Annotated in this window: 34 protein-coding genes, 1 tRNA gene and 1 pseudogene (1 of these 36 running past the window's edge); 17 read left to right on the top strand and 19 right to left on the bottom strand. The window is 45.9% G+C overall.

Annotated features, from left to right (window positions below):
• Positions 1–63 precede the first annotated feature (63 nt).
• A complete protein-coding gene (locus NDA06_RS12405; protein WP_190523971.1) occupies positions 64–285 on the bottom strand; it encodes a hypothetical protein in 222 nt (73 codons plus the stop codon).
• A 188-nt stretch (positions 286–473) separates the two neighbouring features.
• Between NDA06_RS12405 and NDA06_RS12410 the strand changes: the two genes are divergently transcribed.
• The 3 genes from NDA06_RS12410 (at position 474) to NDA06_RS12420 (ending at position 9,455) form a co-directional block, all read left to right on the top strand.
• Entirely contained in the window at positions 474–1,754 is a 1,281-nt protein-coding gene (locus NDA06_RS12410; RefSeq protein ID WP_190986791.1) for a class I SAM-dependent methyltransferase, read from the top strand.
• A gap of 400 nt (positions 1,755–2,154) precedes the next feature.
• Positions 2,155–9,216 carry an ATP-binding protein gene (locus NDA06_RS12415; protein ID WP_190986792.1) on the top strand — a complete coding sequence of 2,354 codons (7,062 nt, stop codon included), beginning with the start codon at positions 2,155–2,157 and terminating at the stop codon, positions 9,214–9,216.
• 166 nt (positions 9,217–9,382) lie between these two features.
• Positions 9,383–9,455: transfer RNA gene (locus NDA06_RS12420), tRNA-Arg, on the top strand.
• Positions 9,456–9,510: 55 nt separating this feature from the next.
• Here NDA06_RS12420 and NDA06_RS12425 read toward each other — a convergent pair.
• From NDA06_RS12425 to NDA06_RS12440, 4 genes are all read right to left on the bottom strand, one after another.
• Positions 9,511–10,356 (bottom strand): class I SAM-dependent methyltransferase, encoded by an 846-nt coding sequence (locus NDA06_RS12425; protein ID WP_190986793.1) that lies wholly within the window; start codon positions 10,354–10,356, stop codon positions 9,511–9,513.
• Positions 10,357–10,782: 426 nt separating this feature from the next.
• On the bottom strand, positions 10,783–12,348 hold the full coding sequence (gene kaiC, locus NDA06_RS12430; protein ID WP_190415940.1) for a circadian clock protein KaiC: 1,566 nt from the start codon (positions 12,346–12,348) through the stop codon (positions 10,783–10,785).
• Positions 12,349–12,442: 94 nt separating this feature from the next.
• Entirely contained in the window at positions 12,443–12,757 is a 315-nt protein-coding gene (kaiB, locus tag NDA06_RS12435; RefSeq protein WP_190415941.1) for a circadian clock protein KaiB, read from the bottom strand.
• A gap of 104 nt (positions 12,758–12,861) precedes the next feature.
• The gene (locus NDA06_RS12440) at positions 12,862–13,809 is read right to left on the bottom strand and encodes a circadian clock protein KaiA (protein ID WP_190986794.1); all 948 of its coding nucleotides are present in this window, start codon (positions 13,807–13,809) and stop codon (positions 12,862–12,864) included.
• A gap of 371 nt (positions 13,810–14,180) precedes the next feature.
• On the opposite strand from NDA06_RS12440, the gene NDA06_RS12445 reads away from it, so the two are divergent.
• From NDA06_RS12445 to NDA06_RS12455, 3 genes are all read left to right on the top strand, one after another.
• On the top strand, positions 14,181–17,567 hold the full coding sequence (locus tag NDA06_RS12445; protein ID WP_190986047.1) for an ATP-binding protein: 3,387 nt from the start codon (positions 14,181–14,183) through the stop codon (positions 17,565–17,567).
• Positions 17,568–17,855: 288 nt separating this feature from the next.
• Entirely contained in the window at positions 17,856–18,863 is a 1,008-nt protein-coding gene (locus tag NDA06_RS12450; RefSeq protein ID WP_190986046.1) for a hypothetical protein, read from the top strand.
• A 56-nt stretch (positions 18,864–18,919) separates the two neighbouring features.
• The gene (locus tag NDA06_RS12455) at positions 18,920–19,996 is read left to right on the top strand and encodes a hypothetical protein (protein ID WP_190427690.1); all 1,077 of its coding nucleotides are present in this window, start codon (positions 18,920–18,922) and stop codon (positions 19,994–19,996) included.
• Positions 19,997–20,118: 122 nt separating this feature from the next.
• On the opposite strand, the gene NDA06_RS12460 is transcribed toward NDA06_RS12455, so the two are convergent.
• The 3 genes from NDA06_RS12460 to NDA06_RS12470 are packed head-to-tail and all read right to left on the bottom strand — an operon-like array spanning position 20,119 to position 21,038.
• Positions 20,119–20,649 carry an isochorismatase family cysteine hydrolase gene (locus tag NDA06_RS12460; protein WP_190427689.1) on the bottom strand — a complete coding sequence of 177 codons (531 nt, stop codon included), beginning with the start codon at positions 20,647–20,649 and terminating at the stop codon, positions 20,119–20,121.
• Between the two features lie 33 nt (positions 20,650–20,682).
• The gene (locus NDA06_RS12465) at positions 20,683–20,889 is read right to left on the bottom strand and encodes a hypothetical protein (RefSeq protein WP_190986045.1); all 207 of its coding nucleotides are present in this window, start codon (positions 20,887–20,889) and stop codon (positions 20,683–20,685) included.
• Between the two features lie 26 nt (positions 20,890–20,915).
• Positions 20,916–21,038: a hypothetical protein gene (locus tag NDA06_RS12470; RefSeq protein WP_277878406.1), complete on the bottom strand. Its 123-nt coding sequence runs from the start codon at positions 21,036–21,038 to the stop codon at positions 20,916–20,918.
• Between NDA06_RS12470 and NDA06_RS12475 the strand changes: the two genes are divergently transcribed.
• Positions 21,037–21,627: a Crp/Fnr family transcriptional regulator gene (locus NDA06_RS12475; RefSeq protein WP_190415949.1), complete on the top strand. Its 591-nt coding sequence runs from the start codon at positions 21,037–21,039 to the stop codon at positions 21,625–21,627. The two genes, NDA06_RS12470 and NDA06_RS12475, sit on opposite strands and share 2 nt — an antisense overlap.
• 85 nt (positions 21,628–21,712) lie before the next feature.
• Positions 21,713–21,904 (top strand): annotated as a pseudogene (locus NDA06_RS12480) (DUF202 domain-containing protein); the annotation flags it as partial.
• A gap of 46 nt (positions 21,905–21,950) precedes the next feature.
• Here NDA06_RS12480 and NDA06_RS12485 read toward each other — a convergent pair.
• From NDA06_RS12485 to cysK, 4 genes are all read right to left on the bottom strand, one after another.
• Positions 21,951–22,967: a sulfate/molybdate ABC transporter ATP-binding protein gene (locus NDA06_RS12485; protein WP_190986044.1), complete on the bottom strand. Its 1,017-nt coding sequence runs from the start codon at positions 22,965–22,967 to the stop codon at positions 21,951–21,953.
• Positions 22,968–23,546: 579 nt separating this feature from the next.
• Positions 23,547–24,074 (bottom strand): MgtC/SapB family protein, encoded by a 528-nt coding sequence (locus NDA06_RS12490; RefSeq protein WP_190427721.1) that lies wholly within the window; start codon positions 24,072–24,074, stop codon positions 23,547–23,549.
• A gap of 176 nt (positions 24,075–24,250) precedes the next feature.
• Positions 24,251–24,379, bottom strand: coding sequence for a hypothetical protein (locus tag NDA06_RS12495; protein ID WP_277878405.1), 129 nt, complete (start codon positions 24,377–24,379; stop codon positions 24,251–24,253).
• 100 nt (positions 24,380–24,479) lie between these two features.
• Positions 24,480–25,442 (bottom strand): cysteine synthase A, encoded by a 963-nt coding sequence (gene cysK / locus NDA06_RS12500; protein ID WP_190986043.1) that lies wholly within the window; start codon positions 25,440–25,442, stop codon positions 24,480–24,482.
• Positions 25,443–25,474: 32 nt separating this feature from the next.
• Here cysK and NDA06_RS12505 point away from each other — a divergent pair, with 32 nt between their 5' ends.
• Positions 25,475–25,603 (top strand): hypothetical protein, encoded by a 129-nt coding sequence (locus NDA06_RS12505; RefSeq protein WP_277877696.1) that lies wholly within the window; start codon positions 25,475–25,477, stop codon positions 25,601–25,603.
• Between the two features lie 11 nt (positions 25,604–25,614).
• Here NDA06_RS12505 and NDA06_RS12510 read toward each other — a convergent pair whose 3' ends face one another.
• Entirely contained in the window at positions 25,615–25,902 is a 288-nt protein-coding gene (locus NDA06_RS12510) for an Rrf2 family transcriptional regulator (protein ID WP_347277038.1), read from the bottom strand.
• A gap of 215 nt (positions 25,903–26,117) precedes the next feature.
• On the opposite strand from NDA06_RS12510, the gene cysE reads away from it, so the two are divergent.
• Positions 26,118–26,852 carry a serine O-acetyltransferase gene (cysE, locus tag NDA06_RS12515; protein WP_190415958.1) on the top strand — a complete coding sequence of 245 codons (735 nt, stop codon included), beginning with the start codon at positions 26,118–26,120 and terminating at the stop codon, positions 26,850–26,852.
• Between the two features lie 77 nt (positions 26,853–26,929).
• Here cysE and NDA06_RS12520 read toward each other — a convergent pair whose 3' ends face one another.
• Together NDA06_RS12520 and NDA06_RS12525 are read right to left on the bottom strand one after the other, a co-directional pair.
• Complete coding sequence (locus NDA06_RS12520; RefSeq protein ID WP_190986042.1) at positions 26,930–30,415, bottom strand: GAF domain-containing protein; 3,486 nt, start codon at positions 30,413–30,415, stop codon at positions 26,930–26,932.
• Positions 30,416–30,566: 151 nt separating this feature from the next.
• The gene (locus NDA06_RS12525) at positions 30,567–32,576 is read right to left on the bottom strand and encodes an AAA-like domain-containing protein (protein ID WP_190986041.1); all 2,010 of its coding nucleotides are present in this window, start codon (positions 32,574–32,576) and stop codon (positions 30,567–30,569) included.
• Between the two features lie 596 nt (positions 32,577–33,172).
• On the opposite strand from NDA06_RS12525, the gene NDA06_RS12530 reads away from it, so the two are divergent.
• From NDA06_RS12530 to NDA06_RS12560, 7 genes are all read left to right on the top strand, one after another.
• Positions 33,173–33,400 carry a hypothetical protein gene (locus NDA06_RS12530; protein WP_190986040.1) on the top strand — a complete coding sequence of 76 codons (228 nt, stop codon included), beginning with the start codon at positions 33,173–33,175 and terminating at the stop codon, positions 33,398–33,400.
• Positions 33,401–33,826: 426 nt separating this feature from the next.
• Positions 33,827–34,657 (top strand): Npun_R2479 family HD domain-containing metalloprotein, encoded by an 831-nt coding sequence (locus NDA06_RS12535; RefSeq protein WP_190415962.1) that lies wholly within the window; start codon positions 33,827–33,829, stop codon positions 34,655–34,657.
• 466 nt (positions 34,658–35,123) lie between these two features.
• The gene (locus NDA06_RS12540) at positions 35,124–41,627 is read left to right on the top strand and encodes a HAMP domain-containing protein (protein WP_348251737.1); all 6,504 of its coding nucleotides are present in this window, start codon (positions 35,124–35,126) and stop codon (positions 41,625–41,627) included.
• A gap of 91 nt (positions 41,628–41,718) precedes the next feature.
• Positions 41,719–42,555, top strand: a complete 837-nt coding sequence (locus NDA06_RS12545) for a protein-glutamate O-methyltransferase CheR (RefSeq protein WP_190411949.1) — start codon at positions 41,719–41,721, stop codon at positions 42,553–42,555.
• Between the two features lie 164 nt (positions 42,556–42,719).
• Positions 42,720–43,334: a chemotaxis protein CheB gene (locus NDA06_RS12550; protein WP_190411999.1), complete on the top strand. Its 615-nt coding sequence runs from the start codon at positions 42,720–42,722 to the stop codon at positions 43,332–43,334.
• Between the two features lie 182 nt (positions 43,335–43,516).
• Complete coding sequence (locus NDA06_RS12555) at positions 43,517–45,565, top strand: response regulator (protein ID WP_190533788.1); 2,049 nt, start codon at positions 43,517–43,519, stop codon at positions 45,563–45,565.
• Positions 45,566–45,945: 380 nt separating this feature from the next.
• Positions 45,946–46,137, top strand: coding sequence for a hypothetical protein (locus NDA06_RS12560; protein WP_190986038.1), 192 nt, complete (start codon positions 45,946–45,948; stop codon positions 46,135–46,137).
• Here the strand turns inward: NDA06_RS12560 and gatB are convergent.
• From gatB to NDA06_RS12580, 4 genes are all read right to left on the bottom strand, one after another.
• Positions 46,134–47,618 (bottom strand): Asp-tRNA(Asn)/Glu-tRNA(Gln) amidotransferase subunit GatB, encoded by a 1,485-nt coding sequence (gatB, locus tag NDA06_RS12565; protein WP_190986037.1) that lies wholly within the window; start codon positions 47,616–47,618, stop codon positions 46,134–46,136. The two genes, NDA06_RS12560 and gatB, sit on opposite strands and share 4 nt — an antisense overlap.
• 72 nt (positions 47,619–47,690) lie before the next feature.
• Positions 47,691–48,098, bottom strand: coding sequence for a hypothetical protein (locus NDA06_RS12570; RefSeq protein ID WP_190986036.1), 408 nt, complete (start codon positions 48,096–48,098; stop codon positions 47,691–47,693).
• 705 nt (positions 48,099–48,803) lie between these two features.
• Positions 48,804–51,467 carry a zinc metalloprotease HtpX gene (locus NDA06_RS12575; protein ID WP_190986035.1) on the bottom strand — a complete coding sequence of 888 codons (2,664 nt, stop codon included), beginning with the start codon at positions 51,465–51,467 and terminating at the stop codon, positions 48,804–48,806.
• Positions 51,468–51,569: 102 nt separating this feature from the next.
• Positions 51,570–57,671 carry the 3' portion of a CHAT domain-containing protein gene (locus NDA06_RS12580; RefSeq protein ID WP_190986034.1) on the bottom strand. 75 nt of this gene lie beyond the right edge of the window, so the window shows 6,102 of its 6,177 coding nt (coding positions 76–6,177); its start codon lies off the right edge, out of view — the gene reads right to left on this strand; it ends in the stop codon at positions 51,570–51,572.

Here is a 57,671-nt window from a genome sequence, read left to right on the forward strand (position 1 = left end):
GTGCCCCTACTTTTAGTGGAGATTACCTACCTCTACAAATTAGGTTTATAGGAGTTTTCACTCTTAGTGCAATATAAAGAACCTCACCCGCAACCCCTCTCCGTGAACGGAGAGGGAATATTGAATCCCTCCCGGAAAAGCGGGCAGGAGTTGGGGTGGGGTTAAACCATACTGTATCCAATAGAGAATTGCTAGATTTTCTACCGCCATGTTTATGCAACTTTGGCGAATCTGCGATCGCGCAGTCGTCTCGCCTGCGATTAGACAAGTGTAGAAAAATTTCACGCGCTGTTAGTGATTAATGGTTATTCCTCTGTAGATATGAATGGTGCTGAGTTGAAAACTCATCATTAGTACCATTTCGGCGTTGTTGCTCTACATCGTCAGGCTAAGGTTGCCTCACCGTTGGGTGAGAGCAAATCCAAAATCCCCAATTGCTACTGACACATAACCATTAACACGCTAAATCAACTATGTCATATTCTTCTGTTCCTACCGGCATCCGAGATATCTTGAGCGAACGGTTTTCTCTACTGCCTCTGAAATTCTGCATCGATTGCTGGGGGACAGACAAGATAATGACCAATGAAACTTTTGATGACTCGCTTCCTCAACTCACTTTGCAGATTCATCATCCCGGAGTCATCCGGACGCTAATTCTGAGTCAAGATCCTTTGGTTCTAGCGGAAGCTTACCTTCGGGGCTTTTTAGACTTTACAGGTAACATCGACGATCTGATGCTCTTAGAAGCGCTTTCCTTTTCCCAATGCGATCGCAGCAAAGCAATCAAAGCTTGGATGGAAGCACTGAGTCTACCCCAATTGCCTTTATCGCAGCCAGAGAAATCACCTTGGCAGAAATTGATCGCTCATAGTCGCGATCGCGACTTGGCAGTTGTTCAATATCACTATGATGTCGGCAATGATTTTTACCGTCTTTGGCTCGATCCTTTACTCGTCTATTCTTGTGCCTATTTTGAACATCCTCAGATGAGCCTGCAAGAAGCTCAGCAGGCAAAGCTTGATTTGATCTGCCGTAAACTCCAATTAAAACCCGGTGAATATTTATTAGATATTGGCTGTGGCTGGGGAGCTTTGCTACGCTGGGCTGTAACTCATTACGGAGTGAAGGGATATGGCATTACTCTGAGTAAAGAGCAGCTGGCTTTTAACCAACAAGCGATCGCGAAAGAAGGTTTGGACACCCAGCTAAAAGTCGAGCTTCTCGACTATCGAAACTTACCCCAAACGCCAACCTTTGACAAAATTGTTTCAGTTGGGATGGTTGAACACGTAGGAATTAAAAACTACCCGATTTATTTTCAGAGTGCCTTCTCTACCTTGAAGCCTGAGGGTTTGTTTCTTAATCACGGCATTACCGCGTCAGAAAAATGGGACGGTTCCAGCCTCAACGAACGCTTTGTTCAACGTTATATCTTCCCAGACGGAGAGCTGTCCAGGTTGTCCGATTCTTTAGCTGTCGCTGAAGAGACGGGATGGGAGATTGTCGATGTTGATGCTTGGCGGATGCACTACGCTAAAACAATGCGCTGTTGGGCAGCTAATTTGGATGCAGTGATGGAGAAAGCGATCGCCCTCAGCAGCGAACGTAAAGTCCGATTATGGCGACTCTATCTGATTGGTTTCGCTCTTGCCTTTGAACAGAACCACATGGGGCTTTATCAAGTCCTATTGCGGCGACGAGCAGATAAAGAGTGGAAATTGCCGTTTACCCGTAAAGATTGGTTATATTAATAGTTTTAATATTGCTTGGTGCTACTACAGAGTGATGCCACAGCCGTCACTCTGTACAATCAGAATACTCACCGCCTTAGTAGACCACTATGCCCAGAAAACAGCAAAGCTGGATTGTTTTTCAGGCATCAAGAGCAGAATCAGCAATTCTGACGCTGTGTTGCCAGCAGATTGAACATTTAAATACAGAAGTTCTTACACTGATTCCCCGTTTAAATTTAGTCTGCGTCATTACTTTTCTGGCTAACCTTATACCAAAGATAGGCTGACAGCAACATTTGTAGCCAGATTATTAACTTTGCACTTTGGCGAACGATTACTGTATAAATACCCTGGCATATTCCTGACCAGTCGAACACTGTATTTGACTCTAGTTACCAGTTGAGACACAAACCAAATTATGCTGAAAATTCCAGGTTATACAATCACATCAAAAATTTACGAGGGAACAAAAACCGTTGTTTATCGAGGATATCGCCATCATGATGAGCAACCTGTTATTGTTAAGAGTCTTTGGCAAGAGTATCCAGCTCTCACGGAAATTGCCAAGCTTAAACATCAATATGAAATTGCTTATAACTTACCTATCCCAGGAATTGTTAAACCTTTAGAGCTAGAAAGATATAATCAATATTTGTTTTTAATCTTGGAAGATTTTGGAGGAGATTCGCTACAAAATTTTCTCTTAAAAAACAAAATTGATTTAAAAAGAATTATTCAAATAATTATTAATGTTTCAGAAACAATTAGTCAACTCCATCAAAATAACATTATTCATAAGGATATTAAGCCTCAAAATATCCTTATTAATCCGGAAACGGGATTGGTAAAAATTACCGATTTTAGCATTGCCTCGCGTCTGTCCAGAGAAAACCAGATGATTGGCAACCCCAATTTGCTAGAAGGCACCCTTGCATACATATCACCAGAGCAAACGGGGAGAATGAATCGCTCAATTGATTATCGTACCGACTTTTATTCCTTAGGTGTCACCTTTTACGAAATGCTAACTGGAAGGGTGCCTTTTCAATCTAACGATCCGATGGAGTTAGTTCACTGCCATATTGCCAGCCTTCCAATTCCACCCAATCATCTGAATCCAAACATTCCACCAGCGGTGTCTGACATCGTAATGAAATTATTATCTAAAAATGCTGAAGATCGCTATCAAAGTGCCTTTGGACTCAAGGCCGATCTAGAGACTTGTCTAACCCATCTAGAAAGTACAGGGAAAATTAGCGATTTCCCACTCGGTAGACACGATATCTCTGATAAATTTCAAATCCCCCAAAAACTTTATGGTCGAGACTCTGAAATTGCTTCTCTAATGGCAGCTTTTGAAAGAGTCAGCCTTGGCTCGACTGAAATGATGCTAGTTTCAGGATTCTCTGGAATTGGTAAATCAGCTTTAGTTAATGAAATTCATAAACCAATTGTACGGCAAAGAGGATATTTTATTTCCGGCAAGTTTGACCAATTTAAACGGAATATTCCCTATGCTTCTTTAATTCAAGCTTTTCAAGAATTAGTTCGACAACTTTTAACAGAAACCCAAGAAAAAATAGACTTTTGGAAAACACAACTATTAGAATCTCTAGGTCGCAACGGTCAAGTCATTATTGATGTAATTCCAGAAGTGGAACTCATTATCGGCAAACAGCCACCAGTTCCAGAACTTGCTCCGACAGAAGCCCAAAATCGATTGAATTTAGTTTTTCAAAAGTTTCTCAGTGTTTTTACGACAAAAGACCATCCCCTAGTCTTATTTCTAGATGACTTACAATGGGCCGATTCAGCCTCATTAAAATTAATTTATCTGCTAATGACCGATCCGGATAGTAAATACTTACTCATGATTGGGGCTTACCGAAATAATGAAGTGAGTGCAACTCATCCTTTAATGCTGACATTGGACGAACTGAAAAAGAGCGATATTGCAGTAAATAATATCTCTCTTAACTCTTTAGTTATTAATAATGTTAATTCACTGATTGCCGACACATTTAAATCTGAATCAACAAAAACAAATTCTTTGGCAAAGTTAGTTTTTAATAAAACTAATGGTAATCCCTTCTTTTTAACTCAGTTTTTAAAATCTCTTTATGAAGAAAATTTGTTTAACTTTAACTTAAAACAGGGATGTTGGCAGTGGGATCTTAAAAAAATTCGAGGAATGCAAATCACGGATAATGTAGTTGAGTTAATGGTGATAAAAGTTAAAAAGCTGTCTGAGTCTACTCAGAAATCCCTAAAACTTGCAGCTTGTATTGGCAACGAATTCAATTTAAAAGTTTTATCGATTGTTAATGAAAAGTCTCAGGGAGAAACTTCTGTTGAACTTAGGGAAGCCCTTAAGGAAGGGCTGATTCTACCCATTGGGAATGCATATAAATACGTTCAAGATTATACAGAAGATACTTTAAATGTTTCTCTCAATAATGATTTAGCTGTTGCCTACAAATTTCTGCATGACCGCGTACAGCAGGCAGTTTATTCCTTAATCCCAGAAACTGATAAACAACAGGTTCATCTCAAAGTAGGTCAGCTATTACTTAAAAATACAGATCGAGAAGAACTAGAAGATAAAATTTTTGATATAGTTAATCAGCTTAATTGCGGCAAAGATATCATAACTAATCAAGAGGCAAAATATGAACTAGCAAATTTAAATCTAACGGCTGGTAAAAAAGCAAAGCTATCTACAGCTTTTGAACCGGCATTAAAATATATAACTGCTGGAATGGAACTGCTTTCAGAGAAAGACTGGGAATTCCAGTATCCGTTAATACTATCTCTTTATAAAGAACGCGCAGAATGCGAATACCTGAACGGAAATATTAATAAATGTGAAAAGTTTTTTGAAATTATTTTAAATAAAGCCGCGTCTAATTTAGAAAAAGCAAGTGTATATATTATGAAAATCATTATATATACAACTAACTTGATGAAAACTAAAGAAGCGATTGAAATCGGTAAAGCAGGATTGAGGTTATTTGGTATCTCTCTCCCCGATGGTGAAAAGGAACTAAGGAAACTAATAGAATCTGAGGCCAAAAAGGTTAAAGCTAATCTCGCAGGGAGAGAGGTTAAGGATTTGATTGATGCGCCAGATATGACCGATTTGGAGAAAGTAGCTGCTACCAAGATTCTTATAAATATGACTCCGCCTGCCCGATTTATTGGGAAGCATATATTTGATTCAATAATGTTAAAAATGGTGAATATATCTTTAAAATATGGCAATTCAAATGTTACTTCTTTTGCCTATATGTCCTATGGATGGACTCTGGCAGGAAGAGATGAGTTTGAATCAGCTTATCAATATGGTGAATTAGCCTTAAAAGTGAATGAAAAATTTAATAATATAACTTTCAAATGTAAACTCAACATGATTTTTGGTTCGTATATTAGTCATTGGAAAAATCATTTGAGGACAGAGTGTGAGGGATATCTAAAAAATGGTTTTCAGGACGGAATTGAAATTGGCGATTTTCAATGGGCTACTTATTCAGCTTACTATCGAGCTGTTAAATTAACATTTAAAGGAGATAATTTGGATGAAGTTTATCAAGAATCCCAAAAATATTTAGAGTTTACCTCAAAAAAGAAAATACGCTCTTTTATTGATATGTTTTTAGTTATCCAAAAGTTTGTTTTAAGTTTAAAAGGAGAAACAGAACAAAAAACAAGTTTTAACGATAATAATTTTAAAGAGGAAGAGCATTGGGATGAATTGAAAAAAGTTCCAGCTCTTTATGTTACTTATTGTATTTTAAAGGCTCAACTACTTTATTTATACGAGGAATATGATGATGCGATGAAAGCGATCGCAGAAGGGGAAACACTGATCTCGATTCCCTTTGCGACCATCATGATACCGGAACATTATTTTTATTCTACTTTAATTCAAACAGCTCTTTATCCTACTTTGCTGGAAGCAGAGAAAGAGCAGGCAATGGAAAATCTATTGATAAATCTAGAAAAGATGAGGAAGTGGTCTGAAGCTTGCCCAGACAACTTTTTGCACAAATATTTACTAATGTCCGCTGAAATAGCGCGAATTACCGGCAAAGAGGGGGAGGCTTTGGATTTATATGAAAAGTCAATTAACTCAGCTAGAGAAAATGATTATATCCAGAACGAAGCGATAGCCAATGAACTAGCGGCAAAGTTCTTTCTCGGTAAAGAATACACTGTGCTAGCAAAAGCCCATATTCTGGAAGCTCACTATGGCTATCTTAAATGGGGCGCGATCGCTAAAGTGAATCATGTGGAAGAAAAATATCCGCAGTTCTTTTCCGGAGTATCTGTAACCGGCAAAGCTGGGGGTGTGAGCAACATAATTTCTTCTAGTACTGGCAGCGATTCGGGATTGTTGGATGTAACGACAGTCGTGAAAGCCAGCCAAACCTTAGCGAGTGAGATCGTTTTAGACAAGTTGTTAGAAAAGTTGATGAAAATTGTGATTGAGAATGCTGGAGCGCAGAAAGGCTTTCTCATTCTGGAAGAATCAGGCAGCTTAGCGATCGCTGCTGAGGGAGAAGTCGATCGGGCTGAGGTAACCGTTCTCCAATTTATTCCCGTAGAATCCAGTCAGAAGGTTTCTCCTGCTATTGTCAATTATGTAAAAAGAACGAAGAATAATTTAGTTTTAAACGATGCCACTAACCAAGGCTTATTTAAATCAGATCCTTACGTTTTACAATATCAACCTAAATCTATATTATGTCTTCCCATTATTAAGCAAACGCATCTAATTGGTCTGCTTTATCTTGAAAACAATCTGACAACTAATGCTTTTACACCTGACCGATTGAAAGTTTTGGAAATGCTGTCTTCTCAAATTGCTATCTCTCTAGAGAATGCCAAACTCTATGATGAGATGACAGCATTAAATGCTGACCTCAAGCAAGAAATTGACGAGCGCAAGCAGGCAGAAAATCGCTTACGCGAAAGCGAAGAGCGATTTCGATTGATTGCCGAAACTACTCCGGTTCCTCTACTGATAAGTCGTGTATCTGACAGCCAAATTCTGTATGCGAATATGGCGTGTAGCTCAACTTTGGGTCTATCCACGCAAGAATTGATAGGTCGTCAGGCACAAGAATTTCATTACGATCCTGAGGCTCGAAAAGAGTTGCTGAAGATACTGGCTAAAAATGGGTACGTCCGCAACTACGAATTTCAGGCAAAAAAGGTAGATGGAACGCCATTTTGGATTAATTTATCCATTCAGCCAATCGCATTCAACGGCGAGCAAGCAATGCTGAGTGGATTCCAAGACATTACAGAACGCAAACGGATGGAGGAGTTAAAAGACGAGTTTCTGGCAAATACCTCCCACGAACTCCGCACCCCGCTTAATGGCATCATTGGCATTACCGAATCTTTGATAGATGGTGTAACGGGGCATTTGCCTGAGAAGACAATTTATAATCTATCGATGGTAGTATCGAGCGCTCACCGGCTATCCAATTTGATCAACGATATCCTTGATTTTTCTAAACTGAAACATGGAAATCTACCGCTTAAAATCAAGCCGGTGGGAATGAGAGAAATTACCAACGTAGTGCTGACTCTCAGCCAGCCTCTAATTGGTAAGAAATCTTTGCAACTGCTCAATAAAATTGCTCCCAATACACCGTCTGTTAATGCTGATGAAGATCGGGTGCAACAAATTCTCTACAACCTGGTCGGTAATGCTATTAAATTTACAGATTCTGGTGTGGTAGAAGTGTCGGCATCTGTGGTCGAGGAGGGGCAGAAGGAAGATTCTTCTGACGCTGAATATTTACCTTATCTAGCGATTACCGTTGCCGATACGGGAATTGGTATCCCCCCAGAGAAATTTGGCAAAATCTTTGAATCTTTTGAACAAGCTGATGGCTCAACAGCAAGAATTTATGGAGGGACTGGTCTTGGTCTGGCGATTACTAAAAAGCTAGTGGAATTGCACAATGGGGAAATTTGCGTAGAATCTCAAATGGGCGTTGGTTCCCAATTTACGTTTACCCTACCCCTCTCAAAAGAGGTGAAGGTTGAAGAATTGAAGGTTGAAGAAAGGTTTAAGTTTAAAGAATTGAAACCTCGACTTGGAAACTTGCAACCTGCTAAACAGCAATTTGCAACCCAAAGTGGCGATGTCAAGATTTTGATAGTGGATGATGAGCCAGTTAACGTGCAGGTGCTGGTCAACTATCTATCGGAGCAAAACTATTCCTTAACTCAAGCCTTTAATGGCATAGAAGCATTGGCAGCGATCGCGCAGGGGTTAAGACCTGACATCATTTTATTGGATGTAATGATGCCGCGCATGACTGGCTATGAAGTTTGCAAAAAAATTCGCGAACAGTATTCGCTGAACGAACTTCCCATTTTGATGTTAACTGCCAAAAATCAAGTATCAGACCAGGTAGAAGGATTTAAGTCTGGTGCCAACGACTATCTCATTAAACCAATCTCGAAAAATGAACTTCTAGCACGCATCAACCTTCATCTTCAGCTATCTAATCTGGAGGCGCTGCGGCAAGCAGAAGCGCGAGAAAGAGAGAAAGCACAACAGCTAGAACTCACTTTAAGCGCATTGCAACGCACCCAAGCCCAGCTGATTCAGGCAGAAAAAATGTCTAGTATTGGGCAACTGGTGGCAGGAGTAGCCCATGAAATTAACAACCCAGTAAATTTTATTTACGGCAATCTTGCCCCTACAAATGACTATGCGCGAGACTTGCTCAATCTTATACAGATGTATGAGCAGTTTTACCCCGATCCAGTTCCAGAAATTCAGCGAGAGATGGAGACAATTGAATTGGAATATTTGAAAGAAGACTTCCCGAAAATCTTATCTTCTATGCAGGTAGGAGCCGAACGTATCCAATCTATTGTGCTGTCATTGAGAAACTTCTCGCGCTTGGATGAAGCAGAAATGAAGCCAGTAGATATTCATTCAGGCATTGAATCTACCTTGTTAATTTTGCAGCATCGGCTCAAACCCCAGAAAAACCGATTGGGGATTGAGGTGGTTAAAGAATTTGCTCGCCTGCCTAAAGTGGCCTGTTATGCAGGTCAGTTGAATCAGGTATTTATGAATATTCTCAGTAATGCAATTGATGCCTTAGAAGAGGTTTGTGGTTTATCGTTCACGGGTCATGACCATGAACAATCAACCATGAATCATGAACAATCGCCTACGATTTGGATTCGCACCTCTGTTGTAGAGGAGGATCGGGTTGCAATCCGGATTGGGAATAATGGGCCTAGCATGACAAAGGAAGTGCAAAAGAAGATATTTGACCCCTTCTTTACGACGAAGCCGGTGGGAGCTGGCACTGGCTTGGGATTGTCTATCAGCTACTCGATTGTGGTGGAGCGTCACGGGGGACAGATTCGCTGTATTTCGTCACCCTTACAGGGCGTAGAGTTTATTATAGAGATTCCGATTCAGCAGCAAAAAAAAGGCTGATATAGACCAGGAGCAATCAAAATGAAGACTTCTGGCGTCAGGTGCAAAGCGAATCATTTTCTTTGAGAGGCATCGCCCAACCGCTGACCAATTTACCGTAAAGTAACAGCATCTGGAATGCCCGAATTGCTAAATCCCAAAAAATGTTATACTATTCAAGTTATTAGGGCATGTAGCTCAGTGGATAGAGCATCAGATTCCGGTTCTGAGGGTCGGGGGTTCGAATCCCTCCATGCTCGTTGAAAGCCCTAAAAAGAAGAGGCGCGATCGCGTCTCTTCTTTAGCCTTTAAACTTTAACCTTTCGAGTAAACGCAATAACCACTCGCCAAAATTCCTTTTAAAAATTTGGAAGGATTCATTTCCCGATCGATATCTGGCGAAGCAGAAATATCAACTCCCCTCAGTTGTTCTGGTAGCAGGGCAGATTTATGGGGTTTTATCGTGTATTGGGGGCATTTTTGCGAGAGTTGGGAATTTTTCAGCAGCCAGTTGATTTCCCGCAACGAGTATTGCTTTAAATCGGCTAAATTGAGTCCGGATTTCCTGACTTTCCTCAAAACGTTATCCAGAATATTTGCCGGACAGTATCGGTTGTAAAATAAATCCTCAAAAATAAAGACTCCCCCTGGCTTGATGACACGAGCAATTTCTGCCAGGTTCTTGCTGAGTTGTTGTTTTTCTAGGTGAAGAAAAACACTACTTGAGATTACAAATTCTATTGAATTGTCCTCAAAGGGCAACTGACCCATTGGCATACAAATCAAAGAAAAATCCGATGAAGAGAATAAATTGTATGCCTTATGAAAGGTCAACATCCGACGCAGCATATTTTCGGAAATATCTATTCCGTAATACTGATTGCAGGTAATTTTTTTTTGTTTTGAAAGATAGGCAGCATGTCTGCCATATCCACAACCCAGATCCAAAATCGAATCAAAATGTTTGCCTGTCGGAATATTCTCCCAAATTTCTTTAGGAGTTTTTTGAGAAGGGGTAGTTTGTTCCCATTGCAGTGCAGCTTTCTCCCAGATTTGCTTCAGATTCAATCTGGAATCAGCTTCATAGTTTTTCGGGAAAAATATCTCATTGAGCAGTTGAAAATTGTTTAACTGAAGTTGAGATTTTTTTAAGGTCGGCATTTGACTCAATCTCCTCCCCTAGGCTGTGGTTGGATGAAAGCGACTATTTTGTATTCTTCAGTACCCCAGCCTTAAAGATTCGGGTAACTCCGTAAATATCCGGACTGATGTTCTTTATATTTAATCTTTCCTTCAAAAATATTGCTATGGCTGAGAGCTTATCTTTACTTAAGCTTTAAATAAAAAGAGAGCTGACCGCAGAAGTATAAAGTTTCTGTAAAGAAGACTAAAATTCTCAAGACAATAAATTCTGGATTTTCTCGTAAAATCAAGGCTTCTAGGCGATTTAACCGTTTTCAATCTGCTTCCAAATTAGGAAAAATGACCGCACTCCGGGTTGTGGGTGAGAAAATGCTTATATCCGTATATCTTCGGATATAAGCCTAAAGATAGAGTCGTTACCGATTCCAGATGCTGAAAGCAGTATTAGATTTCTGTATCGTCAGTGTTTTCCCTCATCCCTCTGACAATTCGGGAGAGTTCGCTCTTTTCATCAACCGCAATCCGAGTAGGAGAACCACTGATAATTCGTTCGTAATTCCGGAACGAATCCTTAATTTCAGCTCCTGCATCACTAATCGTGTACTCGCGGATGCCTTTTTCATGCCACGAACCCCGCATTTTAAAGACATTGATAGCGCGGGACATTTCACCGCGAATTTCCACATATTGCAGCATCAAAATCGTGTCTGTAATGGTGGAAATATGGGAATCCGTAATCGAGTGGGAACCCATAAAGTGGTCTGTGGTATTGGTAAAAAAGCCAGTGATTTCCTCTTGCTTGGCATAACCTGTAACACCAATCACAAACTGCCGGAAGGCGTTGTTGCTGACGCCTCGAGCTAATGCCGAAAGCGAATCAATGGCAATGCGAGACGGCTTGAATTCAGCAATTTCCGACTTAATCATCTGCAAGTGGTCTTCTAACCCAGCCGACTCTGGATAGGTGCAAAGGATTCTCAGCAATCCTTTTTGTTCCATCTCCTCAAAATCAATGCCCCAAGAGTAGGCGTTGCGAGACAGTTGGGCACGAGATTCTTCGTAGGCAAACAAAATGGCACGTTCGTTGTTCGTACAGGCAACTTGCAAAAATTTGCTGACTAAAAGCGTTTTGCCAGTACCCGTGGCACCCGTTGTTAGAATGATAGAATCTTTAAAAAATCCACCTCCACACATTTCGTCAAGGGTTTTAACACCCGAAGACACCCGGACATTAGAAGAACGCTGGGTAAGCCGCATCGCTCCTAGCGGGAAAATATTGATGCCATTATTGGTCATGGTGAAAGGGTATTCCCCTTTCATGTGAGTGGTGCCACGAAGTTTAAGAATTTCAATCGTGCGACGACGGCGTTCTCCTTCCAAAACGTTGCGGACAATTGCCACGTTATCGGAAACAAACTCTTCTACTCCGAACCGCGCCACGGGGCCATATTCTTCGAGCCGTTCCGTCGTCATCACCGTAGTGACGCCAATTTGTTTGAGGCGAGCTACTAAGCGAAAAATTTCTCTTCGTACCACAGAAGCAGCATCATATTGCTGAAAAACAGCGGTGACAGAATCGATAGAAACCCGCTTAGCTTTGTATTTACGAATGGCGTACTGAATCCGCTCAATTAGGGCGGAAAGGTCAAAGTTCCCGACGACTTCCTGCCCTTCCGGATCGGGTGAAGCATCCAGAATAAATAACTTTCCTTCATCAATTAAGCGTTGCAGATCCCAACCAAAACTGGAGGCATTTTTGATAATATCGGTAGGAGATTCTTCAAAGGTAACAAATACCCCAGGCTCATCAAAATAGGCAATTCCATGATAAAGAAATTGAACGGCAAATAATGTCTTGCCAGTTCCAGAAGTACCACTGAATAAGGTAGTTCTCCCTAAAGGTAAGCCTCCATGACTAATATCATCGAAGCCTTCAATCATCGTCCGGATTTTTTGTACTCCCACCGGAGCCAATTCGGCTTGTGGCTCAATCGGATTAGTTTTACTCATCGCTCTTCCGTCGCAAAAATTGGCTCTACTTGCAGAAACGGGCTAGGAAACCTACAACAGTTTAAAGTCTAAAGTCTCCAGTCCGAATTAAAGTTTATAAATCCGCTTCGGCTTCAGCAAGTTCTTCATAGAGAATATCTAGCCCTACCAAGACTTTTTCCCGATCTGAAAGATCCCCAATGATTTTGCGGACTGGAGGTGGTAATACTTTTGCTAAGGTGGGTGTGGCTAATATTTTATCTTCCTCTGCCAGTTGCGGATTTTTGAGAACATCGATCACTTTGAGAGCGTAGACACCTTGAAACTCGTGTTCGAGGATATTTTTGAGTGTTGTCAAAGCTCGTACAGAATTGCTAGTATTTCCAGCAACGTAGAGCTTGAGAACATAAGTTTTCTTTAGCGCACTCATAGCTTAGGGATTAGGGTAAGAGTTTTGGAGTGGGAAATCGGGATTGTCTAAAGTCTAAGGTTTTTTTCGGAGTCTGCTTTAAATGAATCGCTTAAAGCGTAGGCTCATGACTCTCTAGGAATGGAACGGCGATACATTTCGCACAGGTGAGCAATGACATCAATTAAAGTCAATCGATAGTCTAGTAATACTTCTTCACTCCGCCCCTCTAATTTCAATTTTTTGGAAAAATCATCCATTAATTCCATGTGAATTTCAACAATTTGAGAAACAGAGAGATCGGCAAAAAAAGCCGTTGTCACAAATTGGTCGATTATTTGATTCAGTGTACTCTCTGTGGAAAAGTAACTGAGAACAATTTTGCGGTATTCTGCTCGGAGTTGCTGTAAAAGTTCTTGCTTCTCGGTTCGGGATAGATAGCGGAAAAAAGACTGTGGATTTCGCTTATAGTACACACCCAAGTATCCTAATCGCTCCTTAAGTTTTTCAGACAGCCGTCGCTGCTGTAGCATGAGAAAATTTTGAGTATGCAACTCGGTGATGGGATCGACGGTGATGGAGCGATCTGGCAGGAGACAGGTGGGAGCAAGAGTAAGAAACTGAGCGATCGCCTGTTCAATCAACCGCGCGATCTTGTCCGCTTCGGTTGCAGCTACATAAACTTCCCCAGGGTGGTAGATGTAAGTCTCCAAGGCTTGGGTAGAATTCGGGGCGGTACGGGGGAGATTTTGCCCCTCTAGGGTGGTCGCTCCCTGACTAGCTTCGTCTGCTACCCCAGATAAAATCACAACTGGCAGCAGTATGCCTTGTTCGTACAAACGATTGACGAGGGGGCGCAACGATGAGTCTTCTTGTAAAACCAAACAATCAATTTGTTGCTTGTACTGCTCAACCCAGTCAAACAACTCCGGTAAGGATGATATCTGGTTTAGAAGATAGCGATGTTCTACGGCGATCGCTTCTTTGGGGGATTCGCTGCACAATGAATCGCGTAAGGACTGTGCCAGCGACTCCGAGCGCACAAAAGTACAAATAGACAGCGGATGATGCAAAACTTTAACTATTCTAGAGTAGAAATTAAATTACTGTTTGTCTGGAGACATCGCTCAGGAGGAGGATCTCTCACCGGCATTCTTCATTAACTACTTAATATTAATTTAATCATTAATCCAATTGTTATTAATTGTAATTAGTAGGCTCAAGAAGCCCCCTCGACCGAGGCATAATTGAGCAGTACCTTGTTTTTGCTTTTTTAAAACTAGCTCTACGAAATTCAACCTTTGTCAACTCCTTTTTAAATACCTATAGGCTGTAGGCAGGGAAAAACCCAAGCGATCTCCGCACCTACTGAGCCTCAGCGATGAATTCGAGCGGCGACGTACTGCGTGCGTTCTTGTTGCACTTTCCCCTAGCCAGGTTGGTCATGTCCATATCCACTCCCAGTTTAAAGGAATTTATCGAGCCAGTTCCCGTTTGCGAACAAACAGTGGCATTGGTGAGGGTGCTGGAGATTTTTAGCTCTGGTAGTTGCGATCGCCTGGTGGTGGTCAGCGAACAACAACATCCACTGGGAGTCATCAATCTGCGGGCAATAATGCCTCATCTTCTAGTAACAAATTCGTTCAGCCAAGAAAATTATTTAGTTGCTCCTTTGACGCTGGATTTACAGCAACCCCTGTGTCATCTAAATTTTCCGCTGATTGAACGGTTGACAACGTTACCGAGTCAGCTGTCTCTGAAGGAATTTCGCCTGTATTTGCGCTCATGCAATTCCCAAACACCGCAACATTGGGCTGTGGTCGATCCCACTCATCAATTCTTGGGTTTGTTAGATAGCCAGCGGATCTTGAAATTCATGGCAACCGCCGAAGGCAGCGAGGAATGGGGCATCGGCAGTAGTCAGAAGAGAGCTTCCCAAGCCTATACCCCAGAAGAACTCCAAGAAGACGCGATCGCTTTGCGGGAAGCAACCCCGCTCCGAGAAGCTGCCCTCCAGGCATCCGGACATCTACGCAAACCGCCCTTCCCTTGGTCAGTCGCAACAAACACAGTTCAACGCCCTGCTGCGGAGAAGCCGACAGGGGCACAAGTGGGGCAATCGCACGGCGGACACAGAACCTTAGTGCAACTGTTGGAACAACTGCCATTGCCTTTAAGATTGCAAACAAGTTCTGGACAAGCGATCGCCCAGAACCTAACTTGGCGTCAGCAGATTGGGGAAAGCTTTAACCCACCCGTAGTACAGCAAGAGGCACCTGCCAGATTAGATTCCTTGCCCTCGGTGTGGAGCGAGATATTCGTCGGAAGTTCTAGCGCCCAGGAAATTCAGCCTGCTCGGCGATGGGAGCCTTCAAAGCAAAGCAACCGAATCGATTTGGGTGCAGCTGAAGCTGTTAGCAGTGATTCTGCCAGCGTGATGTCAGCGACAGAAGCCACCCTGACTCTAAATAACCCTCTCGATAATTCCTCAGCAACCCAACCTTCTAGAACCTGGAAAAAGAGCAACGAGCGCATTTGGCAGTTTGTCAAAATTCCCCTGTGGCAGAACGGGGCTGAGTTAGAACTTCTCGAAACCTTAGGCAAAACCCCAGTACAGGAGTTCCGAGGAAATTCTTATCTTCCCGCTTCTTCCTCTTCACTGAATCCTGACCCGCAATCTTCAGCACTCGGCACTGACTTATGGCTGGTGATGGCAACTGATATCACGGAACAGCAGCAGGTTGCCAAGGAACTAACGGCTAAAAATGCGGATTTGGTGCAACTCAACCGGATGAAAGATGAGTTTTTAGCCTGTATCAGCCACGAATTGAAGACTCCCCTAACGTCCGTGCTGGGTTTATCCAGCTTGCTCAAGGATCGGGTACTGGGACAGCTGAACGAGCGTCAGGAACGCTATGCAAAGCTGATTCATCAGAGTGGGCGTCAGTTGATGACGGTGGTCAACGATATTTTAGATTTGACTCGGATGGAGACGGGGCAGTTGGAACTGTCGCCAGAACCCGTGAATCTTCTGACAGTGTGCGATCGCGCTTTATCTCAAGCGAGACAACTCCAGACCTTAAAAGACCAACCGGCAACGGGGCATGAACCAGTCAGCAACGCCAAAGAGGAACTGGGTTTTACGCTCAGTATCGAACCTGGATTAGAAACGATTGTGGCGGACGATTTGCGTCTGCGCCAGATGCTCACTCACCTGCTTTCCAACGCCCTCAAATTTACCGAAGCGGGCGGCGAAATTGGACTGAAAGTTAGTCGGTGGGAAGGCTGGATTGCTTTTACTGTTTGGGACACTGGCATTGGTATCCCAGAGGCAAAACAACATCTAATTTTTCAAAAATTTCAACAGCTAGAAGACCCCATGACCCGCCGCTTTGACGGGACGGGGTTGGGGCTGGTTTTAACCCAAGGTTTGGCTCGTCTGCACGGTGGGGATGTTTCCTTTATCTCCAAACCCGGTGAGGGAAGCCAGTTTACCCTGCTACTTCCTCCGATTCCCCCGACGCGCAAGGAGGAAGGAAGCCGGATGAAGGCTCAAAAAAATCGGGATGCATCCTTCACTCCCCATCGTTCATCCTTGAACCGCAATCGGTTGATTTTGATCGTCGAAGCCGCACCTCAGTACATCGACCATCTCACTCAGCAACTCACCAGTTTAGGCTATCGAGCTGCGATCGCTCGTTCCGGGACAGAAGCCCTCGAAAAAGCACGGCGATTTCAGCCACAAGCCATACTGCTCAACCCGTGCTTGCCCCTGCTTTCCGGCTGGGACGTGCTGACTCTGCTCAAATCAGACGACCAAACCTGCCACATTCCAGTCATCGTGACAGCCGCTAACGCTGAAAAAGAGCAAGCCGCCTCCAACCGAGCAGACGGCTTTTTAACGCTGCCCGTCCAGGCGGAAACTTTACGCCACAGCCTGACTTGTTTAACCAAGCCAAAGCAATGCACCAACGTCAGCCTGACGATTTTACATCTCACTTCTCTTGAGCAAGCCGCGATAGAATTTTCGCCCACCGCATTGGGACTCTCGCCAAATCACCGGGTTCTAGAAGCCGACGATCTAGAACAGGCAGAACTTCTGGCTCGCGTTTGGCAGCCGGATGTCGTTATCCTCGATGGTGGGGGTCTAGAAGATCCGCTTGTCTATCTCCAACAACTTGCCTCACAGACGACCCTAGCTTCTCTACCTTTAGTAACGCTAGATCGCCCAACGACTGAGGCGGCAAATCAAGTGAGCAGTCTTTGTGTCTTTCCCTGTTTGGCAGGAGATGGGAACGATCACACCGCCGCCTTATTGCAGGTGATTCAGATTGCCGTCGGGATGAGCTGTAAGCCAAGCATTTTAGTCGTCGATGCGCGATCGCTGATGGATTTGTCGGCAAGCGTCAATCGCTACCCGACCAGCGAAGCCTTCGACCCTCGATTGTTCGCTAAACCCCAGCTGGGCAGCTCGAAGGCATCGCCTCTGATTCACTACCTACAAAAAGCCGGGTTTAGAAGTATACTTTCGCGGTCTTGGACTGAAGTATTGCGGCAACTTCAACAGCAAAACGTTGATTTATTGCTGATCGATCTGGCAGACATGGAGCTAAATCCAGCCTTGATGGAGGCGCTGGCTTCCTTGAGACAGATGCCTTTTCTGCCGCCGATTTTGGTGCTTGAGCATCAAAATGATGGGGTCGATGAAGCTACCTCAGAGTTGCCGGAAATCCTCAGCGCGATCGCTACCAAAATTCTGCGCGTGCCCACCCTATCGATGGCAGAAGTGTTAGACCAAATTCACCAAACCCTTACCCAATCAACCTACTAACTCTCATCCCCACCTCACCTTCTCGTTCCCCGGTGCAGAGGTACGGCATTGCCGTGCCTGCTGAAATGTTGGCATGGGCGACTACCTACTCAAGCCATCTATAAGCAGTAACTTTTTATACACCTGTTTCCCGGCGTATTTTCCCTTGACAATGCCATAATTCCTTGAGTATATTGCACTAGTAGTAGAACATTTGTTCTATTTAAAGGCTGTGTTCCTGGTTAGATTGCGACACTCTGCTGTAGGAAATTCACCTACGACGGAGCAACTTTTTTATGGAGAAAAAGCATGAATAAAGTGGCATCCAAAGACAGCAAAGAACAGATTCTAGAAGCCTTCAAACAACTGATTGCAGACAAGAAAAGAATCGAGTCAAAAATCGCGACTAAGGAACAAGAAGCAGAAAAAGAAAAGAACAAAGAAGTTCTTCAAGCAGCTTCTACTTATACCATCGATAGTATTGTCAAAGGTCTAGCCGATCTGCAATTAGAGTTTGGCGGAATTGTTTTTGGACTCTCCGCAAAATTAACGGGTGAAACTTCAAAGTTAGACGAACTAAAACGGGCGCTAGACATTGAAACGCAGCATTTGCAAGAACTTCAGCAAATCAGAGTAGTAGCAGATGCGCTGCACATCTTAACGCAAGGACACCAAGAAAACCTAAAATCCCTTGAACAAAAAATAGCCAGCGAACGGGAAGCACTGGAAAAACAACAGTCTACCATCCGCAAATCTTGGCAAAAAGAACAGGAAGAATTTGAAACGACACTCCAAGAACAAAATGCTCTATTAACTGCCGAACGCCAGCGGGAAGTTGAAGAATATCAATACGATTTAGAACGTACTCGGAAAATAGAGACAGATGAGTACGAAGAAATTAAGCGAAACTTGGAACGGGAATTGCAACAATCTGAAAAAGAGAAAGAAAAACAGTGGTCAGAGCGAGAAAACAGTCTGACAAAGCGTCAAGCAGAATTTACGGAGCATCAAAAGAAAATAGAAGGATTTCCTAAAGAATTGGAGGACGCTGTTAAAAAAGCCAGAGAAGAGGCAATTAAAGACGTTCACCAAGACGCTAAAGTGCAAGCTGATTTGTATGAAAAAGAGTGGGAAGCGACTAAACAAGCGAATGAATTTAAAATTCAATCCCTAGAGCAGACAATTCAAAAACAATCTGAACAAATAACAGAAATGACTGCTCAACTTCAAGCTGCCTTGAAGCAAGCACAAGATATTGCCATGAGAGCCTTTGACAACTCCTCCGCTAAATTAACAGGCACGGAAAAGAGAAATTAGAAATTCGCTTTTATCTGGCTCCATAAATAGCGGTTCTCAAAAATAGGAGATTATCAATGGCAAGAAAACCCAACGACAAAAACACCAAGGCTGAAATCTTAGCGGCGTATGAGGAATTAAGTAAAGAGAAAGCAGCGCTAGATTCGCAACTGAAGCAACTGAATCAAAGTAAACCACCAGCGATTAAAGACAAACAACCATTGGAATCGAGGATAACAATGAATCAGGCTGCTGCGGATCAACAAAAAATGGAGCGGGTAATTGAAAGTCTGGCAAAGCTGCAATTAGGATTCGGGAGTGCTGTCAGCGAGTTGTCAGAGAAACTGACATTAGAAGCTTCTAAGCTACAAGAACTCAGGGGTTCAGTCGCCACAGAGGTTAAACAATTAGAAGAACTACATAATTTAGAAATCGCAGAAGGAATGTTGGATACGCTCATCCAACAGTATGAAGAAAGTTCCAAAACTTTTGAAGAGGAACTTAGCCAAAGACGTGAAAATTTAGAACAAGAAACACTAGAGCAAAAAAACGCTTGGTTCAAAGAGCAAGAAGAACGTAAACGCTCGATTAAGGAGCGCAATGAAACGCAAGCTAAAACGCGCCAGCGGGATGCTAAAGAGTATAAGTACGATCTAGAACTTCAACGCAACATCAACCAGGACGAGTACGATCAAACCAAGAAAGGTTTGTATAAGCATCTGGAAGAATTCCAACAAGAAAAGGAAAAACAGTGGGATGAGCGGGAGAAAGCGATCGCTGAACGAGAAAAACAATATGATGAGGCGAAAGCTAAGGTAGAAGTATTTCCTAAGGAACTGGAAGCGGCTATCAAAAAAGCCAAGGAAGAAGGCAAAGGCATTGCCCATTACCAAACCAAAATTAAGTCTGATTTGTATGCTAAAGATGTGGAAATGCAAAAGCGTTTGCACGAACAGAGAATTCAGTCGTTAGAGGAGACGATTCGCAATCAGGATGCGCGAATTCTCAGTCTCTCGAAACAACTCGATTCAGCCCTCAAGCAGGTTCAGGATCTGGCTGTTAAAGCGATTGAAGGGGCATCAAATGCTAGTTCCTATCAGTCATTGAAAGAAATCACGCTGGAGCAAGCGAAAACCCTCCAGAAAAACAAATAAGATGATTCGTTCGGTTGCATAGATTGTAGAGACGCGAAGCGGTGCTGCTTCGCGTCTCTCGCGTCTCTATAGAGGGAAAATTCTCGCGTCTTTTTACTAACCGAACTATTTATCTGCTGCTTCTACGGCGCAGCTAGCATGCCTCCTCCAAGACCCGCATCGTGCAACCGTTGGGCACCAATATTGCGGCTGAGTACCGCTAGTCCCGCCAAATGCGCTTGCAAACCGGCTGTACTGGCGCAGCAATCAGTCAGTACAAGTGGTTCAATGCCGATATCGAACAGATCCATTGCAATCTTCAACACGCACATATCGGTATCGATACCGACGACAGAAATCCGCTCAATCGAATTTTCGCGCAGGTAGTTCACCAGTTTGTCTGGCATTCCGCACAGTCCCGACTTTGAGAACACAAGTTCTGGTTTGGCAAAGGATTCGAGTTCCGAGACAAGGCTTGTTTCTGCGTCGCTATCGCAGCCGTGCCAGTTCAGAAAGCGATAGTACGGTCCGTCGGACACATTGATAAAGCGTGTAAACAGAATTGGCGCGTACTCGTGACGCTGGAGAAGGCGGACAACACGCTCCGGGATATGATGCGTGAAGTCGTTGATAAAACCAGATTGCACATCGACGATGAGTAATGGCTCGGACATCTAAACGCTTCCCTTCAACAGCCTTGCTTTCTACTATGAGCCGATTATCTCGTAACTGCCCCCTGTAGCCGCATCGTACATTAGAGCGATCGCGTCATCATCTTTTGACTGCACAGCTTTTGACTGCACAGAGTCAATCAATACAATTGCACCCAAATAATCGGGCAATTCCAGCGAGTCAAGCAATTCTTGTTCGCATACCGTGCTATCAATTGCCGCACAATTTCGGGAATGCGACAATTTTGTTTTTTTTATCCACAGTTTTCCTAGCGGAATATAGTATATTTGGGTGAAACCTCTTCAACGCATCCCCGCAACCAGCGTTCGGCAACCGTAATTGCGATCGCTCTGGATTTTCGTAGCTGTTTTAAAATTGGATGACTATCCATGACTGCTTCCCCGTTTTTATTACCTAGCTCTGCTCACCTGAAGCGACGTACATTTTCTCGGCGCTCTCTATTACCCTTAGAGCAGAATTATCTCTGGCAAATTGAGACTGGGGTAGTTCGCACCGTAACCTGGCTCGAAGACGGCACAACCATCACGCTCGGTTTATGGGGACCAGGAGATATTGTTGGCAGAGTGCTATCCAAGGCTAACCCTTATCAAATTGAATGCCTAACGCTGGTAGAGGTAAAAGTTCTGCCGGTTAGCAAGTGTCACGAAGCCACCGAGTCTATGATTCTGCATATTCAGCAATTTCAAGAATTCATAGAGATTCTGCATTGCAAATCGGTGGACGCTTCCCTCCTGCGACTGTTAACTTGGCTGGCGAAAAGGTTTGGGCGTGAAATCGAGCAAGGAAAACAGATCGATTTGCGCTTGACACACCAGGAAATTGCCGAACTCATCGGTTCTACCAGAGTCACGGTGACGCGACTGCTCAATGAATTTGAGAAGCGGGGAATTATTCAGCGCCTGCCTCATCGCTTCATTGTTCTGCAAGAGCAACAGCCATTCTGGCACTACGAAATTTAATCCGATTAAACTACATCCCTTTGAGGGGTATAGAGCGTGAATGGTGAGCGATACAAAAAGTAAAGAACGGTAGAATTCATCGCGGGTGCGCGATCGCTTGGCAAACGAGCGCACCTATCTGGGGTGGATGCGGACAGCGATCGCTTTGATGGGTTTTGGCGTCGTCATCGTCCGCCTTCGCAACTTCTTTCCGCCCCAGGCGCACCGTCCAGGCAATGGCTGGAAGTTGGGTTTAGTCTTCTCTCTAGTGGGTCTGGTAACGGTGCTACTTTGTACTTGAGTCATTGCAGCACCTAACAGTAACGTTGTTTCTACTTAATTGCTCAATTTAAAGAGTATGCGGGGAAGGTCTTGGCGTGTTGGGGTTTGACATAAACTAGCTGCTGGGGTTGCAGTTGCAACTGGTTTAAGCGATCGCGCGTAATATAAGCTGTGACTTCCTGACCATCCTTAAAACGCAACTCAATTTGAACTTCCCAACCTAGATGCACGATGCGGTTGACCTTGGCTGGGGCAGCATTTTCTTCAGGCACCGTATGGATCGCGACATCGTGGGGACGCAAAAACACATGAGAAGTTGGCGACTCCAAGTTCGACAAGCGAAAAATACCAGCAGAACTTGGTAGAACATTCACTGGACCAACGAAACTCATCACAAACGGGGTTGCTGGATGGTCATAAATCTCTGCGGCAGTCCCGACCTGTTCCACCCGACCTTTGTTAAACACCACAATTTGATCGGCAAGTTCCATTGCTTCTTCTTGGTCGTGGGTAACAAACACAGTGGTGACATTCACTCGTTCGTGTAACTGTCGCAACGAAGCTCGCAATTCTTTCCGCACTTTCGCATCCAACGCTCCAAACGGCTCATCCAACAGCAAGACTTCAGGATCGACAGCCAAAGTTCTCGCCAAAGCCACCCGTTGCCGCTGTCCCCCAGAAAGCTGAGAGGGGTAGCGATCGCCAAAGCCATTGAGCTGCACCAAGTCTAAAAGTTCCTCTACTCGGTGTCGAATCCTGACTTTGGGCGCTTTGCGTAACTCTAGACTAAAGGCAATGTTTTGGCGAACAGTCATGTGTTTAAACAGCGCATAGTGCTGAAACACAAAGCCGATGCCGCGCGATCGCACGCTTTGCTGGGTCACGTCCCGATCGGCGATTCTGATTCTACCGCTGTCTGGAGTCTCTAAACCTGCAATCAGCCGTAATAAAGTGGATTTCCCCGATCCAGAAGGTCCCAAAAGCGCCACTAAAGAGCCACTTTTAATATCTAAATTGACCCCTGAAACCGCCTGAAAAGAGCCAAATCGTTTCGATACGTCTTCAATCAAAATACTCATAGCGACTGTTTCCCAATTTTCTTAACGTGCGGGTTTCCTTGACAAAAAACCGAATTAGGTTAGATGAATCCCTTGAATCTACGGTTTATCGCTCAACTTACTGTACATTTAATACCATAAAACTGAGAACACTTCTACCTGAAGGATGAGGGTGGCTGGTTCGATGAGGAACTCCGTCGGGAAGATCGCTCACGAGAACGTCGCTCACGCTTTGATTTCAAGGCACTGAGGGGCGAGGAGATGCCATACACACGCACTCTTTTCTAATTCCTAAGTGCTGTAAGATTTAGGCAATTCAATCTACAGTTTACGGATCAAGATTCCTTAATTTGCGGTCAAAATCTCTTCTAATTCATCTTTTCTAGGCTGGCTAAACAAACTCAGCTAAGTGCGATGAAGAAGGGAAAATCGCATCCTGACGTACCCGTAGAGATAATCAAAAGCCCAGACTACAAGAATCGCATCGCTTCACATCGAAGCCGCGCCATATCTGACCAATGTAGGCGGCAGGACGCCGGAATCTACTGCAACTGAATTTACTTTCACCCCTCGCTCTTAAAAGTCCTAAAAGCGAAGTTATTACTTCGCTGCATCTTGATTCGATGCAGCGTCTTTTTCCGGTGTTTTCGTCCGATTGTCATCGTGAAGACGAATCAAGGGAGACTTCTTGAGTTTCTTCACTCCACTAAGAACCACCAATGCAAATAGCGTTCCAATCAGACTCATTCGCCATAATCCACAGCCTGCGGCTGCTCCCAATCCAGCCGCCAACCAAATAGTTGCGGCGGAAGTTAGCCCCTTGACTTCGGCTTTTCTAAGTGTTTGATGAGATTGTTGCAGAATCATTCCCGCACCCAAGAACCCAACTCCCGTAGCAACGCCTTGGATGGTGCGACTCAGAGCATTGGAAGAAGAAAAGGTATTGTCACCATCCACCTGCAAAGGAATTATTACAAATGCGGCAGCGCCTAAGCTAACGATCATAAAAGTTCTTAAGCCAGCAGGTCTACCAGGCTGCTGGCGGTTCATGCCAATCGCACCGCCAACCAGTAGTGCAGTGGTAAGCCTAAAAGTTACACTCTGCCAATCGCTTGGGCTGAAAAACATCGAACTCATTGCTGGAACTCCCAGAACAACTAGAATACCGATCCCTCAGTCCCCCAACGTACTGATTGAAAACTGGGCTATGGTAGTCCAGTTACTTGTGACTGGCTAGGCGATATCTTCCCTATTTCATAGTAAATATGGTAATCCGCCCGATTTACTGTACTTTAAAAATCAATTTAGGTTAAGAATCGGTTAAAAGCAACCATAAAACTAAACTGGCGATCGCTCTCTCCGTTTGCAGAGAATGTAGGGGCACCTCTGGTGAGTGCCCTACCTGGAGTGATGTCACCTCCCAGAGGTGCCATGAATGTTTTTACTGCGCGATCGCAAATAAAATAAATGCGATCGCGTCTTGCATCAAAGTATTAGCACTAATGCACTGATACAACGACTCCAACCGTTGGTTTAAACCAGAACTGGATAATCCTGAATTTCCGGTTCTCGAAATAACGGTGTACTCAGATAACGTTCGCCAAAACTGGGTTGCACCATAACAATCAAACGACCTGCATTCTCTTCACGTTTAGCAATCCGAATTGCAGCACCTAAAGCAGCTCCCGCAGAGATACCCGACAACAACCCTTCTTCTCGACCCAAGCGGCGACCGTAATAAATCGACTCCTCATCCGTAACAGCAATCACTTCATCGATTAGCTCTGTTCGGAGAACTTCTGGGATGAATCCAGCACCAATCCCTTGAATTTTATGCGCTCCCGCCTGACCTCCAGAGAGAACTGGACTGCTAACTGGTTCTACAGCGATCGCTTTAAAACTCGGTTTTCGTGCCTTGATGACCTCAGCCACTCCCGTCAGCGTGCCACCTGTCCCAATTCCCGCAACCAAGAAATCTACTTCACCGTCAGTATCAGCCCAAATTTCCTCGGCTGTCGTTTCCCGATGGATTTGGGGATTAGCTGGGTTGCGAAACTGTTGCGGTACAAAAGCATTCGGAGTTGTCGCCGCAATTTGTTCGGCTCTGGCGATCGCTCCCTTCATGCCTTCAGCTCCAGGAGTCAGTTCCAGCTGGGCACCATAAGCTTTGAGCATCGCCTGCCGTTCTTGGCTCATCGTCTCTGGCATCGTCAAAATTAAGGCGTAGCCTTTCGCCGCCGCTACCATCGCCAGCGCAATGCCAGTGTTGCCAGAAGTAGGTTCAATGATAATCGTTTTTCCCGGCTTAATGAAACCAGCTTCCTCAGCAGCTTGAATCATGCTGACGCCAATGCGGTCTTTTACTGAAGCGGTCGGGTTCATCCCCTCCAACTTCGCAACAATTCGCGCTACACAGCCTTCAGATTGCGGAATCCGATTCAGCTCAACCAGAGGCGTATGACCAACTAATTCCGTGACATTATGAGCAATTCGCATCTTTACTACTCCGCCAAAGTTAGATGTAAAACATGGACTCAACTGTTGACTCTCATCCCATTTCGAGAGCAGATCCTGTAACGTCTCGCACTGCAAGACGGCGTGAAGCGATCGCCCGTGGCGAATCCTATCTGTCGGTGCTTCCTGTCAAATTTCCTTAATCGCAAAGTCTTCAAGGGTTTGCGAAGCAGTTAGACTCAAGGGTTCCAGTTTCTCTGTCCCCTCTAAACAAGCCAGCACCTGTCACACCGTAATTCGCTAGGGTTCCTCCGCCAACAAATAACCTGATGAAAGCGCCTCGTTGACTGAGGACTAAACCGCAGCGCCACAACGTCATCAACACCTGCGCTAAATAGCGGTCTGGTATTTGTTGACCGGCAGCGATGTGGTCTATTTGCAGGAAGTCTCGCGGCTTGTGGTGGCTGGCTAGTTCTAGGAGAGCCAGGAAAGCGTACCTCACCTTACAGGACAGTCCATCGCATGGGATTATCTCCAGCCAAGAACGTTTTCCACTATACTACGGTTCGCCGATAGGAATTATGCAGTTTTAGGATTGTTTTTGTAGATAGGCTATGGCATACTCCTACTTAGGAGCAAAATTACGGTATCCCTACCAAATTACGGGGGATTCAATTTGCTTGCTGTCCATCTCACACTTGAAGGGAGAAGCGCCTCTTGCTGAAAACTGCGATCGCTGATTTCCAAATAATTTTTCAGCGCGACCCAGCGGCACGCAATTGGCTGGAGGTGCTGTTCTGCTATCCAGGCTTACAGGCACTTTTCTTTCATCGGGTGGCGCACTGGCTTTATTGCCTTGGGTTTCCCTTCATTCCTCGCTTGATTTCCCACTTGGCTCGTTTCTTCACGGGAATTGAAATTCATCCGGGAGCTAAAATTGGCAAAGGCGTTTTCATCGATCACGGCATTGGCGTTGTGATTGGAGAAACTGCAATTGTGGGAGACAACGCCCTAATTTACCAAGGCGTAACGCTCGGTGGTACTGGCAAAGAAATAGGCAAACGCCACCCAACCTTAGGAGAAAATGTCGTAGTGGGAGCGGGTGCGAAGGTATTAGGAAATATTCACATTGGAAATAGCGTCCGTATCGGTGCCGGTTCCGTTGTTTTGCGGGATATTCCGTCTCATTCCACGGTAGTTGGCGTTCCGGGTCGAATTGTCCGCCGCAAAGATAATTTGGATGCTTCCGTTAACAATGAAAGTCTGCAAGATCCAGAAGCGGAAGTGATACGGGCTTTGTTTGACCGGATTCAATTTTTAGAGGAGGAAATTGAATCGTTAAAAATTCAAAGAAAGGTACCCGTTGCCATGCACGCTAGCCTTCAGAAGGCGATCATTTCAAATGCTTCTAATCGGCTGATTACGGAGTTCCTCGACGGGGCAGGCATTTAGATAATTTAAAACTTCAACACTGTTTCTTAGTAAGGCGGGATGGGGTTATTCCCAAAGTACTGAACCAACGCTTAAATTTACAATTCACTCAGGTTGTCTCGAAGCGATCGCTCTTGTTTTTTAACTGCTGCCAAAAGTTCGGCATTTTGGAGGATGACTCCAGCTTGATTATTAAAAATTTGCATATATTTTTGATCGCTGTCATCAAAACTAGCCCTAAAATATTCCGGAGCTTCCTCTTGTAGAAATGCCAACTGATCGGGACTTTCATATTCTGGAAAGTCTCCTTGCTTTCTTTTATTCACTAATTGAGTCACGCCAATCAAATCACCATCGGGACTAAAAACTGGCATACATAGTAAGCTACAAGTGCGATAACCTGTCTGAAGATCGGTTTTTTTGGCTGTCTCCGAATCTGGGCGAGAATATAAATCAAAAGGAATATTCAAAGGCTCTCCAGATTCGGCAACTTTGCCAGCATAACCTTGTCCTACTTTCACCCGCAATTCTTTTACCGAACCATCGTCAAAGGGAATCTGCGTCCACAATTCACCAGGCTTTTGATCTAAAATCCACAAAGTACTGCGGTCGGCGTTCATCAGTTTTTTGGCTGCTTCCATCACCCGCTTGAGAATTTCTTGAAGATCCAAACTGCTTTGATTCACTGAACGAGCTGCTGCCATTAATGCGGCTGCCACTCGTTGCCCTCTAGCCGTTTTATGATAAGAGCGGAAGCTTTCCAAAATCATTTGAACCATTGGGGCATTTTCCGCAAATCGTTCTTCATCTGCTTTGGTAAAGCCCTGTCGATCGATTCTTTCTGCTAAGGATGCAGTCCGGTCGCCAAATCGCTTTAATTTGTTGAGTAACTGAATAACTGCGACTAAGTTTCCCTGCTCATTTAAGAGTGGCAACGCCAACATTGTATAAGTGCGATAGCCGTTTTTTTTGTCTTGCTCTTTTGCTGCATCAGAGCGAGGATCGTCATAGAAATCGAAGGGAATATTGATAACTTCTTTGCGGGCTGCCACTTCGCCCACAATTCCTTTATTAGCAGGTATCCGAATTTCTAAAGAACCATCTCCATCGGCTTCGGCGATAATTGACCAAAATTCATGTTTGTCTTCATCTAATAAAAAGATACTCGTGCGGTCGGCACTCAAAGATTTGCCCATTTTTAGAGTAATCGAACGCAAGGTGCTATCTAAAATATCATCAAAACCCTGGTTATCCATGACACTATTAAGCATCGCCAGAGTTTGACTGACCACATTTTTTTGTTGAGATTCTGCCTCTTGTTTGACGCTGGCAAATTTCTGGGCATTTTGCAGAGCCACCCCCGCTTGAGAGTTAAAAATCTGCATATATTTTTCACTATTCCCATCAAAACTAGCCTTGAAGCATTCGGGGGCTTCGGGCCAATGATCTGGGTTATATTCTGGAAAAACACCCGGTTTCTTTTTATTCACTAATTGGGTAACACCCAGTAATTCACCATCAGGGCTGAAAACGGGCATACAGAGTAAACTACAAGTTCGATAACCCGTCTTTTGATCTGTTTTCTTAGCTGTCTCCGAATCAGGGTGATCGTACAGATCGAAGGGAATATTTAAAGTTTCTCCCGATGCAGCAACTTTGCCAGCGAAACCTTGCCCTACTTTGACTCGCAAGTCTCGAACAGAACCGTCCTCAAAAGGAATTTTGGTCCATAGTTCATTTGCCTCTCGATCTATTAGCCAAAGGGTGCTGCGATCGGCATTCATCAGTTTTTTTGCCGCATCCATGACGCGACCCAAGACTTCTTCAGAGTCAAGGCTGCTTTGAGAGAGCGATCGCGTTGCTTCTGTCAGTGCTTCTGAGGCTTGTAGTCTTTGGGTTAATTTGTAACAATACTGACATCTTTCTAGAATTCGTCGAATTGCCGGAGCATAGTCAGCAAACTGTTTTTGATCGGCTTCAGTGAAGCCGTATTTATCGATTCTTTCTGAATAACGAGCTTGTGGATTATTCGGCTGCTTTAACTTATTCAGTAATTGGACAACGGCAACTAAATCTCCCTGCTCATTTAATATTGGTAAAATTAACTCGTTGTAGGTGCGATATCCCTTATTTGTGTCTGATGTGTCCGCTTCCAACTCAACGGGATCGTCGCAAAAACTAAAGGGAGTGCTGACAAACTTTTTGAAATAAGTTAACCGTCCTTTAGTTTCTTTATTTGACAAAATTTGAAGTTCGGGATGATTTCCGTCTTCATGCCTAGCGATAATTGACCAAAGTTCACTTTTTTCTTCATCTATAAAGAAAACTGTTGTGCGATCCACACTCAGTAGTTCGCCCATTTTTAAAGTAATAGAACCTAATATTTCCGAAAGAATATCATCAAATGTTTTGCCTTCCATCACGCTAAGCATCGATAGAAGTTTTTGTTCTTGGGTAGCAACAACTTGCATGAAGTCGGCGTGCATATCCGCTAACGCCTTGTTTACCCACCTCTCGTTAAATACAGAGGCATAAATGCGGTTACATACCTTTAACTTCCCTTGCCGCTTGGCAATTACTCCTGATAGTAGTAGTTCGATTTGTTCTGGACTTTCGTCAAATGCTAATTCATCTTGTTGCAAAATTAACTGATAGAGATCTAGTAGCGCACGGCTTCGTTGTCCAATTCGGAGAATGCGATCGCGTATCGTCTTTAGATGCGGTGGTTCATCCATTGCTTCCCAACTCTCGATGATCCGCGAGCGCACTAATCTCTCAACCCAATCTGGGATTTGGCTAATGGGTAATAAGTTTTGCTCTGCTTGTTGAAGGACTAATTTACAAAGTTTTTGGGTAAGAAACGGCTGTCCTCCCGTCCAATCTAATACCGCTTTTAGCATTTCTTGAGGATTGCTAATTTTCCCGGCTAACCCCCCTGCTAAAAGCTGCGCTTCGTGTAATTGAAAGCCATATAATTCAACCGCCCGACCGATATTAAAAGGAGTCCGGTTTTTGTCTTGCATCAAATCAGAGGGACTCGCTACTCCTAGCAAGGCAAAAGTCAGACGTTCGTATTCATTGCAAGCACGAATAAACGCAAAAAAGTCATCAGTCTTAAAATTTAAGCTAAGGACGTTATCAATTTCGTCGATAAAAATAACAATTTTCTGGCTGACTGATGTTAGCAGCTCTTGTTCGATAAATTCACTCAAGCGCTGCACCGGAGGTAAAAAAGCGCGATCGCGCAACCAACTCTGTAAGTTAATCTTGTCTGAAAGCTGGAAACTCGTCACCAACCGCCGCATCACTCCGGCATACCACTGATCCGGCGTAATATCTTGGCTCCCAATTTTCGTCAAGTCTATCGCTGCACAGGCAAATCCTTCCGCTTGCAACTTGTGCATCGTTCGCACCCGCAAGCTAGTTTTCCCCATCTGTCGAGAATTCAACACATAACAAAACTCTCCCGCCTTCAACCCTTCGTAAAGGTCAAAATCTGCCTGTCGCACTACATAAGTAGGAGCATCAAGCGGTAAATGTCCACCCACTTTGTAGTTATAGGCTAAGTTTGGCTCTTGACTCATAAGGGGTTCTGATTGGGTAGAAAACACCATGCTTCTGACAAATGAGTTTTTTGTGAGTAATGAATAACTGATCTATACTTTTAGCTAACAGTTATCTAAAATTTGCCTAAGAGATAGCTCAACTATTAACTCAACTAATCCCTATTAATTTTTAGTTTTTAATTGACAAGCGATCGCTAAAATATTGCCGATATAAATCGAAGCGCGGCGTGACATAATTGCCCTGCAACTGTACCAGCCCCATACTATGCAATTTAAATGCTGGCACCGACTCTAATTCGATGGGTGTGTCCGCCATCACTACTTTAGCGAAAGCATCTGCTAACTCTGGATGTTGTTGCAGATTCCATAAATGTCTTCGCAAATGATCATCGTAAAGTCCCGCCTCTGTGGGTGCAGTTTCTAACAGTTGATCCAGCGTAATCGTTTGCTGCGCGATATGATAAAGCGCCAATCGGACTAAATAAGGATGTCCACCAACTAGCCTCATTAATTGCTCAACCTGCGTTGCATTCAAATTCAGTCCATGCCGCTGAGTTAAATCTTGCACCTGTTCCGGGCTAAAGTCCGGTAACTCAATCGGCAACCCTACATTAAACGGGGATTGATTGACATTCAGAGGGATATAAACTTCCGTTGAGTGTACCACCACCAGCCGGAGTTGTTGCCAGCGATCGCTATCGCCATTCCCATAGCCAGCTTCCTCGTACCAAGCCCGCAACAACCCAAAAAAATCGTCAGCAATTTTGGGATATTGAAAAACCCGATCCACTTCATCTAACCCTAATACTAACGGACTGTCAGATGCTGACAGCAAACAATCCTCAAAATAAATCGTGCAATTATCTTTACTACCAAAAGTATCCGTCCAATAATCATCTAATTGATGAGGAAGGCGCAGCTTTCGAGAAATTCGGGCACAAAACCACCGCAAAAGTTGATTTAAATCTGTAAAAACTGCCGTATCCGCGTGCTGAAAACTCAACGGTACCGTCCGATAACCTTGCTCGTTTGCTCGATAAAGAATCCTCGCCATCAGCGAAGTTTTCCCCATCTGTCTCGGTGCCTTGATCCGAATCAAAGCGCCTGGTTGCAAAATCTCCTTGTAACACTGAGTTTCATAAGGAACTCGCTCTACATAAAACGCAGAAGCCAGACGCACCTGACCATTGGGTAACTCTGGTTCTGCTACTGGCAGGGGTGCATCTGAAGAATGCAGGATGACGGATGTCCCTTCATCCTCCTGGGAAATTAAAGGAGTTAGGCTTTCAGGCTTCTCTAGAGATGAATCGATTGATTCCTCAGGTATCCCCACGGATATCCTAGTTAAATCTGCCTCTACAACGCCGGACTCCACGCTTCTTGCCAGTAAACTCAGAATTTTTTGCACAATACTTGGAGTGTCAGCAGGCGAGTTCCACTCAAATTGTTCATTTCCATCAAGATAGCTGCGTAAATCGTGATTTAGCGGAGTATTCGAGGGACAATTAACGCGAATTGTTAGCACGGCTGGCTTATTCTGAATAGAGCGCAATTCCTTCGCTCGTCGCAACTCCTCGATCGCCATTTCACTTACCGCCGTTTGGGGAGAAATTAGCAGCAAAAAGTAGTCGCATTGCTGTAACTCTGTATCAATTTGAGAAAGAAGAGGCGGCGCTGACCATCCGATTTTTTCTGAGGAATGTCTCTGACCCTCGCCTTTCTGGACATCCCTTGTAGGTGCGCCTACACTCGCCATAAAGGCTGTGTATCCAGAAGCATTCAGGGTTTCGTAAAATTGAGTTGCTAGTCCCCTATCTGGCTCCTGTGCGCGGTGCGAGATAAAAATTCTCTTCGTAAATACTTCTACCTCTTTTTGGGAATGGTTCTGGTTCCCGTTCGGTGGTAGTTCTGCTGAGTGCGACTCCTGCTTCTGAGCGCGTTCTATTGCCCCTTTGAAATTTTTTTTGCTAACTCTTTCCCCCAAAACGGTCGAAAGCTTTTTCCATAATTTATAGCCAACATCTTTTTCTACATATTGAGGATTTAAAGGATAAATATCTTCATAAGTTTTTCCTTCCCAAGATCCTAGAAATACTTCCCTTTCAAGATCGTTTAAGTGCTTTCCTGTTTTAACAAAAATTAAATTGTCTATAAAACTTAATGCTTCGTTAATTTCCATGTTTGCTTGAAAGGGCTATTTGATATATGACAATTCTAGGTGTTCAGAAAATTTTTTTATCGTTTTTTTGCTCTAGCGAAGAAAGTGTATAGCTCAATTAAGGCTAGTGCGTCCTTAGCGGTTCCTTAAAAACAGATTGAAAATCGAGCAAATTTGCTATATTTAACATTTAATAAATTTTGCAACCTGATTCACATAGGAAGGTTCATTTTAAGAGATGGATCGATTAAATTTACATAGCGTTCTCACCTCTTGCCAATGAAAATCTTGATCAGTCTTTATCTGAAAATAGAAACTGATGGAATCAAGGGCCTATTTAAAATTGCACCTTGCGTATATTTGATAACTTTTTATAAGTGCAACCAAACAGTAAGCCTAGGATTACTTCCTATTATAAAAATGTAGCTGCCACAGCCCGTCGATGGCAATAAAGCGGACAAAACTCCCCTGAGCCAGGGACTCCTTCTTTCTAAGCTCTAAGGGAATCCTGATGGCTGAGTCTAAAGCGTGACGGTCTCCTGCTATTAATCTTCTTACACCTATTAGAGAATGTCTGAAAAGTCCTAATTGAGACGCTTAAACGGTAGAGATATCCCTTGCATCCCCGCGAAGCAGCGCGGATGCGCGATCGCGCATCCCTTTCCCACATCCGCGCCGCTACACGAACGCTAACGCTAGAAAAAAGGGCAACTTTTGACACTTCTCAGAAATCCTATTGGCTTTACTGGCACTATACTGGCGATTTTCTCTTTCTCCTCCTTGTTACTAGAGTAGCGGTCCTCCCATCGCAGCAATTCGTCGGCTGTGTTGCAGGCAATTACTGAAATGGTATTACACCACCTTAAGAAACCCTGGGAAGGTGCAAGCAAAAACAATCTCCTATAGCAGATAACAGAGGAAAGACTGGAGATTTCCTGAACTTTCCTGGGGTTTCCTGAATTAATTAGGTCTGATGTGTAACAGGGGTTAGCCAAACTGAATGCTCTCGCGTCTTCAGTTTTGCTGTAGCCTGAAAAACACTCAGAACTTCTGAGCTTTCCTGGTTGCGGTCTGCATAAAGGTAAGTGAAACTACTGATAGAAGTAGCAAGTAAGCGTGTTTTAATTTAGAAAATGAATAAAATTAAACGCCCTAGAAGAGTAGTTTTAGGCCAATCAGTAGACGCTTCAAAATTTTAATCAATTTATAACAATTGATTTTCTTTAATTGAATTTTCTAAATGCGCTCTCAATTTTATCAGGGGACTAGAGATGTTTAATCCCACAATGGTGATGATCGATACCTTCGTTGAACGCCTGCGAGCTGCCTATTGCCGCACTTACGGCGGTCTTAAACCAGACTACCCTGATATCATCGTCTGGGCTGGAAACATGGCTCTGGAAAATATTGCTAACAGCGACGCCCTTTATCACAACGTCGAACACACCATCTTTGTCACCTTAGTGGGACAAGCAATTCTGCGGGGCAAACATATCCGCTTTGGGGGAGTTTATTGCGAAGATTGGTTGCACTGTATCATTTCTTTGTTGTGCCATGATATTGGCTACGTCAAAGGAGTTTGCCTGCAAGATCGACCCAGTGAAAGGGTGTATGCCACAGGTATTGACAACTTGCTCATTTCGCTGCCAACTGGATTAACCGATGCCAGCCTTACACCTTATCATGTAGATCGCGGAAAACTGTTTATTGAGGAGCGTTTTGGCGGTCACAAACTGATAGATACAGAAACGATCAAGAAGAATATTGAGTTAACTCGTTTTCCTGTGCCAGCCGATGCAGATCATCAAGATACTAATAACTTTCCAGGCTTAATTCGCGCCGCCGATTTAATTGGTCAACTTAGCGATCCGCGCTACTTGCAAAAAATTAGTGGATTGTTCTACGAATTTGAAGAAACCGGGGTGAATAAAACATTGGGTTACAAAACTCCCGGAGATTTGCGAAGAAACTACCCGAAGTTTTACTGGAATGTCGTTTATCCTTACATCCAGGATGGATTACGCTACTTAGAGCTGACGCAAGAGGGAAAGCAGATATTAGCAAACCTCTATGCCAATATATTTGTGGTAGAACACGAATAGATTTCATGCCCAAAATTAATGCTCAAAGTTTAGCATTGCTGACAATTGAAATTGTGTAGGGGTACCTCTTGTGGATGTCCCTACAAAATTGTCTTCGTTTCTAGGCTACTCTGCTTGTAAGGGAGAGAGGATGCGATCGCATCCTCTCTCCCTTGCCCTTAGCGCCTACCCCTCAACCCAACTGATTCTTGATATATTAATGACTGACACGGCGACCTTGTACTCATAAACTCAAACAAGTCTCGGAAAACAAGCATCTACGCACCACTGGTTAGCGACAACGCGGCTGTTGAATGATAAGTAGCAATGCTCAGCCTGCGTCTTGTAACGAGAAGTTAACACGTTTGAGTCGCCCAAAAGTATTCAAAAAGGGTCGCAGTGCGTCAGAATCATCATTGATATGACAGAATTTTGCACCAGTTACTCAGGCTGCGACAAAAAGTAACCATCCTCGAAGGATAAAGCTATGCCCACTGCACCGGCAACCCCCGATACCGATAATCTCGATGCCAAACAGCTCCTGAGAACGCTCGTAGCTGTTAAAAAAGGTGACTTTTCTGTCCGGATGCCGATTGACCAGACTGGCATGGCGGGGAAAATTGCCGATACGCTCAACGACATCATTGAGATGAATCAGAGGATGGCGACTGAGCTAGAACGGATCAGCACGGTTGTTGGGAAAGAAGGAAAAATCGCCCAGCGTGCTTCGATTGGAACGGCAGGGGGTTCCTGGTCAGCAAGTGTAGATTCTGTCAATACGCTAATTACAGATTTAGTTCAACCGACCGCTGAAACTGCTCGCGTGATCCGGGCAGTTGCCAATGGCGACCTATCTCAGAGAATCGCACCGGAGATTGAAGGTAGAGCCTTGCAAGGGGAATTCCTCCAAACCGCACAGGTCGTCAACACGATGGTGGATCAGCTTTCCTCCTTTGCCTCAGAAGTAACGCGGGTTGCCCGTGAAGTGGGTACGGAAGGCAAGCTGGGCGTGCAAGCAGAAGTGAAGGGCGTTGCAGGCACCTGGAAAGATTTGACCGATAACGTCAACTTGATGGCAGGAAATTTGACCGCCCAAGTTCGGAACATCGCCGAAGTGACGACTGCGGTTGCCAATGGCGACCTTTCTAAGAAAATCACCGTCGATGTCAAAGGCGAAATTTTAGAGCTGAAAAACACCGTCAACGTCATGGTGGATCAGCTGAACTCCTTTGCCTCAGAAGTCACGCGGGTAGCCCGCGAAGTGGGTACGGAAGGGAAACTGGGTGGTCAAGCAGAAGTTCGTGGGGTTGCCGGAACCTGGAAGGATCTCACCGATTCGGTGAACTTGATGGCAGGAAACTTGACCGCGCAGGTGCGGAACATTGCAGAAGTAACGACGGCAGTAGCAAATGGCGACCTATCCAAGAAAATCACGGTTGATGTCAAAGGCGAAATTTTAGATTTGAAGGACACCATCAACGTGATGGTTGATCAGCTCAACTCCTTTGCCTCGGAAGTCACGCGAGTTGCCCGCGAAGTGGGTGCAGATGGGAAGTTGGGCGGTCAGGCAGAAGTGAAAGGAGTTGCCGGAACCTGGAAGGATCTCACCGATTCGGTGAACTTCATGGCGGGAAGTTTAACCTCCCAGGTGCGGAACATTGCGGAAGTGACGACGGCGGTGGCAAATGGCGACTTGTCGAAGAAAATTACCGTCGATGTGCGCGGGGAAATTTTAGAACTAAAAAACACCGTCAACACGATGGTGGATCAGTTGAACTCCTTCGCCTCGGAAGTGACGCGGGTGGCGCGAGAGGTAGGAACTGAAGGGAAACTGGGCGTACAAGCAGAAGTCGGTGGAGTTGCCGGAACTTGGAAGGATCTCACCGATTCGGTGAACTTGATGGCGGGGAATCTAACCGCGCAGGTGCGGAACATCGCGGAAGTGACGACGGCGGTAGCAAATGGCGACTTGTCGAAGAAAATTACTGTCGATGTCAAAGGGGAAATTTTCGAGCTGAAAAACACCGTCAATATCATGGTGGATCAGCTTTCTTCCTTCGCCTCGGAAGTGACGCGGGTGGCGCGGGAGGTCGGCGCAGATGGGAAGTTGGGCGGTCAGGCGGAGGTACGAGGAGTTGCTGGAACCTGGAAGGATCTCACCGATTCGGTGAACTTCATGGCAGGTTCTTTGACCGCACAGGTGCGGAACATCGCCGAAGTGACGACGGCGGTGGCGAACGGCGATCTTTCTAAGAAAATTACCGTCGATGTCAAAGGCGAAATTTTAGAGCTAAAAAACACCGTCAACACGATGGTGGATCAGTTAAACTCATTTGCCTCAGAAGTCACGCGGGTGGCGCGAGAGGTGGGAACGGAAGGGAAACTGGGCGTGCAAGCAGAAGTGCGAGGCGTTGCCGGAACCTGGAAGGATCTCACCGATTCGGTGAACTCGATGGCGGGGAATCTAACCGCACAGGTGCGGAACATCGCGGAAGTGACGACGGCGGTAGCGAACGGCGACCTTTCTAAGAAAATCACGGTTGATGTCAAAGGCGAAATTTTAGAGCTGAAAAAGACGATCAACACGATGGTGGATCAGCTTTCGTCCTTCGCCTCAGAGGTGACGCGGGTGGCGCGAGAGGTGGGTTCGGAAGGGAAACTCGGCGTGCAAGCAGAAGTGCGCGGCGTTGCGGGTACGTGGAAGGATCTCACCGACTCGGTGAACTCGATGGCGGGGAACCTCACCGAACAAGTGCGAAACATTGCGGAAGTGGCAACTGCGATCGCAAATGGCGACTTATCCAAGAAAATTACCGTCCAAGTTAAAGGCGAAATTTTAGAGCTGAAAAACACGATCAATATCATGGTGGATCAGCTTTCATCCTTTGCCTCGGAGGTGACGCGGGTAGCGCGAGAGGTGGGTACGGAAGGGAAACTCGGCGTACAAGCGGAGGTGCGAGGGGTTGCCGGAACCTGGAAGGATCTCACCGATTCGGTGAACTTCATGGCGGGAAGCTTGACCGCGCAGGTGCGAAACATTGCCGCCGTGACGACGGCGGTGGCGAATGGCGACTTATCTAAGAAAATTACCGTCGATGTTAAAGGGGAAATTTTAGAGCTGAAGAACACGATCAACACGATGGTGGATCAGCTCAACTCCTTCGCCTCGGAGGTAACGCGGGTAGCGCGAGAGGTGGGAACGGAAGGAAAACTCGGCGTACAAGCGTATGTCCGAGGGGTTGCCGGAACCTGGAAAGATTTGACCGATAACGTCAACTTGATGGCGGGGAATCTAACGGCGCAGGTGCGGAACATCGCGGAAGTGACGAAGGCGGTAGCAAATGGCGACCTTTCTAAGAAAATTACGGTTGATGTCAAAGGCGAGATTTTGGATCTCAAAGACACGATCAACGTGATGGTGGATCAGCTTTCCTCCTTCGCCTCAGAAGTAACGCGGGTGGCGCGAGAGGTGGGAACTGAAGGGAAATTGGGCGGTCAAGCGGAGGTGCGCGGCGTTGCCGGAACCTGGAAGGATTTGACCGACAACGTGAACTCAATGGCGGGGAACTTAACCGCGCAAGTGCGAGGCATCGCCAAAGTGGTAACGGCAGTTGCCAATGGGGACTTGAAGCGAAAACTGATGCTGGAGGCGAAGGGAGAAATTGAAACCTTAGCCGATACGATCAACGAGATGATCGACACGCTGGCAACGTTTGCCGATCAAGTCACGACAGTGGCGCGAGAGGTGGGAATTGAAGGGAAGCTGGGGGGACAGGCGAAGGTGCCTGGAGCTGCCGGAACCTGGAGAGCGCTGACCGACAACGTGAACGAACTGGCGGCGAATTTAACTACGCAGGTACGAGCGATCGCAGAAGTCGCGATCGCTGTAACCAGAGGCGACCTCACCCGGTCGATTTCCGTCGCCGCACAAGGCGAAGTCGCCATCCTCAAAGACAACATCAACCAGATGATTGCCAACCTGCGGGAAACAACGCAGAAAAATACCGAGCAAGACTGGTTGAAAACCAACCTCGCCAAATTTACCCGGATGCTTCAGGGACAGCGAGATTTGGAGACCGTCTCCAAACTCATTCTCTCGGAACTCGCTCCTCTGGTATCCGCGCAACACGGTGTGTTTTACCTGATGGAAAGTGGCGAGCAACATCAGGCATTCTTGAAACTCCTGAGTACCTATGCCTACCGCGAGCGCAAGCATCTCGCCAATCACTTCCATTTAGGAGAAGGCTTGGTGGGACAATGTGCCCTGGAAAAAGAGCGGATTCTGCTCAGCGAGGTGCCGGACAACTATATCAAGATCAGCTCTGGCTTAGGGGAATCTACGCCGCTGAATGTCGTCGTGTTGCCCGTCCTCTTTGAAGGGCAAGTAACCGCAGTGATTGAACTGGCTTCTTTCCGGCGATTTAGCGAGATTCACCTCACTTTCTTCGATCAACTCACCGAAAGCATTGCCATCGTTCTGAACACGATCGCGGCTTCGATGCGTACCGAAGAATTGCTCAAGCAGTCCACCGCACTGGCAGAAGAACTCCAAACTCAGCAAAAAGAACTTACAGAAACCAACAAGCGACTGGAACAACAAGCCAAATCACTCCAGGCATCCGAGGAACTGCTCAAGAATCAACAAGAACAGTTGCAGCAAACCAACGAAGAACTGGAAGAGCGATCGCGCTTACTCGCGATGCAAAACCGCGAAGTCGAGCGCAAGAATCGAGAAATCGAACAGGCAAGACAGTCGGTGGAGGAAAAAGCCGAGCAGCTGGCACTCACCTCGAAGTACAAGTCGGAATTCTTGGCGAATATGTCCCACGAATTGCGGACGCCGCTAAATAGCTTGTTGATTTTGGCTCGTCTACTTTCTGATAATCCAGAGGGGAACCTGACGCCGAAGCAAGTCGAATACACCCGCACCATTCATTCCGCAGGCACCGATCTGTTGGGACTGATTAACGACATCTTGGATCTGGCAAAAATTGAATCGGGAACGATGTCGGTTGACATCGATCAGATGTTATTTACCGATTTGCGGAGCCAGATGGAGCGAACGTTCCAGCAAGTGGCACACGACAAAGGACTCGCCTTTACCGTAGAATCCGACGAAAGACTGCCCAAGGGAATGTATACCGACTCGAAACGGTTACAACAAGTCCTGAAGAATCTGCTCTCGAATGCCTTTAAATTTACGGATCAGGGTGCAGTCCGATTACGAGTCGAGCTAGCGACAGGCGGCTGGAGTTCCGAGCAGGGGAGTTTAAATCGCGCCCAGACCGTCATTGCTTTTGCCGTCAGCGACACAGGGATTGGGATTGCACCAGATAAGCAGAGAATTATTTTTGAGGCTTTTCAGCAGGCGGATGGAACAACCAGCCGCAAATACGGCGGGACGGGTTTGGGCTTGTCAATCAGTCGAGAAATTGCCCGACTGCTGGGCGGAGAAATTCGTCTGGTGAGCAGTCCGGGACAGGGAAGCACGTTTACCCTCTATTTGCCGCAAGCTTATCAAGATGGGGCAGCAGGAATGAGTCCGGAAGTGCGAAGTATCCTTCCAGGAGCGCGGAGTCCCGTCGCCCCCAGTACCCTCGCACCCAGTATCCCTCAGACCCTTGATGTTCGACCGGCGATTCCATCGGCAACTCCACTGGCGACTCCACCAGCGACTCCACTGGCGACTCCACCGGCGAATCGAAACGACGGCGTTCGTTCCTCCAGCCTCGGAGAGGCAAGTGTCGCCGCGAGTCCCTACCCGCGTTCTGCACACATGGCTGACATTAGCGATGACCGGGACGATATCCAAGCGGGCGATCGCGTGTTGCTAATTGTGGAGGACGATATCAATTTTGCCCGGATCTTGTTGGATATGGCACGACAACAAGGCTTCAAAGGGCTGGTGGCGTTGCGAAGCGATACAGCTCTGGCAATGGTGCGAGAATATCAGCCGGATGCGATTACGCTAGATATTCGGTTGCCGGTGATGGATGGCTGGACGGTGTTAGACCGTTTGAAGCACGACCCAGGCACTCGTCACATCCCCGTGCATATCATCTCCGTCGAAGAAGTCCAGCAGCGCAGCTTGCAACAAGGAGCGATCGCTTATCTACAAAAACCTGTCAGCAGCGAAGCCTTAGCGCAGGCGCTATCTGACATTAAGGGATTTGTCGAGCGCCCCGTGAAGAACTTGCTGGTCGTAGAAGATGATGAAACTCAACGCCACAGCATTGTCGAGCTAATCGGTAATAGCGACGTGCAGACGACGGCTGTAGGCACTGGGACAGAGGCACTCGAAGAGCTGAGAACCGGGCACTATGATTGCCTGGTACTAGATTTGGGACTGCCGGATATGACTGGATTTGAGTTGATGGAGCAAATCAAACAGGAGCCTAGCCTGACAACACTCCCAATCATTGTTTATACCGGCAGGGAATTAACCAAGCAACAAGAAACCGAACTCAAGCGCATTGCCGAGACGATTATCATCAAAGACGTGCGATCGCCAGAACGTCTTCTGGATGAAACCGCCTTGTTCCTTCACCGAGTGCAGGCAAATTTACCCCGCCCGAAACAACAAATTCTGGAACAATTGCATCAAACCGATCCGGTTCTGACTGGCAAGAAAGTTTTGATTGTTGATGACGATGTGCGGAATATCTTTGCCCTCACCAGTATGCTGGAACTCCATCAAATGGAAGTGTTGTATGCCGAAAATGGCAGAGATGGCATTGCGAAGTTGCAAGAACGCCCCGACATTGATATTGTCCTGATGGACGTGATGATGCCGGAAATGGACGGTTACGAAACCATGCAAGCCATTCGCCAACTCGATTCATTCGCAACACTACCGATGATCGCTCTCACCGCCAAAGCCATGAAAGGCGATCGCGAAAAGTGTATTGAAGCGGGTGCGTCCGACTACATCACCAAACCTGTAGATACCGAGCAATTGCTCTCCCTGCTTCGCGTCTGGCTCTATCGATAAGGCAAAAGAAAAAAGGCAAAGAAGCAGCAAAAGTTCTTGCTGTTTCTTTGTCTCTGTTTCTTTTACCTTTCTACCTTTTACTTTTTACTGTATGAACACGCCCAAAAATAGCAGCGAACTTGAAGATATTGAAATTCAGTTGCTATTGGAGGGCGTGTATCGTTACTACGGATTTGATTTCCGAAATTATGCTCCCGCTTCACTCAAGCGCCGCATCTGGAATGCGATTCGTGCGGAGCATTTAAGCAGTGTATCCGCGCTTCAGGAAAGAGTCCTCCACGATGCAAACGCGATGGAGCGATTTCTGCTCGGTCTCTCCGTCAACGTGACCGCCATGTTCCGCGATCCGACCTTTTATTTAACATTTAGAAATAAAGTTGTTCCCTTATTGCGAACATATCCATTTATTCGGATCTGGTGTGCAGGTTGTTCAACTGGAGAGGAAGTTTATTCAATCGCAATTTTGTTGCAAGAAGAAGAGCTTTATCACCGTTGCCGCATCTATGCAACTGACATGAATGAGATGGTATTAAGAAAAGCCAAAAGTGGCATTTTTCCCCTCCATTTAATGCAGGAATATACTCAGCATTATCTCAAAGCAGGCGGGATTAAGTCTTTTTCGGAGTATTATACCGCTGCTTATGATAGCGCTATTTTTCGGGCGTCACTCAAAGAAAACATTATTTTTTCTCAACATAATCTAGCGATTGATGGTTCTTTTAATGAATTTAATGTCATCTTATGTCGCAACGTCCTAATCTATTTCAATCCATTTCTTCAGGAACGGGTTCACAATCTTTTGTACGATAGCCTTTGTAGATTTGGGATTCTAGGATTAGGTCGTCAGGAATCCCTGAAAACCACTCTATACGAAAAACACTATGAGGAGTTAGAAAATCATGAAAAGATTTACCGGAAATTGGCTTAATTAAAACTTTTCAATTACAAATTACATATAAATGCAAGATTTCCCAAATCAATGGAATAAAAAGAAGGTGAATATTTTTTAGGTCAAGAGTAGTAGGTAATTGGAAATCCTTCACTACCCACCCGTTTTATTGAGTTTTGCCCATCTACTGATTCATGGTGAGTATGACTTTTGATATTGTTGTTGTCGGCACATCATTAGGTGGGTTACAAGCTTTAACCGTAATGCTCGCAGGTCTACCAAATACTTTCCCAGCGGCTGTGGTTGTCGTCCAACACCGTCACAAAGCCTCTGATAACACGCTGAGCTTCTTTCTCCAGCAGTACAGCACTTTGCCGGTGGCGGAAGCGGAAGATAAAGAAGAAATTCTGCCTCGACGGGTATACCTAGCTCCCGCTGATTATCACTTACTGGTGGAACCCCGACAGGCATGGGGACACCGCCAAGGTCGGTACGGAGGCATCGCCACATTAGCACTCTCCACTGAGGCTCCTGTATGCAATGCCCGACCGTCGATTGATGTGCTGTTTGAATCGGCAGCTGATGCTTATGCACAGAGAGTTATCGGGGTGATTTTAACCGGAGCAAGTCAGGATGGAGCGAAAGGCTTGGCAAAAATTAAAGCACGCGGCGGACGGGCTATAGTACAAGAGCCTGCAACAGCAGAAAGCCGGATCATGCCGGAAGCCGCGATCGCATCTGTAACGGTAGACTGGATTGTGCAGCTCCAAGACATTGCCCCTCTTTTAGTCAACCTTTGTCAATCGGCTGTGAGGTGAAAAAATCAGATATGTGACGCCAAAGCCCTAGTAGCTCAACAGCCGAATCTAGACACATCAAATCTTCATCTAAAAACCCTGGATTCTGGTTTCTAAAATTTGTAACTTTGGATAGTGGTATCAATAGCGAAACAGTGGCAGGCTCGACAAAGCCGCTCAAACAAGTCCCGACCTTCCAGAAAATGCAGCCCGAAGAAATAGTTAACGTCCTCCTTGTGGACGATCACCCAGAAAATTTACTGGCTTTGGAGGCGATCCTGGGCAGCCTCGGTCAAAATTTGGTCAGAGCTACATCGGGCGAACAAGCCTTGCGATGTCTGCTTGAGCGGGATTTTGCCGTGATTTTGCTTGATGTCCAGATGCCCGGTCTAGATGGATTTGAGACGGCAAAGCTGATTCGACAACGACAGCGATCGCGCCACACGCCGATTATTTTCCTAACCGCATTTAGCAGCAGCGACTCTCTGGTTTTCAAAGGTTATTCCCTGGGTGCAGTAGATTACCTGCTGAAACCGCTGGAGCCGGAAATATTAACCTCCAAGGTGGGGGTGTTTGTTGACTTATTCAAGAAAACCGCAGAGGTGAAACGACAAGCGGCACAACTGACTGCTGTTAACTTAGAACTTAAGCAAAGTGAAGAGCGTTTTCGCTCGTTAAGTGCCTGCTCGCCCCTAGGCATTTTTATGACCGATATTGAAGGGCGCTGTACCTACGCAAATCCGCGCTGCCAAGCGATTTGTGGCTTAACGCCTAATGTAGAAACGGGAACTTTAGCCTCGCTCTACGAAGAAGGCTGGTTGCAGTCGGTACATCCAGAAGACCGCGATCGCGTCTATAGACATTGGTCTACTTGCATGAGCATTGGTCAGGAATGCTCCAACGAGTTTCGCTGCCAGACTCCGGAGGACATTGTGCGTTGGGTTTACCTGCGCTCCTCCCCGATGCTGACCGATACCGGCGAACTTATCGGTCATGTCGGCACCCTAGAAGACATCACCGAGCGCAAAGCCGCAGAGGAAGCCCGCGCTCAGATGATTCGCGAACAGGTGGCACGACAGGAAGCCGAGGCGGCAAACCGAATTAAAGATGAGTTCCTTGCAACCCTGTCTCACGAACTCCGCACTCCCCTCAACTCGATGCTGGGTTGGACTCAACTGCTCCGCAGTCGCAAGTATGATGAAAAGACGACAGCCCGTGCCCTGGAAACGATTGAGCGTAACGCCAAGTTACAGGCGCAACTGATTGAGGATATTCTCGATGTCTCGCGGATTATTCGCGGGAAGCTACGGTTAAATATCTGTCAAGTTAATCTTGTCCCCGTGATTGAGGCGGCGCTGGATGCGGTTCGTCCGGCGGCTGAGGATAAAGGGATTCAATTGGAAAGCGTACTCGATCGCGCCGTGGAACTGGTTCCTGGCGATCCTAACCGCTTGCAGCAAGTTGTTTGGAATCTACTCTCGAATTCGATCAAGTTCACGTCTTCAGGGGGAAAGGTGCAGGTGCGCCTGTTCAAGGATGGAGATCGCGCTCAAATTAGCATCAGCGATACCGGCGTGGGCATCAGCCCAGATTTTCTCCCCTATATTTTCGATCGCTTCCGTCAAGCAGATAGCACCACCACCAGGCGCTATGGTGGCTTGGGGCTTGGTTTAGCAATTGTCCACAACTTAGTGGAACTGCAAGGCGGCACGATTGAGGCAAGAAGTGAGGGAGAAGGGAAAGGGTCAACATTTATCGTGAAGCTGCCAGTAGTATCCGATCAGCTCAAGACTTGCGATTTGGAGTCTATCTCCTCAGGTAAAAAAGTCGCGATCGCGTCTCCTCCCTCTCTAGAAACGTTGCAGGTGCTGGTGGTGGATGACGATACAGATACCCGCGATTTTTTGAGGGCGGCGCTAGAACAATACCACGCTCAGGTGACGGCTGTGGCATCGGTTCAGGAAGCGATGCAAGCTCTGGAACACTTAAAACCCGATGTACTGGTGAGCGACATCGGAATGCCGAATGAGGACGGTTATGGCTTGATCCGTAAAGTCAGAGCTTTGGAATCTCAGCGAGGAGAAACGAGCATTCCCGCGATCGCGCTGACTGCTTATGCCAGGGGTGAGGAGCGATCGCAGGCACTCGAAGCAGGTTTCCAGGTACACCTGCCTAAACCCGTTGAGGCAATCAAATTAATTGCTTCTGTGGCAAACTTAGCGGGGCTGAGTACAAAGCTCGCAGACGTGTAGCAATCTCTAAACCAATCATTCTTTCAATCAGGTGATTTCTATAACGACATTGCTTGCTAGCCGCACGGCTGTAAGCGTTGGTTAGGCGATAGATATCCCGCGATGGGAGCAGGACTATCTGTTCGCGCCGATCGTCTTGTCGAAGAAGTCGAACGTCCGGTACAGCGCCTTGAGCGACGCTTCGCGTGTCTGCTTGTAGGTCGATCCGATGAAGCTGTGACCCATTCCCATACAAAAAAAGGCATAAAAAAAAGGAGAGCCACTTGGGCGACTCTCCCGATCATCAGGGTGCATCTACTAAACAAAATATATCACTTGGGGATGAGGGGTGTCACCCCTTATTTTGTTTTTTTCGTGAAGTTTCCTCGCTTTTATGTGAAGTGAAGACGAAGATAATTGTCAACATAAATCAGGCAAAGGGTTGTGCGGCAAATGTAGCAGATACGTATTTCTGCGAGCGATCGCCTGCACATCTGCTACATTTTCTACCAGCACCCGTTGCCTGGGCTTCAGCCTTGCGGAGTAGGTTTTGGCGACTCCGCAAGGCGGTATATTTTGGCTTGTCTAACTAACTATTCAACTTCTGAGCCATCATTTGGTTCGTGAGTTTCGGGTCAGCTTGACCTCCTGTTTGCTTCATCACCTGCCCTACAAAGAAACCCAACAGCTTAGTTTTACCGCTGCGATACTGTTCCAGCTCTTTGGGATTTGCCGCTAGAACTTCATTAATGATTTTTTCCAGTTCTCCCTTGTCAGAGATTTGCTTGACTCCTTTGCTCTCTACCAGTTCTTTCGCAGAACCCCCTTTAGAGAGCAACTCTGGCAGAATCTCTTTAGCGATTTTGCCGCTGATCGTCCCGTCTTCAATTAAAGAAATGAGTTCCGCGAGAATCTGGGGTTTAAGGGCAATTTCAGCGATATTCAGTTTAGCGGTGTTGAGATAGGCGGAAATATCACCCATCACCCAGTTAGCCGCTAGCTTGGGATTTGCCTTGGCAGCAACCGCCGCTTCAAAATACTCCGACACCGATCTATCGTCGGTTAGGACGCGGGCATCGTAAGCAGACAAACCCAATTCACTTTCGTAACGATGACGTTTTTGCGCTGGCAGTTCCGGCAGTTCCGACTTCCACTTAGATAATTGCTCAGCGGAGACTTGTATGGGAGTTAGGTCGGGTTCTGGGAAGTAGCGGTAATCGCTAGAGCCTTCCTTCTTCCGCATACTCACTGTGCGTTGGCTACCTTCCTCCCAAAGCCTGGTTTCTTGAATAATTCGCTCGCCGGATTGGATGGCTTCAATTTGCCGGTCGATTTCGTACTCAATCGCCCGTTGGATGGCGTTGAAGGAGTTCATATTTTTGATTTCGACCTTCGTGCCAAACTCCTTCTGACCAACCGGACGCACGGAGATATTCACGTCGCAGCGCAGCGAACCTTCTTGCATATTGCCGTCACTGACGCCCAGATAGCGGACAATCCGGCGCAGTTCTTGGGCATATTCAGCAGCTTCAACCCCCGAACGGATATCCGGTTCGGAGACAATTTCTACCAAGGGAATGCCGGTGCGGTTGTAGTCTACTAAAGAATAGGTAGAACCAGAGAGTCTTTCACTACCCGCATGAACCAATTTTCCAGCATCTTCTTCCATGTGCAGACGAGTGATGCCAATCTTTTTGCGAATGGGGTTGCCATCTGCGTCAGTTAGCTCAATCTCCAGCCAACCATGTTCGGCAATGGGCAAATCGTACTGAGAAACTTGATAATTTTTGGGCAGATCGGGATAAAAATATTGCTTACGGTCAAATTTGCTATAAGGAGCGATCGCGCAGTTGAGAGCCAAACCGGCTTTAACCGCGTACTCCAGCACCTTTTGATTCAGCACTGGCAATACTCCAGGCATTCCCATACACACTGGACAGACGTTCTGATTGGGCGTCGCACCAAATTCGGTGGAGCAATTACAGAAAATCTTGGTTTCGGTACTGAGTTGACAGTGAGTTTCCAGACCGATAACGGCTTCGTACTGAGTTTTAACCGGAGCAGCAGTCGTCATGAGCTTACAGAGTGCAGATAATTGCAACACTTCGGCTCTATTTTAGCTTTGTCTTAACCTCGCAGCCCGCAATTAATCAAAAACAACTTCTGGATTCATTTCTGCTGGGGATTTCCAATCGATTCCGTACTCTGCTTTTAAAATCCGTTTCTTCTCCGCCCAGAATCGCTCGGCAAAGGCTGCGTCTCTTGGTTCATTCGCCAGGTTTTCGTCTGCTTTTCGACCGGCGTCTGCAATCAGTTGTTCATATTTCGGAGCAAATTCTTTTAAATCGTGCTTGATTTCCCCTGGATTCTTTCCCAGGTTCAGCCTTATTTGAACTTCCCGAACTAGCTTAGGCAGAACAAAGGCAACATAGCGATCGCGATACTTCTCACCTTGACTGACATCATCTGGCGTTTTTTGGAGTCCTAGTCTCGCCCCGACTCCTAATAAGGTTAGGCTTAATAAAATTCCTAGAATAATCTTTGAGGATTTCATCAACTAACTCTCCTAAATTAGGGAATGCCCAACATCTTAGCATCAGAACTAAAGATGTCTATCCGCTCATTTTTATCTGGATAAAGTAGAAGATGCACGCTTGCGATCGCGCGGTTTTAGTCCGGTTTAAATCTTGCAGCGAGAAATTAAAAATTGCGAACTGCCTTAATTCGGCGCTATCGGGATTACTCTCTAGGAATTTAGCTTCCGCTAGATAGTCAGAAGCCGAGTTAACTTCCAAAATGGGTCTATACAAGCGAAATGATTTAACAATATAAATTTTGAAATTATTCCTAATCTAATGATTGTCGATTTTATTTTTAGGGATATAAAATTAGTCGTTGCTTCGCAAGCGACGCCAAGAAAATAAAGGAACAGAAATAGATAGAATTCACGACGGCTCTAAATCTTTTGATTATTGAAGTTAAAGAAGCGCGATCGCTGAAATTCTCTCTTTTTGCATACGCCTTTTGGCTTGTGAATATGCTAAAAAAAACCAGCCACTCGCGGCGACTGGTCAAGCTTGCTGTGTTGGGAGGAGGAAAACCTGATGCCAAGACGAAAAAGCTATGCAATTATCCCGTAGATAGCCAACCTGCGTCTCGATACACTAAGTCGTCCCTTGTTAAGGAATGTAACACATTTTTTTCAAAAGCTGCAATATTTATTTACAAATAGTCATTTGTGCGTGTGCCAACTTGTGCATTAAATGCCGAACAAGATAATGTAAGTTCCCCAAGCCGCAGCTAAACAGGCAATAATCGTTGACCAGATAGGGTGCCGACTAAGACTGGTGATGCCGCCTTGGGTTCGTAGGGTTTCTAAGTCAATCCAGGGGGTCGCGCCTTGCCGAAACCATCCAGTTGCGGTGACTTGCCGATTTACGAAGTCGCTGGGACGAGTGGACAAGGGTAAAAGATTACCAATAGAACCCAGTTGAGAGCAATAATGTAACTTAACCAAGCCGGTGTCGGTTTGCAAGATTAAATCCTGTCCCAGCCAGTTGCTAATCCCTTGACGCCCCAAGAGTTTTCCTTGCAGACGCACCGGCTGACTATCCACAGGTAAAGCATCGATTCGAGTCGATAAATCGGATAGGTTGGGGTTTGTTTGCAGAGTGGAAGCTTTGATATCTGGAAAGAAGGGATTGATCCGCAAAAAGGTGCCAATGCTAAAACCTATCGGCAGACAACCGACGAGGATCGTCCAGTAATCGTCGAGTATCCATGCAAGTTGCCGGATTCCCAACCAGCTGCCAATCCACCCCAACAGCCAGAACAAGCACCCCAAGGCTAAACCAGACAAAATGCCAAAGAAGGGGGCACCTTGTAACCAAAGTTTTGACTTCTTAGTTTTGAGCGAAGATGCTCGAATCCGCTGTTCGGACATTTGAGTGAAGTCAAGTTCTGTCTCTAGTTTCCAGTGGCGGGCGTAGAGGCATAACAAGTACAGGCGATCGCCCATTAAAGGATGGCTGTTGTTGATGACCATCCACTGGCGATGGGGGTTGAGATAGCCCCATTGCAACAGGGATTCCCAAGGCGTCTGGGAGGGAAAGCTGCCCAAGCTGATGGCTTGCCGATATCCCACTGGCGTCAGTAAATCAAAGCCTTCCAAAAGCCAGCGGGTAGACTGGTGTTTTTGGATATCAGCAGCAATGCCACGGGTAACTTTCAATAAAGCGCGGGAGAAGGCATTTGGGTTGCCAGTGATATCTGCCGCTATGCGATCGCTATAGATAATTCGCAGCCGCGACAGCCACAAACCGATAAAGCAAACTAGCCAAAATAAGCCGTAACTCAAAGCCGAAACAACCACCGCTGGAATCTTTAGCAGGGGGCTTTGTAAGCGGTCTCCCCACTGCGCGACTTGTCGGTACAAGGTGTAAGGAATCTGGGCGATTAGCATGATGAGGGACATCACTGCCAAATTCAATCCCAACGGTAAACAAGCCAGGGCAATCCACCAACAAGTCCAAGCCCAGTCTGAGTTCCTCAATAGGCTAAAAAAGCCTCCAATCAGGAACATTATGGTTGCCATCACCAAACCGACTAGCTTGTTTTGGACAATGTGTCCCAACTCGCTAGCATAAATTGTGGCAATTTCATCGTCTGCCAGTTGATCTAAGAGTCCTTGACTGACCACAATTCGGGCAGTGCGAGGCAGATTTCCATAAGTGAGTGCGACTGGGGCGCTGATGGGTAAGATCCGCAAAGTCGGCACGGGCAAACGGCGCTGTCCGCAATAGCGGGGTAGCATCTTGGCGGCTTCTGGGCTGAATTTAGACAGCGCTGACAGCGACAGCGGTTGCATCTTCTCAAATTGCTTGAGGAAGAAGTCTAGTAGCCAGGGAGACAGACACGCTAGCAGCACCAACACGGTCACGATAGGCCAAGTCGGGTCTTCGTAAAAAGCTGGGATAGGCTGCAAAAATGGCAGGTTGATGAGGAAGTTGTTCGTCGTCGTCATCAAGAACTGCACGAAAACGCGAATTACCCAAAAAAGCGCGATCGCAGTCCCTGCTTGAAGCAACCACAGACGTTCTGGTTTCACTGCTGGCATTGCTCGCCATCCTTTGGCGCGTCCTGCTTGACGCCAGCCAATAATACTGGTCGATTCTAGAATTTTCTCATCTGTTGGCGTCTCAGATGGCGTTTCAGATGGCGTCTCAGAAATGACCCCTGTGTCTGCTGCTGTATCTGGCGCAATCGGTGCTTCTGTCGGGGCGGCTACTTCTGCTTCTAGGTTGCTTTCCGCTTCTTTCCCTTTGCCCTGTACTAAGGGTGAGTTGGAGGGTGTTACCTTTTGTACTGGCTTAGTGCTGTTCGCCCTGACGCTTTTAGAGGCAGGTTGAGCGGCTTTTGCCCCCTGTGCGGGTGAAGTGGCAGGCGTTTGCAAGGGGACAAACCCGGTCGCGTCTAGAGCAGGCGACACGGATGGCTGAGGCTTTTGAGGCGGTTGGTCTAAGGGAATAAATCCGGTGACATCTGACGCAGGCGCAGCCCCTTGTGCGGGTGAAGTGGCAGGTGTTTGTAAGGGGACAAACCCGGTCGCCTCTGAAGTTCGTGGAGGAGAAGGCGTTTTTTGAAGTTGAGGATAACGATTGACTAAATTAGCTAAATTACGCTCTCCCCAGCCCTTCACCTTGGGATATTTGCTTTGACTGAGGGTTTGACAAAGCGATCGCGCTTTCTCGATTTCGCCAGTGCGTTCATAGGCAACCACCAGTCCCATCTGAGCGCGGAGGACTGTCTTTTGACTTAACTCAAACTCGCAAACGCCTTCTAGGTGGGCGATCGCATCTGGATAATCTCCCTGTTTCAGGGCTGCTAGACCAGCTTCCAGAGAGGGATTAGGAACAGAAGCCATAAAAATTCAACAGCACTCGGCTTCCTTCCAAGATACCCTCACTTCAGCGATCGCCTATCATTCAGCCAATTTTCAATTTTCAACCGCCCAGAGCGACTTGTTTCAGTCGGATTCACCAATTAAAGTAAAAGCCGCCCAGTCTCTGGGGTCGGGGTGTTGTTTCATGGTTGTTAGCATCGCTTGTCGCAATGATTGAGAGCGATCGGGGTTGATCTGGAGATTTTTGTAAAACTCGGTCATTAAAGAGGCTGTTGGTGCATCGGGAACTGACCACAAAGAGACAATGACGCTGGGGACACCCGCACTAATAAATGAACGTGATAAGCCAATCACGCCATCCCCGGTAATTTTGCCTCGTCCGGTGTCGCAAGCACTCAAAACGACTAATTCTGCATTGAGCTTTAGGTCGAGGATTTCAGAAGCCGTGAGTAAACCCTCATCTGAACTGGATGGAGCCAAAGCGATCGCACTGTTCAATCCCTGGATATCATCAAATATCCCATGTGTTGCCAGATGGATAATTCGGGCAGAAGGCAATGCTTGCGCGATCGCGGCTTTAGTCGCTTGCTTCCCGGTAATCGCCTGAGTCTTGAGCAGTTTAGCAATCTCTTTAGCTTCCTGTTCCGCCCCCGACAAGTTCGATAACTGCTCGGCGGGTTCTCCAGGTTTCAGCACCACCTTAGGCATCGTGGGATTGCCGACTATCAACGCATTCTTGCTAGAAAAAGTCCGTGTATCCCCCAAAACCCGTTTTGTACGCTGATGGGTTAAATCCAGCATTTGAATTGAGGGAGCCGTCAGAATGGTATGTTTTTCTATCAGGTATTTACCAGAAGCATCTTGGAGAGCTGGAAATGGCGCGAGGAACAGCGCATCTTGTGGGATAAAAATCACGCGAGCATTTGGATCAACAGGTAGCTCTTCCGCAATGGGTTCAATCAGCAGTTGATGGAGTTGCTGTAATCGTTTGGTCGGGCTTTCTTCCTCTATCAGTTCCGCTACAATACCGCCACCACGCCCCCTTACCCCTATAGATTCACGGGTGTTAGCAACAAGGTCTTGTAGAGAAAGATTCTGTTTCTGCCACAGGGGTTTGAGGTCAGATGTCCGAAACGTCACTTCACCTGTAGGCTTGATAACCCAAATATAGAGTTCTGATTCTAGTTTTTTTTCTTTCCCTTCAAATTTGAAAATATCGTAAATAACCGAATATTCAACAAGAGTTGCATTTTGTTTCTTGGCAACTTGTTTAATCAGCTCGATATTGGGCGTAGTAATGCTAAATTGCTCTTTCGGGTTAGGAGATAATCGAGAAGCCAGTAATTCCACAAAAGCCCGCGCCCTGCCCCGTTCGGCAATTTCCAGTGCTTCATTAGTTTTGTTCTGAACAATTAAAACTTCTTGTAGTAGGCGGTAAGTACGAGCTTGCCTTTCAAAGATTGACACTTTATTAGAATCATCTAATTTAATTCGCAGATTCTCCCAAATCTCAACTGCCTTGCGTAGGAGTTGTTCGGCTTCTGCAAAATTACCAGCTTGACGAAGAGCATTAGCTAGATTATTTAAAGCATTAGCCTCGCCTTCTTTATCTTCCTGTTGCCGTGCTTTTTCTAAACTTGAGGAGTGTAAAGCGATCGCCTTTGCCGTGTCGCCAAGATTTAAGTAAGTATTTCCCAAACCTGTCAGGGCTTCAATTGGGTTAAATTCTTCTACTTCTTTATAATATTGAAGAGCTTTGTTATAGTCACCCAAAAACTGATAAATTCTTGCCAAATAGACTTTAGCTTCTGCCACGCCAGAACTGTTTTTCTCTGCTTGGTCGATGGCTAATGCTTGCAAATAATCCTTAATTGCCTCGTCAGATTTACCTTGGGAGTTGTAAGCATTGCCTCTACCTCTGATAACTTCTGCTTTGCTTTGTTGGTCTTGGTTCTGCTCTAAGATTTTTAAGGCATCGTTGTAATACTGAATTGCTTTGTTATAGTCAGCTAAGGAATTATAAACACTGCCCAGATTTGAGAGATTTTTAACCTGGATTTTGAGGTAATTAAATTCTTTAGCGATTTCCGATGCCTGGGAGTAGGATGGGATCGCATTGGTATAGTCACTCAGGCAATAATAAGCATTGCCCAATTTTTCCAGCATTAAACTTTCATTTTCGTGGTCTGCGATTTCCCGATAGATTTTTAATGCTGTTTGCCAAGGCTGAAACGCTGCTGAACAATTGGGGGCGTAGAATTCTAAGTCTCGCAGTCTATCTGCTTCTAATTGTGGAGTCGTAGCAATTTTTAATAGCGGCTCCAAAATGGCAATTTGCTTGCCAGACAAGTTCCATATACGGGCAGTACCATCATCGGATGCGGTAACAATCAGCTTGCTATCAGGGTTAAAGTTGGCACTATTGACCCAATCTAAATGCCCTTTGAGTTCAACAAACAGCTTATCTTCTGTGTCCCATATACGGGCAGTAGCATCAAGATGCGTGGTGATTATAAACTTTCCATCCGGGCTGAAACTACTAGTCCCCCTGATAGAAGTTTCATACCCTTGAAGTTCTTTTAGTAACTTCCCTGAAGTATCCCATACTCGGGTAATACCATCAGTAGATGCAGTGACAATTAGTTGACCATCCGGGCTAAAGTTAGCATTGATAACGATGCCTTGAGCTGCTTTAAGTTCTGCTAACAGGTTGCCTGAGATATCCCACACACGAGCAGTGGCGTCATAAGAAGCAGTAACAATCAGCTTGCTGTTCGGGCTAAAGCTAGCACTTGTGACGTAATCTTGATGCCCTTGAAGTTCTGCTAGCAGCTTACCTGAGGTATCCCATACGCGAGCCGTTTTGTCATCAGATGCGGTGACAATCAGCTTACCGTCTGGACTAAATCTGGCACTGTTGACTCTGCCTTGATGCCCTTTTAGTTCAACGAACAACTCACCAGAAGTATTCCACACACGAGCTGTTCTGTCCAAAGAGGCAGTGACAATCAACTTTCCGTTTGGACTGAAACTAGCGCTATGGACTATGCTATTGTGAGCTAGAAATTGGGTGAGCAACTTACCTGATTTATCCCAGAGACGGACGATGCCGTTTTTATATGCACTGACAATCAACTTTCCGTCAGAGCTAAAGCTGGCATTGTTGACTTGGTTATTCTGATATGAAAACTCAGTCAGCACCTGACCTGACGTATCCCAAAGATTGGCAATGCCGTCATCAGATGCCGTAACAATCCTTTTCCCGTCCGAACTAAAGCTGGCGCTCCAGACTGGGCGATTATGCCTAGTAAGTTCTGCCAATAACTTACCCGACAAATCCCACACACGAGCAGTACCATCAAAAGATGCGGTGACAATACGTTGTCCATCTGGGCTGAAACGTGTCTTCCATACTTGTTTCTGATGCCCTTTGAGTTCTGCTAGCAACTTGCCAGAAATATTCCACACATGGGCAGTGCCGTCAAACGATGCAGTGACAATATGCCGTCCATCCGAGCTGAAATTAGCGCTGACAACATAGTTATGAGCTTGGAGTACTGTTAATAGTTTCCCAGAAACGTCCCATACACGAGCGGTACCATCACCGGATATCGTAATAATACGTTGACTATCTGGGCTAAAACTAGCACTTGAGAAAAGTCCAACAAAACGGTTACTGCTTACAAGAGTTTGGCTTCCTTGCAGTATCGCCAGTAGCTTCCCAGAAGCATCCCATAACCGAGTAGTACCATCCAAAGATGCAGTAACAATCAGCTTTCCGTCTGGACTAAAAGTAGCACTGTTGACAGCATCTTTATGGCCTTGGAGTAGGGTTAGTAATTTGCCAGACACATCCCATACACCAGCAGTACCATCATAAGAAGCAGTGACTACCCGCTTACCGTCTGGACTAAAATTGGCAGTTTGGACATTCTTATAATGACCTTGCAGTACAGCAAGCAGATTACCAGAAGCGCTCCAAATACGAGCAGTGCCGTCTGAAGAAGCGGTGACAATCTGTTGACCATTTGGGCTGAAATTAGCATCTTGAACAGTATCGTTATGACCTGTGAGTATTGATAGCAACTTGCCAGAGGTCTGCCATACACGAGCAATACCGTCACTTTCTACGGCAACCATCCGTTGTCCATCTGGACTGAAATTTGCAAAAAAGGAAATGGGCTTGGAAAAGCTGCGCCGAGGTTTCGCTTTATGTAAAGAAGGGGTTTGAAACAATCTCAGCAGTGATAGCTTTTTGCTAGATACATTCCACACACGAGCCGTACCTTCAGCAGATGCAGTAATAATATATTGTCCATCTGGGCTAAAACTAGAATCATTGACAGAAAACTTATGCCCTTGGAGTGCAGCTAGCAATTTGCCAGAAACGTCCCATACACGAGCAGTACTATCAACGGAGGCGGTGACGATACGCTGTCCATCTGGACTGAAACTAGCTTTCCAGACTTTTGCCTCATGCCCTTGGAGTACAGCTAGCAACTTGCCTGATACATCCCACACGCGGACAGTATAGTCATCAGATGCAGTAGCAATCAATTTTCCATCCGGGCTAAAACTGGCACTGTTAACAGAACTCTGATGCCCTTGGAGTACAGCTATCAACTTGCCCGATACATCCCACACGCGGGCGGTGAAGTCCCAAGAGATTGTCACAATTAATTTGCCATTCGGGCTAAAACTGGCACTTGTGAGATTATCCCGATGCCCTTGGAGTACAGCTAGCAACTTGCCCGATACATCCCACACGCGGGCAGTCTCATCCCAAGATGTAGTGACAATCAGTTTTCCATCCGGACTAAAACTAGCACTAGTGACATCTCTCTTATGTCCTTTAAGTTCAGTTACCAGTTTGCCGGACAAGTTCCACACACGAGCTGTTTTATCATCAGATGCGGTAACAATCAACTTACTATCTGGACTAAAACTGGCAGTTCTAACATCATCCTGATGACCTTTAAGTTCGGCTAGCAATTTGCCCGAAGTATTCCACACACGCGCTGTTTTATCATCAGATACAGTAACAATCAGTTTTCCATCTGGGCTAAAAATAGCACTGGTGACATTGCCCTGATGTCCTTTGAGTTCAGTTATCTGCTTACCGGACAAGTCCCAGACCCTAGCGGTGTCATCTTCAGATGCAGTAACAATCAGCTTACCATCAGAGCTAAAACTCCCACTCCTGAGAGTGCCTTGATGCCCTTGCAACTCAGTTAGCAAATTACTACTCGTATCCCACACTCGCGCCCTACTATCACTAGACGCCGTAACAATCAACTTGCCATCCCGGCTCCAACTGCCGGTGTTAACACTTCCCTCATGTCCTTGCTGCATGGCAAGCAACTTACCCGATACATCCCAGACACGGGCGGTTCTATCCAGAGACGTGGTAACAATTCGCTGTCCATCCGGGCTAAAACTAGCACTGTACACACTATCCCGATGCCCTTTAAGTTCCGCCAACGGCTTACCAGACAAATCCCACACTCGTGCCGTTTTGTCATCCGATGCGGTAACAATCCGCTTTCCATCGGGGCTAAAGCTGGCACTCCAGACTGTGTCAGTATGCCCTTGCAGAGACGCGATTAATCGCGTCTCTGCGCCAGACGCATCCCAGACACGGGTAGTTTTGTCAGCAGATGCTGTGACGATACGCTTGCCATCTGGGCTAAAACTGGCACTGTAAACACTACCTGAATGTCCTTTGATTTCTAACAACTGTTTGCCGGAAGTGTCCCACACGCGAACAGTTTTGTCAGCACCTGCGGTGACGATACGCTCTCCATCGGGACTAAAACTGGCACTATAAACATACCCTTGATGTCCAGTCAGTTCTACTAGCTGTTTGCCCGACAAATCCCACACACGGGCAGTCCCGTCAAACGATGCGGTGACAATGCGATCGCCATCGGGACTAAAATTGGCACTCCGGACACTAGCCGAATGCCCCCGCAGTTCTACTACCACCTTGCCAGAGGTATCCCACACCCACGCAGTACCGTCAGTTCCGGCGGTGACAATTAGCTTGCCATCTGGGCTAAAACTGGCGCTGTTGACACTCCCCTGATGCCCTTTGAGTTCAGCTTCTTGTGCGATGTAATCAATAAAGCTGCCTGATACAGCCGGTTTGGCGGCGGGATTTTGGTCTAATTTCTGGTTATGGGGGGTTTGCGCGATCGCCTTTTGTGTAGCCAATATTCCTGGAAA

This window comes from Trichocoleus sp. ST-U1, from assembly GCF_039961835.1.
Lineage (GTDB): Bacteria > Cyanobacteriota > Cyanobacteriia > Cyanobacteriales > FACHB-T130 > FACHB-T130.

Excerpts from the sequence above, each read along its gene's own strand:
- NDA06_RS12410 (WP_190986791.1), top strand. The coding sequence starts at position 474 with ATGTCATATTCTTCTGTTCCTACCGGCATCCGAGATATCTTGAGCGAA.
- NDA06_RS12415 (WP_190986792.1), top strand. The coding sequence starts at position 2,155 with ATGCTGAAAATTCCAGGTTATACAATCACATCAAAAATTTACGAGGGA.
- NDA06_RS12425 (WP_190986793.1), bottom strand. The coding sequence starts at position 10,356 with ATGCCGACCTTAAAAAAATCTCAACTTCAGTTAAACAATTTTCAACTG.
- kaiC (WP_190415940.1), bottom strand. The coding sequence starts at position 12,348 with ATGAGTAAAACTAATCCGATTGAGCCACAAGCCGAATTGGCTCCGGTG.
- kaiB (WP_190415941.1), bottom strand. The coding sequence starts at position 12,757 with ATGAGTGCGCTAAAGAAAACTTATGTTCTCAAGCTCTACGTTGCTGGA.
- NDA06_RS12445 (WP_190986047.1), top strand. The coding sequence starts at position 14,181 with ATGTCCATATCCACTCCCAGTTTAAAGGAATTTATCGAGCCAGTTCCC.
- NDA06_RS12450 (WP_190986046.1), top strand. The coding sequence starts at position 17,856 with ATGAATAAAGTGGCATCCAAAGACAGCAAAGAACAGATTCTAGAAGCC.
- NDA06_RS12455 (WP_190427690.1), top strand. The coding sequence starts at position 18,920 with ATGGCAAGAAAACCCAACGACAAAAACACCAAGGCTGAAATCTTAGCG.
- NDA06_RS12460 (WP_190427689.1), bottom strand. The coding sequence starts at position 20,649 with ATGTCCGAGCCATTACTCATCGTCGATGTGCAATCTGGTTTTATCAAC.
- NDA06_RS12475 (WP_190415949.1), top strand. The coding sequence starts at position 21,037 with ATGACTGCTTCCCCGTTTTTATTACCTAGCTCTGCTCACCTGAAGCGA.
- NDA06_RS12470 (WP_277878406.1), bottom strand. The coding sequence starts at position 21,038 with ATGGATAGTCATCCAATTTTAAAACAGCTACGAAAATCCAGAGCGATC.
- NDA06_RS12485 (WP_190986044.1), bottom strand. The coding sequence starts at position 22,967 with ATGAGTATTTTGATTGAAGACGTATCGAAACGATTTGGCTCTTTTCAG.
- NDA06_RS12490 (WP_190427721.1), bottom strand. The coding sequence starts at position 24,074 with ATGTTTTTCAGCCCAAGCGATTGGCAGAGTGTAACTTTTAGGCTTACC.
- NDA06_RS12495 (WP_277878405.1), bottom strand. The coding sequence starts at position 24,379 with ATGGCACCTCTGGGAGGTGACATCACTCCAGGTAGGGCACTCACCAGA.
- cysK (WP_190986043.1), bottom strand. The coding sequence starts at position 25,442 with ATGCGAATTGCTCATAATGTCACGGAATTAGTTGGTCATACGCCTCTG.
- NDA06_RS12505 (WP_277877696.1), top strand. The coding sequence starts at position 25,475 with ATGGACTCAACTGTTGACTCTCATCCCATTTCGAGAGCAGATCCTGTA.
- NDA06_RS12520 (WP_190986042.1), bottom strand. The coding sequence starts at position 30,415 with ATGAGTCAAGAGCCAAACTTAGCCTATAACTACAAAGTGGGTGGACAT.
- NDA06_RS12525 (WP_190986041.1), bottom strand. The coding sequence starts at position 32,576 with ATGGAAATTAACGAAGCATTAAGTTTTATAGACAATTTAATTTTTGTT.
- NDA06_RS12535 (WP_190415962.1), top strand. The coding sequence starts at position 33,827 with ATGTTTAATCCCACAATGGTGATGATCGATACCTTCGTTGAACGCCTG.
- NDA06_RS12540 (WP_348251737.1), top strand. The coding sequence starts at position 35,124 with ATGCCCACTGCACCGGCAACCCCCGATACCGATAATCTCGATGCCAAA.
- NDA06_RS12545 (WP_190411949.1), top strand. The coding sequence starts at position 41,719 with ATGAACACGCCCAAAAATAGCAGCGAACTTGAAGATATTGAAATTCAG.
- NDA06_RS12550 (WP_190411999.1), top strand. The coding sequence starts at position 42,720 with ATGACTTTTGATATTGTTGTTGTCGGCACATCATTAGGTGGGTTACAA.
- NDA06_RS12555 (WP_190533788.1), top strand. The coding sequence starts at position 43,517 with ATGCAGCCCGAAGAAATAGTTAACGTCCTCCTTGTGGACGATCACCCA.
- gatB (WP_190986037.1), bottom strand. The coding sequence starts at position 47,618 with ATGACGACTGCTGCTCCGGTTAAAACTCAGTACGAAGCCGTTATCGGT.
- NDA06_RS12570 (WP_190986036.1), bottom strand. The coding sequence starts at position 48,098 with ATGAAATCCTCAAAGATTATTCTAGGAATTTTATTAAGCCTAACCTTA.
- NDA06_RS12575 (WP_190986035.1), bottom strand. The coding sequence starts at position 51,467 with ATGGCTTCTGTTCCTAATCCCTCTCTGGAAGCTGGTCTAGCAGCCCTG.